Origin of the sequence: Acinetobacter sp. MF4640, from assembly GCF_002018895.1 — a bacterium.
Lineage (GTDB): Bacteria > Pseudomonadota > Gammaproteobacteria > Pseudomonadales > Moraxellaceae > Acinetobacter > Acinetobacter johnsonii.
Genome location: NZ_MVOM01000003.1, coordinates 1 through 57671 on the forward strand (window position 1 = coordinate 1; position 57671 = coordinate 57671).

Consider the following 57671-nt stretch of genomic DNA (forward strand, 5'->3'; position numbering starts at 1 on the left):
CAGCGTTCAATCTGAGCCATGATCAAACTCTTCAGTTAAAAATCATTAGTAGCTTATGGCTACAAATCTTAGCTCATCAATTTTCTGACAAATATTTCTCAAATAAACTTCGAGTAATTTTTACCATTCAATCAATGAAATATTTTCGATCGATCAATCAGTAAAAATCCACACAAGTTGTTCTTCATAATCTCTTAATGATCTTCTCACTGATTCGTCATCAGCAAGCTAGGTCGGCTATACTACTCTCTTTCAAGAAGAAGTCAACTGGTTTTGTTAATTATTTTTAAACTTATTCAAGACTTTCAGATTCTACCGCTTGGGCTAAATCCTTGTTTCTCAACAAGTTTTAATCAACATCACCGCCGATGGATGTGCATTCTACAGCATTTCTAATCCCTTGCAACACCTTTTTCTATTATTTTATTTCAAGCGCATATTTTTTGGTCAAAAATGTGATTTTTGTCGATTATTAAAGCAATTTTAACCATCACTGTTTATTTTTCGTTAAAATAAGCTCACTTTCGCTGCCAAGCAAAATGAATAATGACAGCTTTTAAATACAAAATTTATTTAACCCTTTTGTCCTGTTTAATGATTTCTCAGGTACAGGCACAACCACAACTAAATCTCCCCGCAACCACATTGACGATTTTGAGCTATGTACGTTGGAATACTCCCAATCCCATTTCTTTATGCATTTTAAATAACAGCCAATTATCCAATCAGTTCATTCAAGTCAATCAGCAACTCAAGGGTGCGTATCAAATTCAAGCGGTCAGTTTATCTGAATTAAATAAGGTTATGTGCAATGCTGTTTTTTTCTCAACCTACACACCACGTGAAGAGCAGAATATTATAAATAACCTAAAAGATGCTCCACTGACTTTTAGCTCTAACAATACTGAATGCGAATTAGGTAGCGCATTTTGCTTATATCAAAATAAAACGCGAACTTCCTTTAAGGTAAACTTGGCCAGCCTGTCCCAGTCCCAAGTGCGTGTAGATCCACGTGTTTTATTATTAGCAAAATCTACGGAGCCTTAAGTCAATGTTTCGTAAAAGCTCTAATACTTCCCTACAAAAAATTTTTAGTCAGTCTCAATTGCTGATTTTTGCTCTTACTCTTGGAATTTGTAGTTTAATTTTCGTGGTGATTTCCATCTACACTATGAATACTTATGCCAAACAAAGCCTTAATATTTTTAGCGCAACCTTAAGTGAGCAAATTCAACCTGCTGTCATTTTCAATGATCGTATTACGCTACAGCAAACACTGAACAATCATATTCAGCAATATCCAATTCGCGCTATTCAAGTCATTAACCTACAAGGAAAACCACTGGCCGAAGCATACAAACCTACACCTGAGTTTGCATGGATGGAAAATCTGTTTGATAAGGTCTTCTTTAAACACCCTGTGACACGCACCATCAAACATCAAAATAACCAGTACGGAACGTTGATCATTTACGGTAGTGCCACTCAACTCATGAGCTTTTTCTTTCAGCTCTTGATTTGTCTCTCCGCTGGGATTTTTATCATCCTGTTAATTATGTTGTGGTTGGTACATTCAACCTATCAAAAACTGATGCACTCGATTCAACCCATGGTCAATACTGTTGAAAGCCTTAATCTTGATACTCAATATCAAGCACGTCTTCCATCATCCCCTATTTATGAATTTCGCGTCATCAGTGGTGCATTTAATAATTTATTAGATAAGGTGCAACGTACCAATGAAAAGCTACAAAGTGAAAACTCTCAATTATCACATCAAGCGTTGCATGATCAATTAACTGAACTCCCGAATCGTCATTATTTTTACAATATTTTGTTCAATCAATTTGAGCACCCTGAGAAAAACCAGACCGCTCTCTTTTTTATCGACAACAATAACTTTAAAAACATTAATGATGTTTATGGGCACTTAGCAGGTGATGCCGTGCTCAAAGAAATGGCCCAACGTTTGAAAAAGAATGTCAGAAGCCACGATGTGGTTGCTCGCTTAGGTGGTGATGAATTTTCAATTCTACTCCGCAATATCAAACACTATGATCATTTAGAACTAATTTGCGAGCATTTAATCGAATGCAGTAAAGCACCATTATCTTTTGATCAACAACAGATTCATTTTAGTTTCAGTATTGGCGTTGCTTTCTCAAAATGTGCAACAACGCCTGAAGATTTGATTGCTGAAGCAGACAATGCGATGTATAAAGCCAAAAACTTAGCTCAAGGGTGGTACATAACACCTTGCCTAAATCCTGATCAGGAATCCTCATGTTAAAACATCTTTGTAAATTTATGCTTATCGCAGGTCTTATTACTGCTTTATCTGGCTGCCTTAGTTTAGGGCACCTCAACTATAAACAAGCGCGCATGCTGAAGAAACAAGGCTTTACCCTGACCGAAGAAGGCTGGACGCTGAGACTGCCTGAAAAATTATTGTTCGGCTTTGACCAATCCGATATTCAAGCCTCTCAAAAACCCGCACTCGAAGCGCTTTCTAAACAGCTACAGCAATACAATTTAAATAAAATTAAAGTGGTTGGACATACAGATAATATTGGTGACCCAAGCTACAATCAAACACTCTCCGAGAAACGCGCATCAACTGTTAGCCAGATTTTTATCGAAACAGGGTTTAAAACTCAAAATATTCAGAGCATGGGTCGCGGTGCATCACAACCTCTGGTAGAAAATAGCAGCGAGGAAAATCGAGCGCTGAATCGTCGTGTGAATATTATTATTATTCCTTAAGCATTTATGTTTTATCTTTAGCCTTCGTCACGAAGGCTTTTTTATGTACTTTACTAAATTTCAGGCATAAAAAAACCGCTTAATGCGGTATCTTTATCTCGACCATTTCAATAAATGGTCGGAGCAGTAGGATTCGAACCTACGACCCCCTGGTCCCAAACCAGGTGCACTACCAGGCTGTGCTATGCTCCGATTTCAACTTTTTAAAGTTGGGGTGAATGACGGGATTCGAACCCGCGACAACTGGAATCACAATCCAGGGCTCTACCAACTGAGCTACATCCACCATAACGTGTCGGTTCTTAATACCAAGCTACCTAATGGCGCGCCTGACAGGATTCGAACCTGTGACCATCCGCTTAGAAGGCGGATGCTCTATCCAACTGAGCTACAGGCGCATGACCAATAATACGAGGTATTATGGATAACCTTGCCTTGAAGAATTGGTCGGAGCAGTAGGATTCGAACCTACGACCCCCTGGTCCCAAACCAGGTGCACTACCAGGCTGTGCTATGCTCCGATTCATCTCAGCTTTTGTATCGAACATCTCGTTCGGTACGGTGTGCATTCTAGGCGCGACGCTTGATAACGTCAACACCTATATTTAAAAAAAATAAAAAAATCACGTCAAATGTATATTAATCAAGCGTTTCAGGCATTTTTTATACAAATTTTAACGTTTTAGCGATGCACTGAAATCCAACATGCGATCTAAAGGTAATTTCGCACGCTCAGCAAGTACCGGGTCTACAAATATTTCCTGATCGCCACGCTGTAATACCTCTAAAATACCATCCAGCTCATTCATTGCCATCCATGGGCAGTGTGCACAAGAACGACAGGTTGCACCCTCTCCAGCTGTTGGTGCTTCAACCAAAATTTTGTTGGGCACCGCTTGTTGCATTTTGTAGAAAATACCCCGATCAGTTGCCACAATCAGTCGCTCATTGGGTAAGGTTTGCGCAGCTTTGATTAGTTGTGAAGTACTTCCAACAGCATCAGCAACATCTACCACCGACTCAGGTGACTCAGGATGTACCAGCACCGCAGCATCAGGATAAAGCGCTTTCATTTTCGCAATGCCACGTGCACGGAATTCTTCATGCACAATACATGCACCATCCCAAAGCAACATGTCTGCGCCTGTTTTCTTTTGGATATAACGGCCTAAATGCTGATCGGGCGCCCAAATAATCTTTTCACCTAAACTGTCTAGATGCTCAATAATTTCGACCGCACAGCTTGAGGTCACTACCCAATCAGCACGAGCTTTAACCGCTGCTGAAGTGTTGGCATAGACCACTACTGTATGGTCTGGATGGGCATCACAAAACTGACTAAATTCTTCAACAGGACAACCCAAATCTAAAGAACATGTAGCCTCTAAAGTGGGCATCAGAATGGTTTTATTCGGTGATAAAATTTTTGAGGTTTCCCCCATAAATTTAACGCCCGCCACCACCAAGGTTGATGCTGGATGATCACGACCAAAGCGGGCCATTTCCAATGAATCAGAAACACAGCCACCACTTAACTCCGCCAATTCCTGCACTTCAGGATCGCAATAGTAGTGCGCTACCAATACCGCATCGCGCTTTTTCAACTCGGCCAAGATTAAGGCAAATTTTTCTTGCTTCACTTCATCACTGAGCTTTGAGTCTTTGGTTTCACCCAAACGGTCCAAATGCGCCTGCACAATTGATTTTGCGTCATTGGCAATTAAATTGGTCGCATTGTTCATCATTCATTCATCCCTTCATGCTTGTCGGCAAGCAAGTCCCGCACTTAATTTATTGGCCAAATGGCTTCTCGGCTTTTGACCAATCATTCAAAAGTTCTTATGGTAAAAAAGCCTCCAAAGGAGGCTTTTTTAAAACTCGTTAAGATTAAGAGCGATAATCCGCATTAATCTTCACATAGTCATAAGATAAGTCACAGGTATACACTGTGTCTTTCGCTGCCCCGCGTCCTAGATCTACACGAATGGTCATTTCAGCTTGCGACATTACACGAGCACCTTCCGCTTCCGTGTAATCGGCAGCTGCGCCACCATCCTTACAGATTTGCACATCATCTAACCAAACTTGAATTTTTTCAACATCTAAATTTTTAACCCCAGCATAACCAATCGCAGCCAAGATACGTCCCCAGTTCGGATCGGAGGCAAATATCGCGGTTTTAACCAAAGGTGAATGCGCAATACTATAAGCAATATCGCAGCATTCTTGCGTGTCATACCCACCTTCAACTGCAACCGTAATAAACTTGGTTGCGCCTTCACCATCACGCACAATCAGTTGTGCAAGGCGCTTCATCATACGCGTGAGTACATCTAGCACTACGGCATAGCGTGCATCTTGGGTTGAGGTGATTTCAACACCACCCGCTTGACCCGTAGCCGCAAAGATACAGGAGTCATTGGTTGAAGTATCACCGTCAATGGTAATTCGGTTGAAAGAAACATTGACCGTTTCGCTCAACAGTTGCTGAACCAACTCGCGGCTGATAGGTGCATCGGTTGCAACATAGCCCAACATCGTTGCCATGTTGGGACGAATCATGCCTGCACCCTTAGAAATACCCGTCATGGTATACGTGACGCCATCCAATTCGAATTGCTCAGATGCACCTTTTGGTGTGGTGTCTGTGGTCATAATCCCGGTAGCAGCAACATCCCAAGCATCAGCACTCAAACTATTTAATGCAGGCTGTAATCCATTTAACAAACGCTCCAACGGCAATTGTTCACCAATCACCCCTGTTGAAAACGGTAACACTTCCGTTGATTGCACACCAGCAAGTTCAGCCAACTGTGCACAAGTACGTTCAGCATTCAGCATGCCTGTCTTGCCTGTACCTGCATTGGCATTACCGGTGTTAATAATGAGGTAGCGCGGATTCGCCACGTGTAAGTGCGCTTTTGACACATGCACAGGTGCTGCACAGAACGCATTTTGAGTGAAAACACCCGCAACATTCGTTCCTTCAGCAAATTCGAAAATGACAAGATCACGTCGGTTCTGATAGCGCACATAAGCTTCAGCCGTTCCAATTCTCACCCCTTTCACCACGTGCATTTGTGGCATTGATACGTCACCTACTGGCATTTTAAACGTCCAATTCATTTGTTAGAAAAAACACAGCTTATTAGAATTTTCAGAAAAAATCGAGCAGAAGACTTTGTTTGCTTTAACTTTTCAATGCACACTCATTTTTGACATAAAAAAACCAATCCGAAGATTGGTTTTATGCACTAGCATTTGATTAATTTGAAGCAAGCTGTGCTGAGCTAGACAAAAGCGCTTGTTTAGCATTTTCTTGGCTTACAGGAGAAAGCGCTGGATTTGAAGCCACAATACGGTTCACTGTTGCTGCATTTACAGGAGCAATAGCAGCTGTTTGCAGAACCACTGGGCGTTGATTTGGATTGGCAAAGGTATAGCGAATACCTGTACGCGGACTTTGTACCGTAATATTACCATTGGCTTGTGCCGCAGGTGCTGTGGTTGCACCGCGTGCTTGTTGAACTTTAGCTGCGGTAGTGGTATCTGCAAATGCAAAAGTTGGAAGCGCTAAAGCTACAATCATGATTGGTTTTAATACTGTTTTCATTGTCTTTCCACTTTAGAGGTTTAGATGATGAGCAACTAAATAGCATTTAATGCCTAACACTGCAAATGCTATTCACATTATGCAACGCTTTAGCTGTAATCAGAATCGTATTTGGATTTATCTTAGCGTCAATTTTTCAGTCATACCAATAAAAAGCAGAACCGAAGTTCTGCTTTTTCACTCGTTCACAGTTTAGATTTTACCGTGACACTGTTTATATTTTAGACCTGAACCACATGGGCAAGGCGCATTACGACTCGCAGGTGCAGCAAACTCTTCTACTGGCTCATATTGTGCATCTACCTCTGCAAATTGGCTTTGATCATCGGCCAACAAACCATCAAAGTCTGCATGCGACAAGTTCAATTGCATCGCTTCAGCTTGAGCTTGCTTTTGAGCTTCCATTTCAGCCAGCTCTTCAGCCGTTGGTACATGTACGCGAGATAAATCGGTCACAACATCCGATTTAATAATCGCCAACATATTTACAAATAAGTTATATGCTTCTTTTTTGTATTCTTGCTCAGGATTTTTCTGTGCATAACCACGTAAGTGAATGCCTTGACGTAAATAATCCATCGCCGCCAAGTGATCTTTCCAGTGACGATCCAGCGAGTTCAGCATGAAGTGACGCTCCAGCATAACTGCTGTTTCATCCCCCATTTGCTCACGGCGGCTACGGTAGCGCTGTACCACTTCATCAGTAATACGCTCAACCAAAGACTCTTCATCTAAACGACGGTCATCTTCCAACCATTGGTTGATTGGCAAATCAATTGCAAGGTCTTCACGTAACGCTTTTTCAAGCCCATCAATATCCCATTGATCATGAATTGACTCAGGTGGGATATAGTTAGAAATCACGCCTTTCATCACATCACGTTGCATCTCTTCGATGTAATCTTGTAATGTACTTTCAGCCAAAACTTCATCACGTTGCGAGTAAATAATTTTACGCTGCTCGTTGTTGACGTCATCGTATTTCAATAAGTTCTTACGAATATCGAAGTTACGTGCTTCAACTTTACGCTGCGCATTTTCAATCGAACGTGACACCATTTTATGCTCAATGGCTTCGTCTTCTTGTAAGCCCATCGCACGCATCATGCCCACAACACGATCACCCGCAAAGATACGCATTAAGTCATCTTCAAGTGACAAGTAGAAACGTGACACACCAGGGTCACCCTGACGACCTGCACGACCACGAAGCTGGTTATCAATACGACGTGATTCGTGACGCTCAGAACCAATAATGTGTAAGCCACCAGAACTCAATACCATTTCATGGCTTTGTTCCCATTCGGCTTTTAAGCGCGCTTCATCTTCAGGAGTTGGGTTTTCAATTTTTGCCAGTAAAGCTTTCCAGTTACCACCAAGCAGAATGTCTGTACCACGACCTGCCATGTTGGTTGCAATGGTTACTGCTCGCGGTGCACCCGCTTGCGCAATAATATCTGCTTCACGTTCGTGTTGTTTCGCATTTAACACTTCGTGCTGAATGCCTGCATCACGCAATTTATCAGAAAGAATCTCAGAGGCTTCAATGGTTGCTGTACCAATTAAAATTGGTGCGACACCAGACTCATGCACACGTTGAATTTCTTGAATAATTGCGTTGTATTTACCATTACGATTTAAATAAATTAAATCGTTTTGATCGAGACGAACCATTGGACGGTGCGTCGGAATGATGACTACATCTAGACCATAAATTTCTTTCATTTCCGCTGCTTCAGTATCGGCAGTACCGGTCATACCCGAAAGCTTTTTGTATAGACGGAAATAGTTCTGGAAGGTTGTGGTTGCAAGCGTTTGGTTTTCAGGCTGGATTTCTAAGCCTTCTTTTGCTTCAACCGCTTGGTGTAAACCTTCAGACCAGCGACGACCTGGCATGGTACGCCCTGTGTTTTCATCGACAATGATCACTTCACCATCATTGATGATGTAATGCACATTGCGTTGATACAAGTAATGCGCACGAATGGCAGCAGTAACATGATGAACTAGATTTAGGTTGGTCGATGAATACAGGCTTTCACCTTCAGCCAACAAACCCATTTCAATCAGTTCATTTTCAACCGTTTCAAAACCAATTTCTGTCATTTCAACAGAACGTTGTTTTTCATCAATCCAGAAATGACCACCATCCGCGACTTTTTCTTCTTTCTGCGCATGCAGCTTGGGCGGAATACTGTTGATTGCGGCATACAACTGTGAAGAGTCATCACTTTGACCTGAAATAATCAAAGGCGTACGCGCTTCATCAATTAAGATCGAATCGACTTCATCGATGATGGCATAGATCAAACCACGTTGTTTTTTCTCAGCAAGCGAGAACACCATGTTGTCACGTAGATAGTCAAAGCCAAATTCGTTGTTGGTACCGTAGGTAATATCAGCACGATAGGCTTCAGCTTTCTCTGTTGGATCTTGCATGGAATAGATAATACCAATGCTTAAACCCAAGAATTCAAAGAGCGGACGGTTTAATTCAGCATCACGCTGTGCCAAATAGTCATTCACGGTAATAACGTGAACACCTTGAGCACTAATCGCGTTTAAATAACACGACAAGGTACCCATCAGGGTTTTACCTTCACCTGTACGCATCTCTGCAATTTTACCTTCGTGTAAGGTAATGCCACCGATCAACTGTACATCGTAATGACGCATGCCCATGACACGCTTAGCTGCTTCACGGCAGACGGCAAATGCTTCTGGGAGTAATTTATCGAGGCTTTCGCCCTTGTTATATCGTTGTTTAAATTCTTCAGTTTTTGCAGATAAGTCTGCATCGCCAAGAGCGGATATCGTCGGCTCGAGCGCATTAATCTTGTCTACGATTTTACGCATGCGTTTGAGTTCGCGCTCATTTTTGGTACCGAAGATTCCTCCGATCAGACTTGCCAACATGAATAGACTCTCTAAATCTTGCTTGTCAAATGAATATGTTTTCTTAGTCGTTATTATGGTGCTAGAAATTTGAAGTACAAGGGCTTTACACAAAACCATTTAAAAAATCTATTCATTGTTTCTAGCCCGTCGAATCTAAGGCAAACTAATGTAACAAATTTTAAACAGCCGACATAGAGATTTCATCCGAACTCATCAGGATTCAACAGTCTTTTTAAAGTAGCGACTTTAATTGTTTGCAGTTATTCAAGGTTTTGCTTTCAAGCGCTTGATTTTTCCGCAGCGAGGCTTTCACCCCATTATTGGACTGACTTGGATTCATGCTCTGTAGAAAACCCAAGAGTTGTTCATCATTGACTCGCATTGCGGTAAGAATCGGAACAAGCTGTACACAAGCAACTTGATAAATATTATTCGTATTCTGACCTTGAGCTAACTCTCGCTCGAGAGCCTGTGAAAGGGTGGCTTTACGCTGTTTGAGGCTTTTTTGAGACGCTAGATATTGATCTGTAATTTGTTGTGGCGTTTGACGAGCAGTACTGACTTGGGCTTGTTTCAATTGCCCACCATTCTGCGCATGGGTTACTTCCAGTCCCCATAACACTAAAGTCAGGGCTATCCCTATTTTTTTCATTGTTCTAATACTCAAGTTTTTTATACTTTGTGAAATTGCTTTAAAAAACAACTATAAATCAATAATGAAAAGAATTATATCCAATCATAAACCGATCGAATGCGCAATCAATTCTATAGAGCGATACACTTCACAGAAGCAGAAAAAATCTCGTCTAAACACCGTTACCAAATATGCAAATAAACGGTCTCTAGAGCAACAATGAGGTCATCTTTGGCATACCCAAATACATAACAGCTATCCGACCAATTATGAATATTTTGTATAAACAAATAATAAAACACTATTTTTCATGCATAAGAAATTGCGCCATAGTGATGTTCATTCCATAGACATAAAGATAATTTGAGGTTCAACATGAGTTTACGTTTAGGCGACATCGCACCCAATTTTCAACAAGCATCCAGCACAGGCGAAATCGATTTTTATCAATTTTTAGGCGATAGCTGGGGAGTACTGTTTTCACATCCTGCTGACTACACGCCAGTATGTACCACCGAGCTTGGCTTTACCGCAAAACTCAAAGATGAATTTGAAAAACGTGGAGTAAAAGCCATTGCCCTCTCAGTCGATGATGTCGAATCGCATCAGGGTTGGATCAAAGACATCAATGCAACCCAAAACACCACGGTGAACTTCCCGATCATTGCCGACCAAGACCGTAAAGTGTCTGAGTTATATGGTTTTATCCATCCCAATGCCAGTGAAACATTAACGGTTCGCTCTTTAGTGATTATCGACCCAAACAAAAAAGTCCGTTTGATTATCACTTATCCTGCATCAACAGGTCGTAATTTCCATGAAATCTTACGCGTAATTGACTCACTACAGCTGACAGATCATCACAAAGTTGCAACTCCTGCGAACTGGCAACAAGGTGAAGATGTGGTGATTGTGCCATCACTCAAAGATGAAGCTGAAATCGCACAGCGCTTTCCGAAAGGTTATAAAGCAGTCACCCCGTATTTACGCCTAACTCCACAGCCTGAGCAAGGATAAAATATTCTGCTGTTGCAACAGACAAGTGAAGCCCGAAGTTTTGACCGAGCGGACCGATTGAAAATAAAAAAATGGGGCACTGAACTCCAAACAATCCAAAAGAGGAAACTAACCCATAAAAATATGTCAAAGACACCTTGTATGATCGTTTCAAACTCCAATGACGAGCCGAGTTTGAACTTTTGAAAGCCTGTCAATCGACAGGCTTTTTTCCGCTTAAAGCAGATACACATGACTCTTTAACAAAATCAAACTGTTAAAACTCACATCTTCCGCTATAACAGTCAAAACAATACGATAAAAACGACTTTATGATTTATAACATTCACCATTTACATTGCGGCACCATGTGTCCAGTGTGTGCCCCTCTCTTTGGTCAAAAAGGTTTTCAAGCTAATGTCGTGTGCCATTGTCTTTTGGTTGAAACAGATCAAGGGCTGGTGCTGATTGATACGGGCTTAGGCATACAAGACTATCTCCACACCAAGCAGCGTTTGGGGCAGTTGGTGGCTCGAATTGGAAAAATTGAACAAAACTTAGAATTAACAGCCATTGCACAAATCCAAAAACTTGGCTTTAGCCCAAAGGATGTCAAACACATTTTGGTTTCACATCTGGATTTTGACCATGCGGGTGGTATTTCCGACTTTCCCAATGCAACAGTACATATCCTGTCTAACGAATATAATGCTGCGCAAAACCTGAAGTCATTCAAAAATAAAGCCCGTTATAAAACACAACAATTTCAGCAGCATCGTCATTGGCACTTTATTGAGCCGATTCACGGTGACGCATGGTTTAATTTGACTCAAGTGCAAGGGTTTGACTTATTTCATAATGAGATTCTTTTGATTCCACTGTTTGGGCATACTGAAGGCCACTGTGGCATTGCCATTAAAACCCAACAGGGTTGGAAACTCTTCTGCGGAGATGCTTACTACTCTCACCTAGAACTCAATCCCCAAAACAAACTTCGCAGCTTAAATGCCTTGGAAGTATTTTTTGCCGAAGATAATGCACAGCGTTTAAGTAACTTGCATAAAATTCAACACTTGGCACAGTCTGAACCACGTATCGAAATCTTTTGCGCACATGACCCTGTTGAACTTTCACACCATCAGAGCCTGATCCTATGACCAAATACCTTGTTATGCTTTCTCTGTGTGTCAATGTTTCTGGCTGTATGACTACGCCTGCGCTGCCCGAGACAGAGCGTCCACAACACTGGGGACAGTCGATCCAACCTGCGCATAATTTCTATCAAATCAGTGAAACTGTTTTTCGTAGTGAACAACCCGATCAAGATTTAGTTCCGAGTTTAAAAGCACAGAAAATTGATGTAATTATTAATTTACGCTCACGCAATCAAGACCTGAAAAAACTGTCTAACCAAGGGTTTAAACTGGTGCATATCCCGATTCATACATGGGCGATTGACCGAGAAGACTTGTTAAAGGTGATGCGGCAAATCCAACTTGCAGAGCAAAACCAACAAAAAGTTTTATTGCATTGCTACCATGGCTCAGACCGTACTGGTGCCAGTGTGGCCATGTATCGCATTATTTTCCAAAACTGGTCTACCGCTGATGCCTTGGCTGAGATGAAACAAGGCGGTTATGGTTTTCATCCAATTTGGCAAAATATTGATCCTTTATTTAGCCCCGAAAATATAAGATGGATTCAACAGCAGCTGTTAAATCCATCTTAGTGAAGGCAATTGGGTTAAACCCGATCTTAACGTTTGTCGAGTGGCACCCAGTCAATCACCCATGCGGACTTCATACCAAGGCTTGCATCTGAGGTAATCTTCTTGCGGGCTGCATCGGCAGTATCACGGTCTTTAGATGGCCCCACCATAATCCGTACGCCTTTAGAGGTTGGACTTTTAGTGACCTTATAGCCCTTGGCACGAAGCTTAGCCGCCAGTGCATCCGCATTGGCTTCATTGGCAGCCAATGCCACCTGTACCATCCACTGCTTATCGCCATGTTCAAGTAAATCACGCGCTTTCTCAGCTTCCGCCTTTTTCTTGGCTTCATCAGCTTTACGCTTTTCATCTGCCTTACGTTTGTCTTCCGCTTTTTTATCAGCATCTGCTTTACGTTCAGCTTCTTTTTTCGCTTCAGCCTTACGCTCGTCTTCTGCTTTACGTTTAGCCTCTGCTTCTCGCTTAGCTTTATCTTCAAGTGCTTGCTTTTCTGCTAAGGCTTTTTGCTCAGCCAGTTTTTTTGCAGCCGCTGCTTTTTCAGCTTCAGTACGCGCTTGCAGCTTTTGCTGTTCCAACTTCTTTACTTCAGCCGCTTTGTCCGCAGCAATTCGCTGTTGCTTGGCTTTTTCATCTTCAACCAATTCTGGTGGAATGTTGTCCGAGCTTTGCTGTGCAGCATTACGGTGCGCATTCAACGCGGCATATTCTTCCGCTGCTTTACGTGCAGCATCTGCTTCGGCTTGCTGTTGCATTGCTAAAAATTCGGCCGCACGAGCTTCTTGTTCAGCAACCGATTTTTCACGTGCTACACGTTGTTGTTCCAGTAAACGCTTTTCTGTTTCGACATCAACCGTTAACGGCTGAAGTTGAACCAACTCACCTTCGGCATTGCGTTGCACATTTTGTGTGACTAGCTCTGGTGTTTTAATATTATTTTGATGTATTTCTTCTTTGCCTTTAAGCAATAATGCCGCCAAAAGGACACCACCACCTAATAAAACAACGCCACCCATCCAACGTTGTTTGCTATTCATTGACATTCTTCCAAATACTCCCATACCGCTTCTAAGGTATGAAATGAACCACATACCAAAATCAGCTGATTATTCTTTGTTTCGTCGAGCGCTGATTTAAAAGCCAATTTCACACTGTCAAAGTGCTGCACATGTTGCCCTTGCAGCGCTTGATCCAATTGTTCAATCGGAGCTGCACGCGGGACAGTTAATGCCGCAATTTTCCACATTTGTATGGAGTCTTTCAATAACTCTGTGACAGATTTCACATCTTTATCTGCCAACATCGAGAAAACACTGACTACTTCAGTGTACTGTTTATTGTATTTTAGGAAATTTCGCAATTGATTTAATAAAAAAGCAACACCATGCGGGTTATGCCCTGCATCAAAAATTACCGTTTTGTTCTGTATTTGGCGAATTTCAAAACGACCTTGCAGTTTTGCGTTTTGAATTCCTTCAGAAATAGCCGCTTGAGTGACCGTTAAACCACTCAATAAAACAGCAGCAACAGCTGTTGAAATATTCTCAACCGCCAATGTGCCGAGAGGTAAATTTAAAGTGGTGCCGCTAGATGCAAACATCCACGACTGACCATGCTCACTAAGTTGATAAAAATAGTCACGATTCACTGCATAAAGTTTTGCAGCACAAGCATCCGCTTTATCGATAATCGCTTGAGGGATGTGTTGTAAGCCACCAAACACCACAGGAATATTAGGACGGATGATACCTGCCTTTTCAAAGGCAATCTTTTCAATAGTATCGCCCAGCCAGTCAGTATGGTCTAAACCAATATTAGTAATCACCGCAACATCGGGTTCAATCACGTTGACCACATCTAAGCGACCACCTAGACCGACTTCAAGGACCCAAACATCACATACTTGGTCTTTAAAAATGACAAAAGCCGCGAGTGTGGTCGCCTCAAAGAACGAGAGGCTTAAATCACAATCACGGCGCGCTTGATCCACTTGTACAAAAGCATCGACCAAGCTTTGGTTATCGACCTCTACACCACGCAATTTAACCCGTTCATTAAAACGGTAAATATGTGGTGACTGATACAGTCCCACCTTATAGCCTTGCGCATTTAAAATGGCAGCCAGTGTGGTGGTGGTCGAACCTTTTCCATTGGTTCCCGCTACAGTTAAAACTTTGGCATCGGGACGCGTTACACCGAGCTTTTCAGCTACAGGAATGACCCGTTCCAATCCTAAATCAATCCCCGTAACGTGAACATGGCCCCAATAATCGAGCCATGTTTCTAAAGAGTCTGTTGCAAGTGGTGCTGTGTTCAAGACAAATTCATCAGTTTCGCGACAATACGATAAACTGTATCACGTAATGCGTGACGGTGAACAATTTGATCGATTACACCATGATCAAGCAAGTATTCCGCACGCTGGAACGGCTCTTCTAGCTTTTCACGCACAGTTTGTTCAATCACGCGTTTACCTGCAAAACCAATCATCGCTTTCGGCTCTGCAATATGTACATCACCAAGCATCGCTAAAGATGCCGTTACACCACCATAGACAGGATGGGTCAACACCACCAAATATGGCAGACCCGCGTCTTTCATTTTTTGGATGGCCGCTGAAGTACGCGCCATTTGCATCAAAGACAACATGCCTTCTTGCATACGTGCACCGCCTGAAGCAGCAAAGCAAATCAGAGGTTGTTTGTCCGCAATGGCTTTTTCAGCCGCTTGCACAAAACGGTCACCAACAACCGTACCCATTGAACCACCCATAAAATCAAATTCAAAGGCACAGGCAATCAAAGGAATACCTTTGAGTAAACCTTGCATCACTACCAAGGCTTCAGTTTCACCGGTTTTGGTCTGTGCTTCAGTCATACGCGCTGGATATGGCTTTGAGTCGACAAATTTCAACGGATCTTTGGCTTTAAATTCTTGCCCCAATTCTGTTTGCACTTGGTCAAAGAACCAATTCAAACGATCACGGGCTTTCATACGCAAATGTTCATCACACTGAGGGCAAACATACGCGTTAAATGACATTGCAGTACGTGTAACAAGTGCATGGCACTCAGGGCATTCAATCGTTGGTTCTGTAAACGTCGCTTTGAGTGAGGTTTGCTCATCAGGTACTTGAATACCGGGTACACCACGTTCAGTCCATGGCGTCGATGGGCTTAGGATTTTCCCTGATTTAACATCTTGACTCATACTAACTCATCGAGCGCTGCTCGAAGCTCCTTGACTTTATTAACCGTTTCAACCACGGCTTGTTCTGGTGCTAAGTTTGCAAATTGCTTAACAAAAGCACTACCAACAATCACAGCATCAGCCACTCCGCCCATTGCTTTGGCAGATGTCGCATCACTGATCCCAAAACCAACACCGACAGGAATATCTGTTTCTGCTTTAATTTTAGCAATTCGGTTTGCAGCTTCAGCAACGTCTAAAGTTGCTGCACCTGTGACCCCTTTTAAAGACACGTAATAGATGAAACCACTCGCCTGTTTCACCACATGTTTAATGCGTTCGTCCGTTGAGGTTGGCGCTAGTAAAAAGATTTGATCCATATCAAATTGCTTCAATACAACATCAAGCTCTGCTGCTTCTTCTGGTGGTAAATCCACCAGTAGAATGCCATCGACACCACATGCATGCGCAGTCGATACAAACTTTTCATAACCAATGACTTCAACTGGATTCAGATAACCCATCAATACGACTGGGGTCTCTTGATCCTTTTGACGGAACTCTTTGACCATATTCAAAGCATCTAAGGTATTGGTACCACCTGCCAATGCGCGTTCTGCAGCAAGGGCAATCACAGGACCATCTGCCATAGGGTCTGAAAATGGAAGACCGAGTTCAATCACATCTACACCCGCCTCGACCATCTGATGTAACAAAGGAACTGTTACCTGTGGATGAGGGTCACCAGCCATAACATAAGAAACCAAAGCTTTACGCTGTTGAGATTTAAGCTGTCCAAAACGAGTGGCTAAACGTGACATAGGGTTGTGCTTTCCTTAACTTGTTTAAAATTAAAACTACTGAGGAGTTGGCTTTGTAAAAATACAAGACGCTGCATTGTAACGCTATTTTTTACTCATTGAATAGAGCACATCGCGTTCGCATTCCAATTCATTTTTCGTCAAATATTTTCAGAACAACCGTAAAGCACCATTTACTGATATTTCGGTTTTTTTCTCAATGATCAAAGATGCCTAATTTTAGGAAATACCAAAATGTCTAAGTTTTAGATAAACTTATTTTTATTTGAAAAAAAATGATAAAAATAGGCGGTTTAGCTTTTACATTTAAAGTTTTATGAAATAGCAAAACCTGCATTATACTACGCACATTCTTTCATTTCCCTATCTCCTATGACCACCGATAACTCAGGTTTAGTGCAAGCACGTGCGCTTGCGCTGTTACCGCTTATTGTTTTTTTAGCCATTTTCTTAGGCAGTGGTATTTACCATTCTGTGATTGGAACCGAGTTTGCGTTCTATCAAATGAAAGCGCCTGTTGCGGCCATTCCTGCCATTATCTTGGCGGTGTTGATTTACCGCGGTGAGCTGAATCAAGGCATCGAAACCTTTCTGCGCGGTGCAAGTCACCCGAACCTCATCTTAATGTTTATGGTGTTCATGCTGGCAGGTGCATTTGCCAGTACCACCAACGCCATTGGTAGTGTTGAAGCCACAGTACAAATGGGCTTGTCTGCAATTCCACCCGCCTTTGTGTTACCGATGCTATTTATTATTTCAGCGTTCATTGCAACAGCAATGGGCACCTCGATGGGCACCATTGCGGCCTGTGCACCGATTGCCTTTGGTTTCTCTCAAGCCACCGATATTGCTGCTGTCTATGCCATAGGTGCGGTCGTGGGCGGTGCGATGTTTGGTGATAACCTATCGATGATTTCGGATACCACCATTGCAGCCACCACCAGTCAAAAAGTTCAACTTCGAGACAAGTTTCGCGTCAATGTCTGGATTGCAGTACCTGCGGCTTTAATCACAATCGCGATTTATGTCTTTAGTATTCACCAAACCGAAACCGTTCAGTCGAATGACTTTAATCCTTGGCTAGTATTACCCTATGTGGTGGTATTTTTCCTCGCATTCAGTCGTTTACACGTGCTTGCGGTACTTACAGTCGGTGTAGTGCTCTCTGGGGTGATGGGACTGATTACACAGCCAGAATTTACGGTCATTCAACTCAACACAGCCATCTATGATGGTTTTGTCGGTATGTTTGAAGTCGCTTTACTGTCGATGTTCTTGGGCGGTCTTTCGACCATTATGCAAAAAGAAGGTGGTCTCGACTGGCTTATTCAACGCATTTACAGCCTCACCCGTTTATTTAAAGTGGGTCGTGAGCGCGCAGGTGAAATCGGATTGAGCTTTTTGGTGGTTTTCTCCAACATTTTTGTGGCCAACAATACTGTAGCGATTATTTTATCGGGAGATATGGCACGTGAAGTCGCGAAAGAATATGGCGTAGACCCCAAACGTGCAGCCGCTTTGCTCGACATCTTTTCATGTGTTGTACAAGGGCTTATTCCCTATGGTGCACAGCTTCTATTGGCCTGCTCAATTGCAAAGCTTTCGCCAGTTGAACTCATCGGCAGCATTTACTACTGTTGGATACTGGCAATTTTTGCCATCCTTGCGATTGCATTCCGTTTTCCACGACTGAAATCAGTCTGATCATTGCATACATTTCAGCGCCTCCCCAAAGGCGCTTTTTTTATGCCAGCTGTTATTTCAGTTGTCGTTTCAACTGTAATAATGTCTGTCCACTGTGCTGTTTATAGGCACGCGCTAAAGCAGACTGTCCCGAATAGCCGAGTTGTAAGGCGATTTCAGTTAAACTCAAACCTTGTTGTAAGAGATATTCACATCGTTTCATGCGCTCTGACTCAAGTACCCGCTTAAATGAACTATCCCAGTCTTGCAACTGGCGTTGTAAGGTCCGCGTTGACAGGTGTAATTCATTAGCAATCTGTTCAATTTTAGGAGCTTCCGCATGTGCTTTAAGATAATCAGCCACGGCGCTATGAATCTGTTGTAATACGCTCTCATAACGAGGCTTGAGGGCAATTGCTACCTCTGCTTGTTTCAGTAAAAGCTGCGTTAAGGAAGGATCAGCAAAACCCGATTTTAAAGTCAAACTGTCCACACTCATCACATAGGCATAGCAGGCTTGATTAAAGCTCACTTCACAACCATAAAATTTTAGATAATGATACTGTGCCATCTGGGCTGGATGCGCCATTTGGATTTTTAAGATTTGTAATTGATCGGGGAAAATTTTCTTGGCCAAATGCACAATAGATGCCATGGTCATTTCATTCAGTGAAGCATATTTCTCATTGAGAAAAGGCCAAGTCAGCCAAATTTCATTGCCCCTTTGCTGCATCTGCATGGGACTAACTTCTGCACCATCAATCACCAAACGACTAAAACGCATCACATAACTCAGTGCTTCAGCCACGCTATTACTGCGTGTGGCCATATAGCCCAAAACACCAAAATGCTCAGGTTGAATAAATTTTGCCATCTCCATAATCAACTGAGGACAATCCAATTGCTCTCGCGTCAGTTGTAAAATCGTTTGAAAGAACGAAAATGGTGATTGGGTATCGATTGGCAGTTGTAATACATGCTCTAATTCATACTGATATTGCGCTAAAAAACCGAGTTGATGAAAATCAATTCCTTGCTCTATGAGATACATATTCCAGAGCTGAAAATAACCATTGGGGATTTGTAACTCTTGCATGATAGCCCACCCACTATTTGACATGCGATATTTTCACATTGGCGTAAAATGTATAAAAAATGGCAATATCTGTCAAAACAAACTGCATTTTCTCCGACATACTGCAATCATCCAAGGCAAATGAAGTAAAACAAAATGAATGCCATTGTTACAACCCCTGTTGAACCGATTGTGCGAACTCAACTTAATTTTAAGCTCGATGAAGTGCCCCGTTTTTGGTTTGGCGGCGACCCATTCCTTACGCGCATGTTCGATGCACTCAGCCTCACTTTCCCCGATGGAGAACGCTATTTTATTCAAAGCGTGCGTTTGTTTCGGGACCAAATTACAGACCCAAGCTTAGCGGCTCGTGTAAGCGATTTTATTAAGCAGGAAGCACAGCATGGCATTGCCCATGACAAAATGAATCAGGTCATGCGAGAACAAGGCATGCCTGTCGATCAGTTTATTCAGCGTTTAAATAAAATCTTCAAGTTCGAATTAAGCAAACGCTCGCCGCAATACAACATTGCCATGACGGCTGCGGCAGAACATTTAACCGCACTGATGGCCGAAACTTTTTATAGCCATAAAGCCACGTTGGCTGAGGCCCACCCCTATGTACGTGCTTTATTTGCATGGCATGCAATTGAAGAAATGGAACACCGCGATGTCGCGTTTGATGTGATGAAACAAGTCGGACATGTGCCTGAAGCGACGCGTCTATTTGCATTGGCCTTTACCACGGTGATGATGTTTGGTTTCACCACCTATCGTGCAGATGTCATGCTCAAACATGATGGCTTTAACCGTATTCAGCGCTTGCAAATGATGCGTAAAGGGCTGCCATGGTTCTTTGGGGAAAAAGGGATACTGTCTCGGATGCGTGGTCAATATCTCGATTGGTTTAAGAAAGACTTTCATCCCAATCAACATCCTGTGATTGCTCAGTATAAAGTTTGGATCGACACCCTAGCAGAAAGTCATGATCCGATTTTAGCGGGTGAAGCTTTTTGGCAAGCTGGGAAATAATTCAGTAAGCGCAACAAATATACACTTTGGATGAGTTTAGGTATCATACGCCATCTTAAAACATGGGTATATGAAGTTGAATTTGTATGTCCGATTACATCCGAAGTTAAAAATGTCGTTTAAATTCAAACTCCGCGTTCTTGGTTATTTGATCATGGTCAATGCAGTGATCTCGATGCTTATTGCTTGCAGATATTTCCTGTATTTATCTGAGTTTCCAACAGATTTATTGGGATTCAGTTTCTTATTTACTGGAACATTCTCGCACATGACTGTGCTTGCTTCATTGATTGGCTTGATCTTGATTCCGAGCTTATTTCTACCCAATACGCTACGTCATATTACGCAAGCAAGTATTGCTAGCTTGGCACTCATTGCACTGATCATAGATACCTTTGTTTACGCACAGTACCGTTTCCATATCAATACCGTCATGCTGGAACTGGTGATGTCAGGTCAGGTTGTGAGTTTCTCAATCTCAACATGGCTGATGGTCATTGCTGCGATTGCCTGTATTTTTGCAGCACAATTTTACTTGATCCGATTCTTAGAGAAAAAATTACCCACTTTTTCATGGAGCATTGGTAAAAAGTTTACAGGCTTAGTGTTTGTTGCTTTACTTTTAAGTAATGGTATTCACGTTTGGGCTGCAGCACATGTGTATCAACCTGTAACCATGACACAACGCTATTTACCGATGTTTTATCCGATGACCTCGAATAAAACCATGAAAAAGTACGGCTGGATTGATGAAGAAGCCTTAGAAAAACAAAAGGCTATGTCTTTAGAACGTAAAAGTGACCTGAATTATCCGCTGACGCCGATTGTTGGAGAAGCTCCAAAGCAACCCACCAATATTATGTTTATCGTGATTGATTCTTGGCGTGCAGACACATTTAATGCAGACAACTCACCAAACTTGTGGAATTATGCGCAGAACGGAAAGATTTTTAATCAACACTATTCAACAGGAAATGCCACACGCACAGGTATTTTTGGGATGTTCTATGGTATTCCTGGTACTTACTGGCATGGCATGATTGTGAACCGCCAAAGTCCAGTATTTATTGACCGTTTGCAAGCACTGAATTATCAACTGGGTTTATTTGCTGCTGCCAAATTAACCAACCCTGAATTCCATGAAACCGCGTTTTCAAAAGTGCCAAATTTACGTATTGGTTCTTCTGGCAAAGTGGCAGGTGGTCTTGATGAAGAATTAACGCAAGATTGGTTAAAATGGTATGAAAAAAGAGATCGAAACAAACCAACCTTTTCATTTTTATTTTATGACTCTCCACACGGATACAGCTTTCCTAAAGACTATCCACACCAGTACAAACCAATGCTGGATGAAGTCAATTATCTCAAGTTAAGTAATGATTCTGATCGTTCATTAATGATGAATCGTTATAAAACTAGTGTGCACTACGTCGACAGCATTGTGAAACAAGTTTTAGATAAACTCAAAGAAACAGGTGATGCAGAGAACACGTTGGTCATCATTACTGGCGACCACGGGCAAGAAGTGAATGATAATCTTCAAAACTTCTGGGGACATAATGGTAACTTTACCGACCCTCAAGTCAAAGTTCCCTTTGCAATCATTGGTCCGAAGATACAAACTGATGCGCTATGGAATAACCACGTTTTAACTAGCCATCAAGATATTGTTCCTACACTCATGAAAAACTATTTGGGTGTAACCACAAAAATTCACGACTATTCAGTGGGTGAAGATTTGTTGGGACCACAAATTCAACGTGATTGGATTTTAACCTCAAGCTATAGTAAATATGGCATTGTTACCCCTAAAAACATCTTAGAAGTGGGGGCTGTTGGGCAGTTCGAAATCTTAGATAAAAAGAATCAGCCAATGTCAGATCAAGAGCCAAACTATGCTCATGTTCAAGCAGCATTGGAGCAAATTAGTCGTTTTAATAAATAAAGGCAAAAGAAAAACCGGCATGATGCCGGTTTTTTATCACAGGTCTTTTACCACTTTGCATAGTGCTGTTCGAGCAATCCATATTCATTTAGCAATACAATCTCTTGATCACCCTGCTGAATCGTACCGCTAATCTTGGCTTGCCATTGACTAAACTGACTGCCCACAAGACGCAAATTTAGGTTTTCAAAACGGCGCCAACCCGTGGTCACAGTTAAATTTAAGCGTTCATCTAACGAGCGAATGCTCCAACGCCCTTCTTCTTCCATTTGGAATAGAACATCACTCACGGTATAGAGCTTTCCATTCATCCACAGACAGTTTTCATTGCCAAAACTTTCATTCACACCAGAGGCTAAGTTCAGACCAATACGCTTACCCTGTGCATCCCAAAAACTACAAGAGAGCCAAAACCAAGCTGTTTCCGGTCGGAGGAAGCCACAGGTGTCATCTAGCGCAGCCAAGGTCCGCTCATTAAACTGAATGATCTGCCCCGCTTTATTGGTAAAAAAACCCTCACACGCTAAGGTGGTCAGTTTATGGGTATAAGTCCAACCATTAATCCCTGTTGGACTACACATACTCAATGGATCAGTGCCTGCGCAGAAAATTCGGGCACTCAGCTTAATCTCACCATACTTGGTGACTTGAACATAGCGCACCCCATTGGCATGCTGAATTTCAATTTGAAACGGTGAATTTGCAAACACACTCTGGTTATACAAAGGCTGTTCATCTAAAACGGTTTTACGCGCCAGAAAATTCACGGCGTTCCATTCAAGTACTTCATTTTTAAGATGATCGTAAATATAAACGAAACCGTGTCCAGCCCAAGCAATATCAGCAATCGCTAAACCAATGGTGTAGTGTTCATGTTGAATGCTACAAAACTTAAATTTCTTATATTTTAGCTTTTTCCGCCAGCCAGTGAGCACTTCACCATATGGGGTTTTATACTGATACTTATTTAAATCAATGGTTTTTGGAAGTTCGCTAAACCGACCATAATGTGGTTGTCCGTTGGACTGAATCAAATCCATTGATGCTTTATCCTTAAGCAAAAGTTAATTAATATCCCTAAGCATATTATGCCTATAATTTTAAAGGTGAAAAGTATTTAGTTTGTTTTTTCATCAAATTGTTCGCTAAACCTACTCTCTTTCGTTTGAAGACACCACTTAAAAATTAAGAATGATCCAAACTTAATTTAACATCAGATATGTATTTTCCCAGATGTTTGCATCAAACTCAGCTTCAACCAAAGCCACATAACGTCCATGTATGCAATCAATCGCAATACAGTCATCGACGTCTAAAACACGATCTGTATGTTGCTTTTTCCACTTTTGATCAAAATGTTGTTTGCCAAGTTGTTTGGCTTCCGCTGCATGTGGAGCAACAACGAGTACATAACGATGCAACTCCCCAAATTCACGTGTGTCATAGCCACCTAAATTTATGAGCCACAATTTTTCATCTGTGACTTGAGGCTGAGCATCACTAAACTGTATTTGGTATTTTTTCCCTCGACTTTCAACACCATTTAGCCGTGCCCAAGCATCTATATGTAAGCCTTTTTGTTCACCAAACCATGCATGTTTAAGTTGCGGGTAACTGTCTTCTAAACTGTCAGCGACAGCAAACACAACATCATGGACTTCGGTATTGGCACGTGCATGACGACCACCTAGCATAACCATAAATAGGTTGGGCATTCTATTTCCTTTAAATTGATGAAGTTACTTTTCTTCTAAATGCTTCAATATCAAAGCTTTCTTTAGCATAAATTGCCGCCCCCTCAATTCCTCTAAAAATAGTAGCGGCATTGATTGAATAAACTGAACAATATTGTAAAAGTTCAGCAGCATATTTTTGGGGTAAAGAAATTTTTAATAATGCTTGTATCTTTTTATCAGCAACCAGCTCATTTAATAATTTAAGCTGTTTAATTCTTTTAGGTTTCTGTTCAAAAGTTAATGCTGTTCCTCTAACCAAGTTTTGACGAACTAAAGTAAAACAACCCAGTTGAGAAGATATATTTTGATTAGCACTTTTAGGAACTTCAATAATTTCAAAGTTTTTTTCAGTACCATTGCTCAGTAAATTTTCCTTTTCGGTATCAAATATCCAAACCGACAATAGATCATCAAATGATGGTTGTTTGATAGCTTGAGAAGCAGCGAAGTAACATGCAACCAACGGACTTTTTGTCCAATCTAAAAACTCTGTCCATACACCATAATGCTGGGCAAAAGCGATTAACTCATACAATTCAGCATGCGGCCATGCCTTAGTTTTAAAGACAACTGCACTATCGAACTCGTTAAAATGATTATCTCTTAAAGCTTTGGAATCGAAAGGAATTTTTGATGAATTTAAATCACAGCCGTTTATAAATTCCTTTAAACGTACCCAATACATAAAACAAAGTCCATCAAATGTGTTTGATAAAATTTGGTCTGCAGGTGAATGTCGGAATAAACTAGGCTCTAATTCCCAATTTGAATCTGCTTGACCGCGATAAATAAATTTACCATTCACACTTTCTAAGTATTGATTGATATTTTTTTTGTCTGGTCTAATGAGTTCAATAAATTCATCCACATTTTCTAAAATGATTTCTTTAAAACCAAATCCCTCCTTAATTTCCATATCCTCTCCATCAATTAATCAACAAAAATAAAGCCCCAAAAGGAGCTTTATTCAATAGTCATTGTGAATTACATCTCAACCATTTCTACGCCATCAATACGTGCCACAGTCATCAAATCTTTATCACCACGACCTGAAACCGTCGCAATAATAATTTGATCCTTAGACATCGTTGGCGCAAGTTTAGTGACATAAGCCATCGCATGAGAACTTTCCAATGCCGGAATAATCCCTTCAATATGAGTCAAATCACGGAAACCTTGTAAAGCTTCATTGTCATTGATTGGCACATATTCAACACGATGCATATCTTTTAAGAAACTATGCTCAGGGCCTACACCTGGATAATCTAAACCTGCTGAAATCGAATGGGTTTCAATGATTTGACCTTGTTCATCCGACATCAAATAAGTACGGTTACCATGCAATACACCAACATGACCAGCATTTAACGGTGCAGAATGTTTACCTGTTTCAATACCATAACCCGCAGCTTCAACGCCATACATTTTCACATCTGGGTCATTTAAGAATGGATAGAACAAGCCCATTGCATTTGAACCACCGCCTACACATGCAACGAGTGCATCAGGTAAACGCCCTGCTTGTTCTTGAATTTGCTTGCGTGCTTCACGACCAATAATCGATTGGAAGTCACGAACCAATTGTGGATATGGGTGTGGGCCTGCAACCGTACCAATCACATAGTAAGTTGAATCCACATTCGTGACCCAGTCACGCATTGCTTCGTTCATGGCATCTTTCAATGTTTTAGAACCGCTTTCCACAGGTACAACGGTCGCACCGAGTAAACGCATACGGTACACGTTCATGGCTTGACGTTTCACGTCTTCAGCACCCATGAATACCACACATTCAAGCCCTAAACGCGCTGCAATCGTAGCCGTTGCAACACCGTGCTGACCTGCGCCAGTTTCAGCAATAATTCGTTTTTTACCCGACAGTTTTGCCAATAAAGCCTGACCAATGGTGTTATTCACTTTATGCGAACCTGTATGATTCAGATCTTCACGTTTTAAGTAAATTTGAGCACCCCCCAACTCTTTCGACCATCGCTCAGCATAATATAAAGGACTAGGACGACCTACATAGTAGGCGAGGTCACGGTCGAATTCTGCCAGAAACTGCTCATCATCCTTCATACGGAAATAGAGCTTTTCTAAGTCTTCTAATGCTGCCATTAGAGTTTCTGACACAAAACGTCCGCCATGGATACCGAAATGCCCACGTTCATCTGGGTATTGGGTATAGTCAATCACATTACTTTGCTGATCCACGATGGACTCCTTGCATGAAGTTTTCTATAAGTTGTTGGTCTTTTATACCTTTAGCGGATTCGACGCCTCCGCTGACATCTACAGCATAAGCCCCAGTCGTCTTTATAGCGTCTTCAACATTAGTTGGGGTTAAACCACCAGCTAAAATTAAAGGAATATCCAGTTTGGGGAATTGTGACCAGTCAAAACTGTGTCCTGTTCCCCCTTTCAATTCGGGATGCCATGCATCTAAGAGCACTGCACTTGCCCCGGCCTGTTGGAAGCGTTGAACTTCTACAACCACATCCAGTTCAGGTTTCACCTGAATGGCTTTATACCAACGACGTCCTACTTGTGCCGCAATTGCCTGACAGTCTTCTGGTGTTTCATCACCATGAAACTGAATGATATCGAGTGCCACTTGTTTTAACACATCTACAATGTCAGCCGCAGTGGCATTCACAAAAAGTCCAACAGTTTGCACATAGGCAGGCACATATCGAATCAATTCTTTAGCTTGAGCTGCACTGACATGACGTGGACTAGGCGGAAAAAATACAAAACCAATCGCATCAGCCCCAGCATTGACCACAGCTTGAATATCTTGGCTACGGGTAATTCCACAAATTTTGGCACGGGTTCGCATAGGTTATGACTCTGGCTCAACCCTATTTATAGCTGATCTATAAATAACAGGGCAAATCATTGTAATGCAATTTTTTCACCTTGCGTAAAGTTCATCCTGAAAAAATCTTTACATAGATTGTTTAATTCGCATACAAACCTTATACTTCGCGCAAATGCAATAAGTCTAAGCACTATGCTTTAGGGAAGTTGGTGAGAATCCAACACTGCCCCCGCAACGGTAAAACGAAACGTATATCTTTATAAGTATTTGCACTTACATCACTGCACTCGTGTGGGAAGATGGATATACCAATATTGTTCGCAATATCTATATTTAAGTCCGGAGACCTGCTTGTTGCGCCATTTAACTCAATCATTCACGGGGGGTGAATGTATGGAGCAAGCATGTCAAATTTATTTCAGCCTACAGCTTTAGTGGGCGCAATCGCTATTGCGATGGGTTTCTCCGCAACAGCATCTGCACAAGACAGTGTTAATGCATCTTTAGACACATTGGTTGTAACAGCAACACGTTCTGAAGAAAAGATTAAAGACGTTCCTTCACGAATCTCTATTATTGAACCACAAATTTTAGACCAATCTCCTATAGCGGAATTACCACACTTACTTATGAGTGATGCTTCTATCGATATGATGCAATATGGTGGTTATGGCCAAGCAGCATCAATCTTTACTCGTGGAACAAACTCAACACACACCCTTGTGTTACGTGATGGTGTTCGTCTAAATACAGGCTCTGCTGGTGCAGCGTCACTTGCTTTTATTGATACTACTGATATTAAACAAATTGAACTATTAAAAGGCCCTGCTTCAGTACTTTATGGTACAGATGCAATTGGTGGTGTTGTTCAACTTATTTCGAAAACACCTGAGAAAACTAGTGCTTTTGTCACAGGTGAAATGGGTGAGCATAATACTTATAAGGCTGTTATCGGAGCGGATTTAGCCGAAGATGGATTTTATGCACAAATTCGGGGTCAACGCTTAGAATCTGACGGGACACAAGTAACAAATTTGAAAGATCCTAATATAAAAACAGGTAGCTATGACCAAAAAGGATTTAGTACAAAAATCGGTGTAGAAAAGCAACAATATGCCGCGTCTATAGATTACTCAGAGAATAATGGACAATCTCAATATATCACTGACAATGATACATACACTGGTGTCAAAAATGTCACTCAAGATTTTAAAAATGAGATTATCAATATTAAAGGCCGTGTAAATATCAATGATGATATTTCGGTGCATGCTCGTTTATCGCAATTCAAAGATGATCTTGAGCAAAATGAATCTCAAGATGCGATTTACAATACGACTAAAGAGGCTGAACTCTATAGCAAATGGCAATTTACTCCATCACAAAATATTTTAGTGGGCGTTGCACACAAGAATATTGAGTCTGATGTACTTTCTGGTAGCGCTCCATATGGTGTGGACTATCTAAAAGATGTTGCAAGTACAGGCTACTTTATTCAACATCAATACCAATCTGACAAACTACATACTCAAGCTGGGCTTCGTGTAGAAGATCATGAAACCTTTGGTACACATACTGTAGGTCAAGTAGCTGCACGTTATCAACTTTTACCTCAAACTAGTATTTACAGCAATATTGGTACAGCATTTAGAGCACCAACCAACAACGACTTATACGCATTAAATTGGGGCGGTAATCCTGATTTAAAACCTGAAGAAAGTATTTCATATGAAATTGGTTTAGATCAGATTATTACTGATCAATTTACATTTGGGCTATCAATATACCGTAATGAAGTTGATAACTTAATTACTTGGCAAAATGGGAAAAACTTCAATGTGAAAGAAGCCACTTTTACTGGTGGTGAACTAAATCTTAATTGGGCTAATGACGACCTATTTTGGGATTTAGGATATGCCTATGTGCAGCCTAAAGATAAAGCTACTGACACCGACCTTAATCGCCGTCCTCGTCAAAGTCTGACATTAACTACCGGTCTTCAAAATGAAGTATATGGTATCAGTACTTCACTTTCAGCCAAATCTAAACCTAAAAATGGATCTAATGTTTCAGGCTATGCAACTATCGACGTTAATGCATACTGGAACATCAATCAAAATGTAAAAGTATTTACCAACATTCAAAACATTGGCGATGTCGAATATAAAACAACTTCAGCATCTCAATGGGGTCAAGATATTTACTATATCAATGGTGGCCGTTTAGCCTCTGTAGGAGTCACTTTCCGTTATTAATTTAATGTAAAGACTTAAAAAACAATTTAAAACAGCGCAGTTTATGGATAATGTTTTGACCGACATTATCCTTTTTTCATTCTTTAAGCAGGACAAATTATGGGCCACCGTTTAAGTAAAATTTATACCCGTACTGGCGACTCAGGCACCACAGGTCTGGGCGATGGATCACGTGTGACTAAAGATGATCTAAGAATTACCGCACTCGGTGATGTCGATGAGCTAAATTCAACAATTGGTGTACTTCGTGCTCAAATTACTGCAAGCCAAATCACAGACAAAGCCACATGGGATAAAAGCTTAAGCCTGATTCAGCATTGGCTTTTCGACTTAGGCGGTGAAGTGTGTATTCCAAACTATCACTTGCTGCAACCAGTTTGTATTGAGTTTCTTGAACAAGAAATTGACCGCATGAATGAAGACTTACCCATGCTGAAAGAATTTATCTTACCTTCGGGTTCTTTAGCATGTAGCTATGCACATCAAGCACGAGCGGTATGTCGCCGAGCTGAACGTAGCTTAATGTCGGTGCACACTCGTGATCAAAATATTCAAAGCACCGCACTACAGTTGCTCAACCGCTTATCGGATTGGCTTTTTGTTGCATCGCGTGCTTTACAGCGTGCTGAAGGTGGCTCGGAAGTACTTTGGCAAAAAAATATCAATGAAACTATTTAAACAATTCTATGTATTTAGAACGAAATAGATTTTTTCAGAGTCTTCCTGTGATCAATTCACTGGAGGACTTTTTGATGTTACTTTTCTTTTGGGAAAAGCAATCAAAACCATTGTCCAAGCGTAAAACTCGCCCACAGCCATCTCTGATCGTGAATATCACAGAAGCATTTCATTCAAATTCAGTCCTACCTCAAACCATTACGAATCGCATTTACGCATATCTGATATTTCCACCTTAGAATCTATCCCAATCAGATATTTTTAGCGCTACAATCACGCAAAAGACGTATATAGATCAGGTTCAATATGAGAATCATCGGACATCGTGGTGCACGTGGCGAAGCCCCAGAAAATACACTCGGCGGTTTTCAATATATTCATGATCTGGGCATCCGTGCGGTCGAATTTGATGTTCGTCAGCTCAAAGACCATGAGCTGATCATTATGCATGATGACAACATGCTCCGAACCACAGGTAGTGACCAAGCACTCTACCCATTAAGCAGCACACAACTCGATGCCTATAACCAAGCACATATTTGGCTAGACTGGGAAAAGCAAAGTACCCCAACACTACGACAAGCACTCCAGATTATGCAGGACTTCGAACATCTTGAAGTTGAAGTCAAAGCCGTGCAAACACAAGCTGAAGCGGAACGACTGACACAACATCTCACACAGCAACTTAGAGGCTTTGAACACAGTGCGGTCATCACCAGTTTTGATCTTAAAATCCTACAAGCACTCCAAGATCAACACTCCCCATTTAAACGTGGCTTATTGATTGAAGACGATATTCAACATCTTGCGATTGAACAAGCGCTCAAATACGACTGTTGCCAAATCGGCTGGATGAACCAACTGGCAAGCGATGACTTGTTAAAAGCCACACAACAAGCGAATTTAGCCATTAGTGTTTGGACAGTGAATGACATCGAGCGCGCCAAACATTTACGTGACTGTGGCATTGATGGATTAATTACAGATTTTCCTAAAATGATGCTACAACATTTGATAGATGTGCATTGAACAGGCCACAGATTGACTTGAGTTTTACATGAGTAGTAGCAGTGAAAATGGTTATTTTTCATATTGATCGCTCTGCTACTATAAAGCCTAGAAAAGCTTCGGTAATTTCGATATCTAAACATTCGTATTCTGTTACTGTTTAGTACAATACATCTGTACAATAATGCTAGTGAACCAAGGTTCGCTCATGCTAATATGCTGTAGCTTAATCCATGCAAAAAGTAATGGATTGACCTTCCATTTATACCTCCCAAGGTTTCAGGAGTGCTGTTGGAGATGAATGCTCCCCTACCCAAAGCCCCATTTAACTGGGTTGCAATTTTTGCATTGGTTTTTCTTCCGATTGTGACTGTGATTGCAATTCCCTTATATGCCTTTCAGCATGATTTCAGCTTAGCCGCTTGGATCAGTATGTTTGTATTACTGGGTGTTAGTAGCTTAGGTATTACTGCTGGCTATCACCGCTTATGGGCACACCGTGCTTATGAAGCAAGCTTACCTTTAAAAATCATTTTGATGATTATGGGTACCTTTGCCGTGCAAAACAGTATTTTATTTTGGAGTTCAGGTCACCGTACCCACCACCGCCATGTCGATGATATCGAGAAAGATCCGTACTCGATTAACAATGGCTTTTGGTATGCGCACATGGGTTGGATGCTTCGTGACTATCCATCAGCAGAACCGGACTTTAAAAATGCACCCGATTTACTGAATGATAAATTGGTGATGTTCCAACACAAATACTATGTTCCTTTAGTGATCAGCGTCCACATGGGTATTTTATTACCAATTGGTTGGGCTGTAGGCGACTTATGGGGGGTGTTATTGTTGGGCGGATTAATGCGTTTAATCCTCAGCCACCACGTCACGTTCTTCATTAACTCTTTATGCCACATGTGGGGCAAACGCCCATATACAGACGAAAATACCGCACGTGACAACTTCTGGTTAGCCATTGCCACTTGGGGTGAGGGTTATCATAACTACCACCACATTTTCCAATACGACTATCGTAACGGTGTGAAATGGTGGCAATATGACCCAACCAAATGGTTGATTTGGTCATGCTCAAAACTCGGTTTAGCTAAAAACTTACGTCGTATTCCGAGTTTCAATATTAAAAAAGCTGAACTTGCGATGAAGTTTAAATACGCTGAACAAGACTTAGAAGTTCATGGTCTGAATGTCAGTGATGACATTAGTTCCGCGAAAGCTCGTATTGCACAAGAGTATGATGCTTTTACCCAAACCTTAAATGACTGGGCAAAATTGAAAGAACAAGAAATTCAAGCCAAGAAAACGGCTGTGGCAGAAAAAATCCATCAAATGGATGAGAAGCTCAAAATTGAGTTTCAGTTAGTCGAACAGCGTCTAGGTCATCACCGTCAAACCTTGACCACACTGATGCGCAGCATTAAAAAAGCCCCTGTTTCTCAGTAATTAATCTCTGATTCAGCATTTCAAAAGAAAGCTCCGCAAGGGGCTTTTTTTAGCAGTTCATAAAGGATAACAACATGGATATTAACAACATTCCTTTCGGTATCACCAACTGGGCTGAGATACCCACCACCCGCCATACAGGTGATCAGGGTTATGCCCTATGGCGTACTCAGCAATTTGACACGATTCGCGTACGTATGGTGGAGTATTCTGAGAACTATCTGGCCGACCATTGGTGTTCTAAAGGACATATCCTGTTGTGCTTAGAAGGTGAACTACACACTGAACTAGATGATGGTCGTAGCTTTACCCTCACGGCTGGCATGAGTTACCAAGTTGCGGATCAAGCCGAAGCCCATCGCTCGTCCACCTCAAAAGGTGCCAAACTGTTTATAGTTGACTAAAACAGTTGGATATATGCCTTAACACTAAAACTTTGCTATATTGATGGGGTCATGGCTTATCCCTTGTGATCCTTCACTATGCAGTTCAATTCACGCTACTCCCTCCTGTCTTCAAAGCTTTATCACCATCAACAGCCCCTACCACTGAAAGGCGCAAAAGCAGGTCATTTCAATGCTGCTTTAGCAGAACAATTACAATGGTCTGAAGCAGACAAACAGTCTTGGGTAGAGATTTGTAGCGGACAAAAAACCTTTAGTGAATTTGAACCTTTGGCAATGGTTTATGCGGGACATCAATTTGGTCAGTGGGCAGGACAGCTCGGTGATGGTCGAGGTTTATTGATCGCACAAATTCTCGATCAATATGGGCAAACCATTGACCTGCATTTAAAGGGTGCAGGTTCTACTCCTTACTCGCGTATGGGAGATGGTCGTGCGGTACTTCGCTCCGTCATTCGTGAGTATTTGGCTGGACATACGCTGAATAGTTTAGGCGTGGCTTCAAGCAACGCGGTGGGCTTTACCTCATCGGCTCAAGGCGTGCAGCGGGAAAAATTGGAACTCGGTGCGATGATGTTACGTACATCAGACTGTCATATTCGCTTGGGACATTTTGAGTGGATCAACCAGTACCAACCTGATTTACTCGACGAATTTACCCAAAAATGTATCGAATGGCATTACCCCGAGTGTTTAGAGGCGGAACAACCTGTTTTGGCATTTGCAACCCAAGTGATTCAACGGACTGCGGTAATGATTGCCAAATGGCAACTGGTCGGCTTCGCACATGGGGTGATGAATACTGATAATTTAAACATTACAGGTTCAACCCTCGATTTTGGTCCTTATGGCTTTATGGAACGCTTCCGCCCGAATTGGATTAACAATCACTCTGACTATCAAGGCCGCTATACCTATCAGCAGCAGCCGAGCATTGGACACTGGAACTTATGGACATGGTTGAATAACCTCATTCCGCTTTGCCCTCAAGACTATGACAAAGAACAATGGAAGCAAGACCTTGCCGATTGCCTAGAGCACTATGAACCCACGTTCTTGGAGCACTACAAACTGGGTTTAAGTCAGAAAATGGGCTTACCTCATTTCCACACGGACAGTTTTGACTGTGCCATGACCTTCTTACGGATTCTACAAACTGAACAGCTCGACTACACACAAAGCTTTACGCGTTTGCAAGAGCAGCAATATGAAATGATTAAAGATGACTGCCTTGACCGTCGTCAATTTGAAAGTTTCCTCGCGCAATATGAACAGATTCGTGCAAATCAAGACATGGCAGAACTCAATGCAGTGATGCAACAAGCCAACCCTGTTTATATCCTACGCAATCACATGGCACAAAAAGCGATTGAGCTGGCTGAACGGAACGATTTCTCAGAAGTCGAACGCTTATTTGACCTGCTTAGCCATCCATTTGAGCGGAATGTAGCACTAGAGAAAGCTGAGGATTTAGCACCTTTACCAACGGATGTGCCTGAAGTGATGGTGAGTTGTTCATCTTAAGCATTTGGCTTAAACTGTGGATAAATTAAACAATATCCACAGGGCTTCGCCCACTGAGTGATGATCAACATGTCCTTACATCTTATTGCTGCAAAAGCTGCACTTGCCCTGCCAGAAGTGACGTGTAGTCAGCCCTTTGGTGAAGGCTGTGATGTCTATAAAGTCATGGATAAAATGTTTTTGCTCAATTCATCTTTAAGTGGGGCAGCTTTAAGTAACTTAAAAGTTACGCCTGACCACGGCGCAATGCTACGTGATATTTATCCCTATATTCATGCAGGTTGGCATATGAATAAAAAGCATTGGATTTCAATTTATGAAGATGAAGACTTAGATCCTGATTTAGTCATTGATCTGGTACATAGCTCTTATGAGCTCGTGGTATCCAAGCTGAATAAACTACAAAGACAGCGAATCGCTGCGCTTAAAGCCATCACCTAAATCCGTATTGAATGAAAAAGATTTTTAAATTATTCCTATTACATTTCCTAAAGCTCAACCCTATCACCACATCAAACAGGTCATGGATTTGAACGTATATTGTCTCTGCTGAGCAGCTTTTCGACGTTTTTTACGTATTGCCCATTTGGAACCTAAATTTTGAAAAGAAAAACGAAATGAGACATTTATAGATGATAAAAAAAAGCCCGACATCCTGTCGGGCTTTTTCGTATTGGTTAGCTAGGTATAACTCCTGTCGTACCTCACATCCTAGTGTTGAACTTATCATTTTTGTTTTATGTTTTGGAACTTCCTGTTCTCTATGACTGCATCATATAAAAAATCTTGGGACTGACCTAGACGCAATCCGCTTGAATTAGTGTAAGCCAAAACGTACATAGAAAAATAAGCTTAATTAGACTTACCCCCAAAATTATCCGCAGAAATTGTGGATAGTTTTCAGGATGACTAAAGCTGAGCCTTACTCCTAAAAATTACTTTTTGCGTGATTTAAAAGCAACTTTATAGCTCAGTACTTCAATCTGTTGGAAATACAATCACTCTTTCTCGATTTTGCCTATTTAATTATCTATACATATCAATCCGAAAAGATGAAGTATGAGAGTAGCTCACTCTCCATCCAAGTTAATCAGAAAGCCATGCTGAACTCGTACAAAGACAGACTGAGAATCAGTAAAGTCTTAGTCATTTTCATATTCAGTTGCTTATTTGATTCCATTGTTGAAAAGTTAGAATGCCATCTCACAATCCAACCCTAAGTGGTATGCAAATGGCTAGAAGAATACTTCGCTGATTTGAATACAGACTCATCGACCTTGTCTAAAACAAATGTAAAAGTAAAAAGACAAACTGACACATGATTTGAAATATCTATAATTTATATACCGATCAAAAGCCCAATAAAAAAGGACTCATATTAAGTCCTTTTCAACATCATCACCTAAGCTTTAGCTTTTCTTCGGCTTCAATGTTTTAAATAAAACAAATAACACGAGGATCCACACAGGAAGCATCAACACGGAAAGCATAAAACCCTGATTCCACATGATATATAAAATCATCAGCATAAACACTAAAACAAAATAATTGCTAAACGGTGCAAATAACGCTGGAAACTTAGTTTGAATGCCCTGCTTTTTCATACTCTGTCTAAATTTAAGATGGATCAAACTGATCATCATCCAATTCAACACAGCCGCACTGACCACAATATAAATCAGATAACTGAGCGCTTTTTCAGGCAAAAAGTAATTCAACAGCACGCAACCAAAAATCAGTAATGCTGAAAATAAAACCGCCGCAATCGGTGTCCCCTGTCGATTAACCTGCTTAAAAACTTGCGGGGCATTACCTTGTTCTGCCAGACCTAACAGCATGCGGCTATTGGCATACATCCCACTATTACAAACAGAAACCGATGCAGTCAGAATAATAAAATTCAGTAAATGCGCTGCCCAATCAATGCCAATTTGCTTAAAAATAAGCACGAATGGACTTTTATCTAAACCACCCAAATCCAATTGATTCCAAGGCACCAAAGACAAAAGGATCGCCAACGAGCAAATATAGAACAGGAAAACCCGAATCACCGTTTGATTGACGGCTTTTGGAATATTCTTTTCAGGATCTTCGGTTTCCGCAGCCGCCATACTGATCAGCTCAATGCCGCCAAAGGCAAACATCATAAAGGCCAGCATATAAAACAAGCCTTCAAAGCCATGTGGGAAAAACCCGCCATGTACCCATAAGTTCGTGACAGATGCAGTTGAACCAACATCAGCCGTCAACAACAGATAAACCCCGAAGATGATCATGGCGATAATCGCCACAACTTTAATCATCGACAACCAAAACTCAGACTCCGCATACAGTTTGACATTGGCAAGATTGGCCAGTGTGATCACCACAAAAAACACCAGCACCGAGACCCACGCAGGAATATGTGGCCACCAGTAATTCACATACTTGCCAATCGCGGTCAGTTCAGTCATCACCACCAAGATATACAGTACCCAGTAGTTCCAGCCCGTTAAAAAGCCTGAAAACCGCCCCCAATATTTAAAGGCAAAGTAGCTGAATGAACCCGTCACTGGCTCATGCACAATCATTTCACCGAGCTGACGCATAATTAAAAATGCAATCAAACCGCCCATCATATAACCCAAAATAATCGATGGGCCAGCAGACTCAATAATATGTGCTGAACCTAAAAACAGACCTGTACCAATTGCACCGCCCATGGCGATCAATTGAATATGGCGGTTCTTTAAACGGCGCTGAAGTTTAGGCGTCTCGCTGCTCAAAACACATGCTCACCTGATAAAAAAATGAATTGTACCGCTTGCACAAGCGATCAACCAGTCTTGCTCTTCAAAATTGCCGATTGCTCAGTTTCATTTCACCAGTTGAAGGTTTAAACGGACTGTAGATTTTGATTGCTGCCTTGAGTCCATCCCATAAAAAAAGCGGATAACCCAAGGCTTATCCGCTTCTACTTTTAATTAAAAAATGAATTAATCTTCAGGATATTCAAACCGGTAACCTACACCATATACCGCCTGAACCCATTCATGACGGTTACCTGTTTCAGCCGCATCAGAGATCTTACGACGTAAGTTCTTAATATGGCTATCAATCACACGGTCAGCCACTTCAAAACTGTCAGGGTTGATATGATCTAGTAACTGCGCACGTGAATAGACTTGCCCCACATGCTCTAAAAACAACTCCAGTAAACGAAACTCAGTCGGTGTTAAGTTTAAAGGCTTTTGTTGATACCAAATGCGTTGTTGCGCTTTATCCATGCGGAACAAAGACTGATCTTCAGGCTCAGCTTTACGCTCTAAACGGCGTAACACGGCTTGGACACGCGCCACTAATTCTTTCGGGCTAAATGGTTTACACACATAGTCGTCTGCTCCCATGTTCAAGCCAAGCACACGGTCAATTTCTTCGGTGCGTGCGGTGACCATAATAATCGGCAAATCCGACTGTTCACGGACTTTACGGCAAATGGTCAAGCCATCCATACGCGGCACCATCAAATCTAAAATCATCAGACTCGGTTTACGCTGCGTAAAGCTATCAAATGCGTCCTGACCATCGTGAAACATACTGACTTCAAAGCCCGCTGCTTCAAGATAATCGCGGACCAATTGTGCAAGTTCTACTTCATCTTCAACCAGCATAATATGTTTCATACATACTTCCTTTTGTGTTTCATTTTTTTGGGAACGTTAACTTGCAACGTAAACCACCCAAAGGCGAATGATCAAAACTCAATTCACCTCCTAAAGCCTGTGCCAGTTTAGCCGATAAAGCCAAACCTAAACCTGTACCACCTGTGCTACGCGTACGCGAGTCATCGACTCGGTAGAAACGCTCACCGAGTCTTGCTAGTTGCTCATCACTTAAACCATAAGGACTGTCATCGACATAGACCGTCCAATCTGTTGCGGACTGTTCCGTATGGACTCGAACCTGACCACCCGCTTCGGTATAACGAATGCTATTGCCCAACAAATTGACCATGATTTGCTTAAAGCGGTCAATATCAAGTTGTAACTCAGCGCCCTCACCTTCGACACTAATGCTTAAATGGGCCTGTTCAAATTTAGGCTTAAAGTTTTCCACTTCTTGCTCAATCACCGCCCACGGGTTCACGGTTGCAAAGTAACAGTTTAATTGCTGTGCTTCCGCTTGTGCCAAATCAGCCAAGTCATGTGTGAGTTTTTTCAAGCTGGTGACTTGGCGTAACATCGATTCAAAATGCTCAGGCGTTGGTTTTCGAATTCCGTCTTGCATCGCTTCGATCTGCGCTTGTAACACTGCCAGCGGTGTTTTCAACTCGTGCGAAGTATCTGACACCCACTGACGACGCGAAATTTCATGCTGATCTAAAATCACAGCCAGTTGGTTCAGTTCATTGGATAAATCACCCAGCTCATCGTTTCGATTCACTTTAACTTGATGCTGAAAATTACCCTTTGTTAATTCACGCGTACCATTCAACAAGCGTTGAATCGGTGTCTTAAAATAAGTCGCAAGCAACAACGCAGCAATTAAACTAGCAAAAACGGTTAAACCATAGACCAGCAATAAATAACGTTTTTGGTTACTAAAGAAGTTGATACTCAATGCATCATCTTGATCAAGGACTGGTTTCAGCCCCAAATACCCCACCACTTGGTTATTCACCACAATAGGACGGAAAGAAACTTGATCATCCGAGGGTTCACCGACCACAAACTGACGCTGCGTATCGTATAAAGACAAACGCGAGCTCAGACCCAAACGGTCAGGCGTGGAAATAAACTGTTTTTTGCCTGTGTTTTGTTTGCTCTCTTGTTCAATCTCTTCTTTTTTACGATCTGGGCGGAACACATTTTGATTGGCGCTGAGTGGAAACTTTAAACCTTCGAAGGGTTGAAACTCCGAAGGTAAGTTTTCCTCCAAAGCTTGCAGTTCTTGTTCGGTTAAAATCTGTTTTTCATGTTTGACTTCAGTGGTAGAGACATCACTGAGTAAGGTTTTGGTATTTTCTTTAAAATAACGCTGTTGCAAAGCAATGTCGTACTGGCGACGTAACCACCAACGAGAGAGACGGTCATAATCATCTGGCGCGGCATGTCCTTCAATCTGCAAAATTTGCGCTTGAATGGCATTGCCCCAGTCATGATAGGTACTATAAACGCCTGCTAAGTTATCAATCAGATGATCGAGCTTCTGCATTTCCACGTCCGCCACATATTTGGCAAAATTCTTTTGCATCGTCCAATGCAGCACACCTAAACTCACCGTGGTAATCACCAAAGTGGTCAGCAATACAGTGAGGAATAAGCGTAAAGCAATCGGTACGCGGCGAATCTTCAAAAGCAGTCTCTCGGTCATTCTTTTGCCTTGTTATTGTATAGAACACTGCATCAAAAAACTCTCCATTGTTTCTACATCTTTATTATTTAATCTTTAATCATCCAAAATCACATGCTCTTGTATGGGGGAGTTGTAGAATGAATAAGATGACAAAAATTGCTTTAGCCACTGCCAGCGTTTTATCTGTAGGTGCGTTGACTGCCTGTCAATCCACCCAAGCACCGAAAGACATGAAGCAGTCGCAACATATGCATGGTCATTATCAAAAAGACCGTCACATGACACCTGAACAACGCGAACAGTTTGAAAAAATGCGTACTGAACGCAAACAGGTCATGCAAGACATTAAAAAAGCCTGCGATGGCAAAGCAGTGGGTTCAGCAGTCCAAGTTAAAGCAGGTGAACAAACACTAGAAGGCACATGTGCGATTTCGTTTAAACCGAACCGTGATGAAATGAAACGCGGTGAACATCGCCCAATGCGTGGCGATCAAGCCGATCGTGGTGAGTTCCGTGGCATGCATATGCAACGCGGCGAACCGCTAACCGATGCTAAACGTGCTGAGTTAACCCAACAGTACGATCAACGTTTAGCTGAACGTCAAGCTCGCCAACAAGCTGCGACCAAAGCCTGCCAAGGTCAAACCGATGGTAAAGCCGTGCAGTTAAAAGTTGGCACACAAACAGTAGATGGCAAATGTATCGTTCACTTCCAGCCTAAAGCCCCTGTTTCAGCACCGAATAAGACCGCTTAAGCCACTCTAAAAAGCATAAATAGATAAAAAAGGCGCAAATTGCGCCTTTTTTATTGGAGATAACTTTTTACGCTTTTGACTATTTATGTCATGCCAAAAGCAGCAAAACTGTTTACACTCAGTGCACTTAGCGATTTTGAATAATATTTATTTGACTTTACAGTCACCAAGAAAAGCACCCGAACCGCTTGTACCAAATTAGAAGATGTTGCACGATTAAGTTATTCCAATCCGTGTCAAAGAAGACACGTTTTTATGTTTATTAGGATTATAAGCTGGTTAAACCAGTATTGAGGAAACCGATATGCCACAATACAAAGCGCCCTTACGTGATATGCAATTCGTACTGCATGAGCTATTGAATGCAGAAGAACACTATTCTAAATTGCCTGCATTTCAGGAAACCGTAAGCCGTGAATTGGTTGACCAATATTTAGAAGCTGCTGCAGATTTCTGTGAAAACGAATTGTCTCCAATCAACCAAAGCGGCGACCGCGAAGGTTGTACTTGGAATGATGGCGTTGTTACAACTCCAACTGGCTTTAAAGAAGCGTATCAAAAATATATCGAACTTGGCTTCCCGTCTCTTTCTGCTGAAGAGCAATATGGCGGTCAAGCATTACCTGTTTCTTTGGGTAACGTGATTTCAGAAATGGTCGGTACTGCAAACTGGGCATGGGGTATGTACCCAGGTCTTTCTCATGGTGCAGTTCGTACTTTAGAACATCACGGTTCAGCTGAACAAAAAGATGCTTACTTACCAAACCTTGTTTCAGGTGTTTGGACAGGTACGATGTGCTTGACAGAATCTCATGCAGGTTCTGACTTGGGTATTATCCGTACTAAAGCTGAGCCACAAGCTGACGGTAGCTATGCAATCACTGGTGAGAAAATCTTTATCTCAGCGGGTGAACATGACATGGCTGAGAACATTGTTCACATTGTACTTGCTCGTCTTCCTGGCGCACCTAAAGGCACCAAAGGTATTTCTTTATTCATCGTGCCGAAGTTTAACTTAAACGCAGACGGTACTGTGGGTGAGCGTAACGCCGTGCGTTGTGGTTCTATCGAACACAAAATGGGGATCCATGGTAACTCAACTTGCGTGATCAACTTTGACAATGCAAAAGGTTTCCTGATTGGCCCTGAAAACCGTGGCTTAAACTGCATGTTCACTTTCATGAACACTGCACGTATTGGTACGGCTGTACAAGGTCTGGCAGCATCTGAAGGCGCATTCCAAGGTGCATTAACCTATGCGAAAGACCGTTTAGCAATGCGTTCTTTGACAGGTCCTAAAGCACCAGAAAAAGAAGCCGATCCAATTATTGTTCACCCTGCTGTTCGTAACATGCTGTTAACTCAAAAAGCATTTGCTGAAGGTGGTCGTGCACTGGTTTACTTATTGTCTCTACATGCGGACGTAGTTGAGCAAGGTGCAACTGAAGAAGAGCGTAAATCTTCTGACAACATCTTGTCACTGCTTACTCCAATTGCAAAAGCATTCTTGACTGAAACAGGTTCTGAATCTGCAAAACACGGCGTTCAAGTCTTTGGTGGTCACGGCTTTATTTCAGAGCATGGTATGGAACAAATCGTTCGTGATACACGTATTGCGTGTTTATACGAAGGGACAACTGAAATCCAAGCGCTTGACTTGTTAGGTCGTAAAGTTTTGGGTACTCAAGGTGCAATGTTGAAAGACTTCACTAAGATTATTCACAAATTTGTTGAAGCAAACAAAGACAATGCTGCAATGAAAGAGTTTGTTGAACCTCTTGCTGCTCTAAACAAAGAGTGGGGCGACTTAACCATGCAAATTGGTATGAAAGCAATGCAAAACCCAGATGAAGTGGGTGCAGCTGCGGTCGATTACCTATACTTCTCTGGTTATGTAACGCTTGCTTACCTATGGGCACGTATGGCACTTGTGGCTCAAGAAACATTGGCTGCAGGTACAACTGACGTTGACTTCTATAATGCGAAAGTAACGACTGCACGTTTCTACTTCAAGAAGATCCTTCCACGTGTTCGCTCACACGTTGATGTGATTGCTGGTGGCGTAGAACCATTACTCGCATTAGATGCAGAGCACTTTGCATTCTAAGTAATTAATAACTAATTCGATATTCGAAATAGTTGTACTCTTGAGTACAGAAATGAAAAAGGACAGTCATAGCTTTGGCGGTCCTTTTTCTTTATAAATAGAGCGTTATTTCGCTTGGGTCATTTAACAACACTCTGCGTTGTTAATTAAGCTGTCCTAAGTCTACAGAGATTCAAACAATAAACAGGTGAACGAACATGCCAATTTATAATGCCCCACTTGCGGATATGAAGTTTATCCTCAATGACGTTTTCAATGCAGATCAGTTCTGGCAGTCTAATGAAAATCTAGCTCATGTAGACAGTGCGACGGCTGAAGCGATCCTCGAGGAAATGGCTAAATTTGCGCAGAACGTAACCCTGCCTTTAAACCGTACAGGTGATGAAGAAGGTGCAACATTTAGCAATGGAGCAGTGACTACACCTGCTGGTTTTAAAGAAGCGTTTAAGCAATATGCTGAAGGCGGCTGGATTGGCTTAGCGGCTGATGAAGAATGGGGTGGTCAAGGCATGCCAAAAATGCTGACAGTTCTAGCAGATGAAATGCTGTTCGCAACTAACCCATCATTCATGCTCTACCCGCTTCTTTCTGTCGGTGCAGGTATGGCGCTGAACAGCTACGCATCGCAAGAACAAAAAGAAACCTATTTACCTAAAATTTACTCAGGCGAATGGTCTGGGACCATGTGTTTAACTGAGCCACATGCAGGTACAGATTTAGGCATTATCAAAACTAAAGCTGAACGTAACGAAGACGGCACCTATAACATTACAGGGACCAAAATCTTTATTACTGGCGGTGACCACGACTTAGCTGAAAACATCATTCACTTAGTTTTGGCAAAAACTCCTGATGCACCTGCGGGTTCACGTGGTATTTCACTCTTCATCGTGCCTAAATTCCTAGTGAATGCAGATGGTTCTGTAGGCGAGCGTAATGCGGCAGGTCCAGGTTCAATTGAACACAAAATGGGGATCAAAGCGTCTGCAACTTGTGTAATGAACTTTGACGGTGCCAAAGGTTACTTGGTCGGTAAAGAAAATGAAGGCCTTGCGGCAATGTTCGTGATGATGAACTACGAACGTTTATCGATGGGTATTCAAGGTTTAGGCGCATCTGAATTTGCTTACCAAAATGCTGCACAGTACGCAACAGACCGTCTACAAGGTCGTAGCGCGTCGGGTGTTCAATCGCCTGCTAAACCTGCAGACAGCATTTTAGTTCATGGTGATGTGCGTCGTATGTTGCTTAATGCACGTGCGAACAACGAAGCATCTCGTGCCTTTGCAGTATATGTCGGTCAACAACTCGATATCACCAAGTTCTCAACAGACCCTGAAGCTGTGAAAGCAGCCAATGACCGTGTTGCCTTGTTAACCCCTATTGCAAAAGCCTATTTAACCGACACTGCATTCCAAGCAACTTTAGATGCACAAATGGTCTTCGGTGGACATGGTTATATTCGTGAATGGGGCATGGAGCAATGTGTACGTGACTTACGTATTGCACAAATCTATGAAGGCACCAACGGCGTTCAGTCTCAAGATTTAATCGGTCGTAAAACCATTAAATGCGGTGGTGCATTCATCGCAGACTATATTACTGAAATCCGTGACTTTGCTAACGGCTTAGATGCAGACCTAAACTTCATTAAAGATGCAACACTCGATGCAGCAACTGAAGTGGAAGAAGTGACCAAGTACATCCTTGAACGTGCTGCTGAAAGTGCAGAGTTCCCGAATGCAGCAGCAGTAGATTACTTACATGCAGTCGGCCTACTCAGCTTTGCCTATATGTTTGCAAGAATTGCCAATGCTGCAAAAGCCAAAGATGGTGACTTCTATCAAAACAAACTGGCGCTTGCAGCTTATTTCGCTCAACGTATTTTGCCTGAAATCGATTTACGTATTGCAAAAGTAAAAGCAGGTGCAGAAGTCATCATGAACTTCTCTGAGGACTACTTCACCAGCCAAGCTTAATCGCTTAAAGACTGAATAAAAAAACGCCTGCTTTGTCAGGCGTTTTTTATGGCTCAGCTTTATTTTTGCTTTTATACGTCATGTGCATGAAATTTGCTTATGATGCAATAAACCACCATCAACATATCAGGAGGCAGCCATGACTAACCGTGACCCTAAAATAGAGAAAATAGAAACCCTCCTCGATAAACTGGGCAATACTGCAGTAGAAAGTTTTCACTATGTGGCTTTATTTATTATTGGCTGTATGGTGATTTGGTCGGCAGGACATACCGTTTATGAGATCCTGACCATTAAACAATATGCCTCAATTGATGATATTTTACTGTTATTCATCTACTTAGAACTGGGTGCAATGGTTGGTATCTATTTTAAAACCAACCACATGCCTGTCCGCTTTTTAATTTATATCGCCATCACCGCCCTCACCCGTCTTTTAATTTCCGATATCCAGCATGACCACAAAGCGGATATGGATTTGGTGATTATTACGGGTTCAATTTTAATTATGGCGATTGCAATCTTGGTGGTGCGTTATGCATCGTGGAATTATCCTTCAGTAATTCGGGATAAACATGCCGACAAGCCTTTAGCTGAAGGGAAAACACCACGCCCACAAGATGATGAACTCGCTTAATTCTTTATTGACCACTAAAAAACCCTCCGTCTAAACAACGGAGGGTTTTCTGTATCAGTCAAAGATTCATTTATTTTGAATCCGCTTCTAAAGCGTAGCGTCCATTTTCATAGATCCAGTGCATGCCTTCAGGTGGGTCTGGTAATCCCAAACGTCGCCAATCGGCAATCAACACATAATCACGGCTTTCGATACTGGAGTCGCCATCCCCATACACATAGCTATTGGTTTCCTGACTATAGGTTGAGTAGCTGGGGGCTCGGTAAATAATACTCACACCTGGTCGCATTGGATATCCGCCATGTGGTGGATGGTGCGGAGGTGGTCTGTGATGAGGGGGCTCAATTTGAGGCGGTGATGTAGGTCTGGGCATTGCACCTTGATACGGCCCAGCATAGGTTGGGAAACGCTGGGTTTGCGAAGTCAGCGGTTTTCCATAATAACGCGTCGCGGGTTGAGCAAAACTCAGTGCAGGAAATAAGCTGAGTAAACTTATTCCATAGATTATTTTTAAATATTTCATCATCTTCCTCCACTGAGGTGAATATTATTATTTTAAACCCATTTTATGGATAAAAAATGTACAAACCATCAATTTTAGATCACTGGTCGTTATCACCACTATAAGGTTTGAAGCAGGATTTCTTTGAAAAGCAAAAAATGCATGAGTTTTCAGTTTATACTTAATCTTTGTTTATAAATGTATTGGATGAACAATCGTGGCTGAATTAAGTTTTGATCGACTCTATGAATATTTTGCAAAAGTGCCCAGTATTCAAAAAAATCTGATTGATGCTTATGGCACAGATGGAAAAAGTGCATGGTGGTTTAAGTTTCAAATTGATGTAGATCATCCTTTGGCATGGCAAACGGTACAAGAGCTGGGACATGTACTGAACTATATTTCGAAAAATGAGCGCCTACCGACGCAGTTTCTACCTGTTTCACCGCCGCCATATATGAATGGTGAAGCCAAGCAATTCTTGGCATGGGTCATTCAGTGTAACCACCCTGACTTTCCACCCGATGTCATTTGTGACTGGTTAGAAGCGCGTCTACCGAGCCCAGTGGAAGATGCCGAAAAATGGAAAATCAAAACAGATCTACATGAACTCGATAAGATGACCGATAAAGATTTGGATCAAATCATCCCGCCAAATCCTGAGCAGTAAAATCTTAAAAATTAAATCTCCCTAAGTCCCTCTTTAAAAAGAGGGACTTTTCATTTTGTACAACGTAGGAAGTACCGCTTTTCATGAAACGGCAAGAAATGGAAAAAGGAATTCGAAATTAAAACGTCGACAAACCACTCCACTCCATAAAGCGGTATAGCCCATATTTGAGTTTTGACTCATCTTTATATTGCTCATAGTCCACACTCATTTGACGACCATTTAAGTTCGACCATGCCCCATCAAAATATTGCTGTGCATCTGTAAACACCGCTGCATTAGACTGGCCGATCACACGTAAATTAGTCTCCAAGTTATAATTCTTCAAATTCCGTGCGGTAAAATTCGCTGAACCTAAAATGAGCTCTGCTTCTTGCGCATAGCGTTTTAAAATCATTTTGCTATGACACTGCTCTCCTTGAGTATTACACCACCGCACTGTAATACCTGCATCGTTAAGCTCAGACGCAACTTGACGGTTCGGAATTCCATTCTTTTGACGACCAAATGCATCTTTATTTGGGTCGAGTAAAATCCGAAGTTTAACGCCGCGCTTCTGCGCATCTTTTAAAGCATTGATGATTTGACGCTCAGACAAATAGAACATCGCCAAATCAATCTGGTCATTGGCTTTTGCCGTATTCAACAAGTTGAGGGTTGCATCTAGGATTGCTTTTTCCGTCAGCACTTGTACCTGAGGCTGCGATGAATTTCCTGCAATTTCGCCTAGAATCACCATTGGTACATCGCCCTGAGACATATGTGCTACAGTTTGCTCTGTTTTCAACACATCAATTGCGGTATTGCCTGTCACCAATAGCGCTACATTGGAATGTCGCGAACTGCCATCATGTGGATTCGCCGATGTGACCAAGGTTTTCCAACCTTCCGCGGTATCGACCACCAAAGTTTTGCGATGATTGGCTTTAAAGTTAAATAAGTTTAAATAACTACGTAAGGTAATTTTTTCATCCCCAAACGGGTTTCTTAACCAACCGCCGTCGGGATTATTGCCTGCATTTTGACAACAGAGATACCAAAAACCTGACCAAACAGGGTTAGAGGCACGGAGCGGACGTAAATCGGTTTCGATCACATCCACGCCTGCCTGACGTAACTTACGGTAATGCTCAGGTAATAGCCCACCATATACCGAGTTAATCGGGTCGGTAATGACTTTGATTTCAATATTCGGATGCAAGCTTCGCTTGACAATCAACGCATCGGTCAGCTGACGAGTCAAAGCCCGTTGTGATGCTTGAGATGTCCCCACTTCATCATTAAACAAGAACATATCCAATACAATCGTGGTTTGCGCATCTTCAATCAGTTGAAACACTGTGTTGAAAATATGATGATCTTGTTGTTGCTTGCCTTGTGCATCGATGTAGGTTTGATCTGCAATAAATTTGACATCGGCATGACGTAACTTGCCAGTATAGTCCAGCCCATCAGGCAGTGGTTTAACGCTATGGTAAACTGCAGACGTTAAATAAGTCAGAGCCAATAAACCCACCACGACACCGACATAACGGGTCGATGTCCAGTTGAGCTTTTGATGTAATTTTCGAAAGATACGCATAACAAAAAACCTAATCCAATATACTCAGACTAGGTTTTATTGTTTGATTTTTCAAGAGGATTTCTGTTGTCAATGTTTTGGCAACCTCTCCCTAACCCTCTCCTTTAAGGAGAGAGCACCTCCTCTTTACGGAAAAGGTGGGGTTGAAACTTGAAATAACACCTTAGAAACTAAAGTCGAGTCCGACCGTGAAGTTACGCCCCACTTGTGGAATGGTTGATAAGAAAGAAGTATGCGAATAAACCGTCTCATCTAGGAGGTTATTGGCTTTGAAATACACGCGATAATCATTGCCCTGCATATACTGACCATTATACGCCAAGCCCAAATTCACCATGTTATAGCCCTCGGTTTCGGTCTCATAGCTTGCAATTCGATCTTGCTCAAACACATGGTAGTACTCTGCCGTTCCTGACCACGTGTCACTAAAGTTAGCATTCACTTTTGTTCCTAAACGGCCAGCAGGCACCCGTGGCGCATTTTCATTGTCAATTTTGCCACGTACATAATCACCAAAGACACTCATTTTACACACATCATTGATGGCATAAGACGCTTCTGCTTCAGTCCCATAAAAACGCGCTTTGTCTTGGGTGTAGTCTACTAGGCGGAAGTTTTCGTATCGGTCTGCGGTTTGAGCATAAATGTAGTTGTCATACCAGTTGTGGTAAACATGAACGTGATAATCAATTTTATCCGTATCGTAATGGAAACCTAACTCTAGGTTATTGGACTTTTCGACATCGAGATTTTCATTGCCACGCTCATAGGTATTGGTTGCAAGATGCTTACCATCAGCATAAAGCTCTTGCGCCAAAGGTAAACGCTCTTGATGTGATCCAACCAAAGACAGTTTATAGTTCGGTGCAAACATCCAATTCACAGCACCCGAATAGGACACGGCATAATCATCATAGTCTTTTCGATCAGATTCAATATCAATCGTCTGCTGATCGACACGTGCCCCTAACTCAAAATGGAAGTCATTCCACTGCTTGTGTTCTAAACCAAACACGCTCCACTTTTGCGTCTTGGTCGGTTCTAAAATAGACTCTTCACCCGTGATATCTAATTTTTGTTGATTGTACTGTACGCCAACCACACCTTCCCAATCCACAATCGGCTGATGCACCATTTCTAGACGCGCATCATAACTCTTACTTTTAAAGGTAGTTGCAACACTATCGCCTTCAATTTCATCATGTTGGTAGTCGGTATAACTGGCATGGGCTCGTAACTTCTCAAACCCTGCAAGCGGATTTAAGATTTCTGTACGGAAATCATAACGTTCCGACTTCAAGTCAACCCAAGGCCCTGTCTCATGTTCGTCCCCATAATCTTCCTCACCACATCCAATTAATAAATTACCTGATACAGTGCAACTTTCATATTCATGGCTGTGCCCAGGTAAACCGTATTGATCTTGACGGTTGGTATAGGCGATACCCGCAAAACTACGCTCACCAATCCATGAACCACCAACGCTGACCGTTTTGCCTTTGGCAAAGGTATTTCCGACACGACGTTCTTTTTCGAGTTCACCCTCATGCTCATGGAAATAGTTCGGTGCAATATAGTCATTCGCTTCACGCTTTGAACCTTCAACCCGTAGAGCAAACTGACTGCCCAAAGCAACCGTCGCCCCAGCACTGGCCAACTTTTCATCACTGCCAGGGTTGTAGCGTAATCCCGCAGTACCTTCTAGACCTTTTTCAGGCATGCTGGTTGGAATTTTTTGATCGGTGACATTGACCAAACCGCCCACGGTGCCTGCACTGTATAACAGGGTTGAAGGGCCACGGATGATTTCAATTTGCTTGGCCAAAATCGGATCGACCGTCACAGCATGGTCTGGCGATAAAGTCGAGACATCAGCGGTTTCTGAAGCATGTTGTAAAACTTTCACGCGTGGGCCATCTTGACCTCGAATCACGGGTCGACTTGAACCTGAACCATACTGATTTGAATATACCCCCAACTCATCGGCCAAAGCATCCCCAATGGTCGGTGCACGTTCTTTTAAGCTTTTTTGTTCGATAACCTGATCGGCGACGGCAAAATCAGCAGCGGTCTGAACGAGTGGATGTGCTTGGCTGGTCAACGTTTCAAGTTGTTGTGTTGTTGTGTCATCTGCAAAAACGGCAGGTGCGACCACCGCCAAAATAGAGAGCGTTATCAAATTTTTATGGAAAGCCATGGAACTCACTCAAGCGTACAATTTTTGAATATTGTTATAATATAACATTTCAAATTCATTGCAATAAAAAACATTCCAATCGCAGAAAAAAGATAAACTGCCCTATCCATCTAAGTCGATGTCAACGCCAACAGATCAATGCCCTTTACCATTTCACATGCCGTTCTCGCGCCCCCTTTCGCCAAACTCAGTGGTGACCGTTTACCTATTGCTGCCATTGCCATTGGCAGTATGACCCCCGATCTTTATCGACTGTTTACACAAGCCAATTCAAATACTACCCACTACTGGACTTCACTGATTCACCCCGATCTTTGGATTGGACTCAGTTTTTGTGTTTTGTGGTACGCGCTATTGCGGCCTTGTTTTTATCGTTTTTTAGGTATTCAGCATGAATTAAGGCTGAGCAGTATGCTGCGTTTTTTTAAATTTTCTGTGGCCGTTATTCTCGCGATCCTGCTGGGTACAGCAACGCATCTGTTATGGGACGGACTCACCCATGCTGACTTCCGCACCTTGTTTGGACATGCATTTTTAAGCCAAAAGATCTCTTTGTTAGGGCACGGCTATCCGCTACACCGCATTTTACAAATTGGCACATCGGCACTGGCTTTGCCCTTGTTGGCGTGGATGGGTTGGCGCTATTACCAAACCTATCAGCAACATTTTCCTGTCAGTCTAAAAATCAAACGCTTTGCGATGGGGCTTTTCATACTGAGCCTTTTAGGTGGTTTAGTCAGTGTTTGGGACTATGCACGTTATATCCCCACGCAAGTGTGGCAGTCAGACCTGTATTATTTTACGGGGCGAAGTATTAATGAGTTTAGCCAAGTCGCTTTGCTAATTCTAATCTTTGGCTGCATTCTGTTTTTATTTTTAGATCGAGACTATCGTTTAGGCTGAATTTAGACCAACGCTTAAATGCTATTTCATGCCTTTTTTAAGCTATACCTTGAGAGTCAATGCCCAAAGAGGCATAATCCTACCTTTATTTCTGGCGGTACGCTGTTTACGTATTCGCTACCTTTAGCCATATAGTTGGATTTTTAACGCCATGATGCGAACTCATTACTGCGGTTCTTTAACCGAAGCTCAAATTGATGAAACAGTAACCCTCTGCGGTTGGGTACACCGTCGCCGTGACCACGGTGGTGTCATCTTCCTTGATATGCGTGACCGTGATGGTCTTGTGCAAGTGGTTATTGACCCAGACACTCCTGAAGCATTCGCAACTGCAGACAAAGTACGTTCAGAATTCGTATTAAAAATTACAGGTCGTGTACGTCGCCGCTATGCAGGCACAGAAAATGCCAATATGGTGAGCGGTCAAATCGAAGTTTTAGGTAAAGAAATCGAAGTTCTTGCTGCATCAGAAACTCCGCCGTTCCCATTGAATGACGACAACACCAATATTTCTGAAGAAATTCGTTTGAAATATCGTTTCTTGGACATCCGTCGTCCTGAAATGTTAGATCGTTTACGTTTCCGTTCAAAACTAACCAACCTCATTCGTAACTATTTCGAAGACAATGGTTTCTTAGACGTTGAAACTCCGATTTTAACCCGTGCAACGCCTGAAGGTGCGCGTGACTACTTAGTGCCAAGCCGTGTTTCAAATGGTAGCTTCTACGCACTTCCACAATCACCACAATTATTCAAACAATTGTTGATGGTCGGTGGTATTGATCGTTACTACCAAATCGCAAAATGTTTCCGTGATGAAGACTTACGTGCAGACCGTCAACCTGAATTCACCCAAATCGACGTTGAAACATCGTTCATGAGTGACGATGACATCATGGATTTAATGGAAACGTTGACGGTTAAGATGTTCAAAGAACTTCTTGATGTTCAATTCGATAAATTCCCACGCATGACCTATACAGATGCTATGCGTGACTATGCATCGGACAAACCAGACTTACGTATTCCTTTGAAATTGGTTGACGTTGCAGACTTGATGCAAGAAGTTGAATTCAAAGTATTCGCAGGTCCAGCGAAAGATCCTAAAGGCCGTATCGTTGCATTACGTGTTCCGGGTGCAGGTTCACTACCACGTAGCCAAATTGATGAATACACGAAATTTGTCGGCATCTACGGTGCAAAAGGTTTAGCGTACATTAAAGTGAACGAGCTTGAAAAAGGCATCGAAGGCTTACAGTCTCCAATCGTGAAATTCATCGAGCCAATCGTGCTTGATCTCTTGAAACGTGTTGGCGCAGAAAATGGCGATATCGTGTTCTTCGGTGCAGACAAAGCTAAAGTTGTGAACGATGCCATGGGTACTTTACGTATTAAAGTCGGTCATGACTTGAAAATGTCGACTTGCGAGTGGGCACCGCTTTGGGTGGTTGACTTCCCAATGTTTGAAGAAACAGATGATGGCAAATGGACTTCTGTTCACCACCCATTTACACTGCCTAAATCAAGCGTTGAAGATGTGAAAAATAACCCAGGTGCTGCGCTTTCTGTGGCTTATGACATGGTGTTAAACGGTACTGAAATTGGTGGTGGTTCACTGCGTATTCATAACCTAGAAATGCAAAAAGCAATTTTTGAAGCTTTAGGTATTGGTGAAGAAGAAGCAGAAGAGAAATTCAGTTTCTTACTCAACGCATTACGTTACGGTGCTCCTCCGCATGGTGGTTTAGCATTCGGTCTAGACCGTTTAGTCATGCTCATGACGGGTGGTGCTTCTATTCGTGATGTGATTGCATTCCCGAAAACCAAGACTGCTGAATGTCCATTAACGCAAGCGCCTGCACCAGTTGAATCAAATCAACTACGTGATTTGGGTATTCGCTTACGTGAAAAACCAAAAGCTGAAGAAACCAAATAAGCTTTAGATTTTGATTAAAGAAACCCTGCCATGCGCAGGGTTTTTTCATTCAAGACAAGACCATCCGTTCCATAGATATTATTTTTCGCTTCAAATTTTCCAAAATTTCTTTTGAACTTTTGATCTATCACACTTACAGTGGGTCACGATAGTCTATATTTTATTGCAGCAGTTCTTGCACTAAATCATTCTGTTGATTTATTCATATATTTTGTTCTTAAGACGCTCATCTTTTTTTGATTTTATCTATCTTAGATTTTTAAGTCTCTTTGCAAAATTTTCTCTCATCTCATCTTTTAAAAAGATTTCTGAGTCAAAATATGGCTATTTATTATCTACTTAAAATCATCTCACTTTTTCCATTGTCTTTTTTACAATACATCGCACGCGGAATTGCGCACCTGCTTTATTATAGTGACTCTTCAATTAAGCGTATCACCACCATTAATCTGCAGTTGGCCTACCCTGAGCTCGACCCAGTCGCACTAAAGAATCGTGTTCATCTCAGTATTCAAAGCCAGTGTCAGACCTATATCGAATTTTTAAAATGTTGGGGTATGTCACCACAATACAACTTAGAGTTATTAAAAAATATTCATGGTGAATCCGTTCTCACAGAGGCTTTAGCCAATAAAAAAGGCGTAATTGTGGTCATTCCGCATTTTGGCTGTTGGGAGCTGTTAAATGCATGGTTAAATGTCTATACGCAACCAATGATCATGTATAAACCCTATAAAATTAAAGGGATTAACCGCTATATTTTAGCTGCACGCCAAAAGTTTAATGCCACACTAGTTCCCACCGATGAAACAGGTATCCGCAGTATCTTCAAACACTTGAAACAAGGTGGGCTGACCGTGATTTTACCGGACCATCTACCAAAACCTAGCGGTGGTATTTATTCATATTTTTTCCAGCAAAATACTTTGTCCACGACACTTGTCTCTAAAATGGCGGCTAAAACGCAATGCAATGTGATTGGATTAAGTTGTATTCGTAATGCTGGCGCAGAGGGTTTTGATGTGTACTGTACTGAGTTATCTCAAGATATTTTATCGAAAGATCTACAGTTATCTGTGGACAGTTTAAATCTTGCCATGCAAGACATGATTAACCAAGCACCTGAACAATATATATGGTCCTATAGACGTTTTAGAAATTGTTATGGCAATATCAATGCTTATCGGATACAGCCACCAATGTAGGCTCCACAAACCAGCACGTGATTTCAAGAATTTTGAAAGAATAATTTATACTATTTCCTAACGGCCTGAATAGAATACTTTTATTCATTTGAGATCAATTCTCAGCAGTGGCATAATAGCGCACTGTTTTAGATAAGTTGTGAGCAACCGAATGGCTATGCGTCCTGAAGTCCGTCGTCGTGGTATTGTGCTAATTGTTTTTGCAATCGTACAGTGGTTTTTCATGCGCTATATTTTAGACAATCAATTATTTAATTTAACCACCTATGACCGCATTGTCTTTTTCTGTGTAAGTAGCCTTGCAGGTGCTTTTGTCATTTTTGTCGGCTTAATTTATATGGTCTTGAAAGGAAATGCGGATAGAGATTAGGTGCTTAGTTTAAAGTATAGACGCTTTAAATCATCAAGATCGATTGTATAATCGGAGTGAATATATTTTTCATCACTTATCTGATCAGTTAACACAAAATTTAGATCACATTCAAAAATTTTTGCAAGTGATGAAAATACAGAAAACTCTGAGAGTTGTTCTGGTAACCAACTTATCCCCTTACAACCTGCCTTGCAAAAGATAATATTGGACCAGGCAGCACCACTTGGTCCAACGATAAAGTCAGCATGTTTAAATAATGCAATTTGTTCTTCAAAAGAATACTCTTCTAAATACACAGGCTGAAAACCTTGTTGAATAAAAAAATTTAAAATTTCATCTTGATTGTATTTTCTTAATTGAATTGATTTTCTTGCGAGAAAAATTTTAGAGTATAAACTTTTCATTGAATTATCCGAATACATTAAAGTATTACGAATATCACTTAAAAATGATGCAGAAAAATGTGAATATTTAACCGAGGACAATTTATTTTTATTATTAAAAACCACATTATTTAGATTGTTAATATATAGTACCTCTTCCGCATAAACCTCATGATAGTTATTAACAAATACAATTGGTAAATCAATCTTTGCAGCATTCAGCATTATATTGAGAATTTTCCTATACGACTCTATATTTTCAATCGATGCATCACAAACAATACAATCTACAGGATATTCATCAAGAACCTGATTGCTCAAGAATAATATTTTGGGTGAAATCTCCATAACCCAGTGATAATAATTAAAACAGCCATTACCTCCCAAAAAAAATATTTTTTTAAACTTAATTATCTTACAGTTTAAACGTATCAAGGCACAATTTGCATTGTGCATTCGTATAAATCCAGCAGAATAATCACAATACTCTAGAGGCACATCAACAAGCCGTTCAACAACAAGAATATCACTATCCTGTAATAAAAAACTGGATGAATGTATATTCATCAGCACATTTTTAAAATGATATATTGACACTCTAGATTGACAATAATGCACTTCAGCTGCTTTATTTGATTTATCTATAACGGGTGAATAACTGACGCAATCATGAATTGCACAGGGATTTATCAGATACGATTGATCTAACTGATCTAGCCAAAGTATATTTTTCTTATAGATTTTTTTTAATTTAAGTAAAAGAAAGAAAAATTCTGACACATTAAATTTCTTTCTTTCTACATAATTAATTAATTTTTGACCCAACATACACTATAGCCCAGTTATCTTCCCATACTTTTTGCTAGATAAAGTAATAGGTACTTCATTCGAAGCCAAAAGTATAACAAATAACTTTTTTCTTTAGCTGGTCTTATTTTATACAACTTGTATACTTTATATTCAGCATAAGGAAATCCTTTACGATCCTTATAACTTTGTACAATATTAAATACTTCATCAAACATCAATGATTTGTTTTTACTCAAATTACTATCATGCATTCTATAACCAACTATAACATCGGGTATATAAACCAGTTTAGCTCCAGCTCCAGTCAATCTAAGCCACAAGTCCCAATCTTCTACTTTAGTATTTTCATTATATCCACCAATTTCTCTTAATAAATCAATTTTTATCATTTGTGATGAGGCAGGAATATCATGTTGATGATAGAAAATTTCTTGAAAATTAAACTCTCTATATGATGCTTTTTTCACACTAACAACATGACTTTCATCATCAATATATTGGTGTGCTCCAAAAACTGCCGTGATTAAAGGATCCTTTTTAAATACATCGACTTGTATTGCTGTTTTTTCAGATAGCATAATATCATCAGATGCAACAGTACTGAAATAATCTCCGTGAGCAAAGCTCAGCCCTTGGTTAAGAGTTTTACTCAAACCTCTGTTTTCTCTAAAAATAAATTTGAAAAATTCAAAACGTTGCTCACAAGCCAATCGCATTTCTTCAATTTTCTGGACTGAATTATCCTTCGACCCATCATCGATGACGATCAATTCTAAACGTGAATAAGTCTGATCAATCACAGACTGTATACTTTCCTTAATATATTTTTCATGGTTATAACAGGGGATCATAACCGTGACTAAAGGTAGTACTGTATTTTCCATTTCTAAGACCTAAACTCATTACATAGATCAATGATTTGCTGGGCACTTTCCAAACTCAGTGTCGGGCCAATAGGCAAGCTCATTACTTCATCATGAATCTTCTCTGAGATCGGATAACTCAAATCATTCCACTCTTTATAAGCTTGCTGTTTATGCGGAGGAATTGGGTAATGGATCAAAGTTTGTACGCCATTTTCTGCTAAATATTGCTGTAATGCCTCTCGTTTTTTTGAACGAATGACAAATAAATGCCAAACATGTTGATCATATTGAGAAGCATCTACTTCGGATAAAGGCAAGCTCAATTCAGGGTTTTTAATCCCTTCAAGATACATTTTTGCAATTGTACGACGATGGTTAACTTCAGCATCTAAATGTTTTAATTTGACATCAAGCATTGCCGCTTGGATTTCATCTAATCGACTATTTACACCCACGAATAAGTTTTTATATTTCTCGTGTGATCCATAGTTACGTAGGGCCTTCAATATTTGTGCCAACTCAGCATCATTCGTCGTAATCGCTCCCGCATCCCCCAATGCACCCAAGTTTTTACCTGGATAAAAACTAAACCCTGAAGCATCTCCCCAGTTACCCGCTTTTGTACCGTTGATTTCAGCCCCATGGGATTGCGCTGAATCCTCTAAAACCAATAGCTTGTATTTATTTGCAATTTGCATAATGGTAGGCATATCAGCCAATTGACCATATAAATGGACAGGTAAAATCACTTTGGTTTTGGCTGTTATTGCTTCTTCTATTTTTAATGGATCAATATTATATGTTTCAATATCCGGCTCAACCAAAATTGGAACCAAATCATTCGCTGTAATTGCTAAGATACTGGCAATATAAGTATTTGATGGAACAATGACTTCTTCCCCATCTTTTAACTTTCCAAGCTCTTTCCAAGCACGTAAGGTTAAAATTAATGCATCCAAACCATTGGCCACACCAATTGCAAATTTGACCCCACAATAGTTTGCAAAATTTTGTTCAAACTGTTCCAGCTCGTTTCCGCCAATATACCAACCAGAATCAATAACTCGCGTACAAGCCGTAATTAACTCTTCGCGATACTGCTGATTGACATTTTTTAAATCTAAAAATGGGATCATAATACTTTCTTCAATCATTCATTCAGGAATA

50 protein-coding genes, 4 tRNA genes and 1 riboswitch (1 of these 55 running past the window's edge) are annotated in these 57671 nt (G+C 41.4%); of the genes, 25 read left to right on the forward strand and 29 right to left on the reverse strand.

Going from position 1 to position 57671, the window contains the following annotated elements; genetic code table 11:
* Positions 1-546: 546 nt before the first annotated feature.
* From MF4640_RS01375 to MF4640_RS01385, 3 genes are read left to right on the forward strand one after another with little or no spacing between them, the layout of a single operon-like run.
* Positions 547-1047, forward strand: a complete 501-nt coding sequence (locus MF4640_RS01375) for a YfiR family protein (protein WP_078388443.1) — start codon at positions 547-549, stop codon at positions 1045-1047.
* 4 nt (positions 1048-1051) lie between these two features.
* Positions 1052-2290, forward strand: a complete 1239-nt coding sequence (locus MF4640_RS01380) for a sensor domain-containing diguanylate cyclase (protein ID WP_078388444.1) — start codon at positions 1052-1054, stop codon at positions 2288-2290.
* Complete coding sequence (locus MF4640_RS01385; RefSeq protein ID WP_005401947.1) at positions 2284-2763, forward strand: OmpA family protein; 480 nt, start codon at positions 2284-2286, stop codon at positions 2761-2763. The genes MF4640_RS01380 and MF4640_RS01385 overlap by 7 nt, the downstream gene beginning before the upstream one ends.
* Positions 2764-2878: 115 nt before the next feature.
* Here the strand turns inward: MF4640_RS01385 and MF4640_RS01390 are convergent.
* The 9 genes from MF4640_RS01390 to MF4640_RS01430 form a co-directional block, all read right to left on the reverse strand.
* A tRNA-Pro gene (locus tag MF4640_RS01390) sits at positions 2879-2955 on the reverse strand.
* 18 nt (positions 2956-2973) lie between these two features.
* Positions 2974-3049: transfer RNA gene (locus tag MF4640_RS01395), tRNA-His, on the reverse strand.
* A 35-nt stretch (positions 3050-3084) separates the two neighbouring features.
* Positions 3085-3161, reverse strand: a tRNA-Arg gene (locus tag MF4640_RS01400).
* Positions 3162-3207: 46 nt separating this feature from the next.
* Positions 3208-3284: transfer RNA gene (locus MF4640_RS01405), tRNA-Pro, on the reverse strand.
* A 153-nt stretch (positions 3285-3437) separates the two neighbouring features.
* Positions 3438-4505, reverse strand: coding sequence for a quinolinate synthase NadA (nadA, locus tag MF4640_RS01410; protein WP_078388515.1), 1068 nt, complete (start codon positions 4503-4505; stop codon positions 3438-3440).
* Between the two features lie 145 nt (positions 4506-4650).
* Positions 4651-5871: a bifunctional glutamate N-acetyltransferase/amino-acid acetyltransferase ArgJ gene (gene argJ, locus MF4640_RS01415; protein ID WP_078388445.1), complete on the reverse strand. Its 1221-nt coding sequence runs from the start codon at positions 5869-5871 to the stop codon at positions 4651-4653.
* Between the two features lie 157 nt (positions 5872-6028).
* A complete protein-coding gene (locus MF4640_RS01420; protein ID WP_078388446.1) occupies positions 6029-6376 on the reverse strand; it encodes a hypothetical protein in 348 nt (115 codons plus the stop codon).
* A gap of 192 nt (positions 6377-6568) precedes the next feature.
* A complete protein-coding gene (gene secA / locus MF4640_RS01425; protein WP_078388447.1) occupies positions 6569-9292 on the reverse strand; it encodes a preprotein translocase subunit SecA in 2724 nt (907 codons plus the stop codon).
* 214 nt (positions 9293-9506) lie between these two features.
* Entirely contained in the window at positions 9507-9926 is a 420-nt protein-coding gene (locus tag MF4640_RS01430) for a hypothetical protein (protein WP_078388448.1), read from the reverse strand.
* A gap of 357 nt (positions 9927-10283) precedes the next feature.
* Between MF4640_RS01430 and MF4640_RS01435 the strand changes: the two genes are divergently transcribed.
* The 3 genes from MF4640_RS01435 to MF4640_RS01445 all read left to right on the forward strand — a co-directional run bounded on the left by MF4640_RS01435 (position 10284) and on the right by MF4640_RS01445 (position 12633).
* Positions 10284-10925: a peroxiredoxin gene (locus MF4640_RS01435; protein WP_078388449.1), complete on the forward strand. Its 642-nt coding sequence runs from the start codon at positions 10284-10286 to the stop codon at positions 10923-10925.
* A gap of 311 nt (positions 10926-11236) precedes the next feature.
* Positions 11237-12061, forward strand: coding sequence for an MBL fold metallo-hydrolase (locus MF4640_RS01440; protein WP_078388450.1), 825 nt, complete (start codon positions 11237-11239; stop codon positions 12059-12061).
* Positions 12058-12633: a dual specificity protein phosphatase family protein gene (locus MF4640_RS01445; RefSeq protein ID WP_078388451.1), complete on the forward strand. Its 576-nt coding sequence runs from the start codon at positions 12058-12060 to the stop codon at positions 12631-12633. Before MF4640_RS01440 ends, MF4640_RS01445 begins: the two co-directional genes overlap by 4 nt.
* Positions 12634-12659: 26 nt before the next feature.
* On the opposite strand, the gene MF4640_RS01450 is transcribed toward MF4640_RS01445, so the two are convergent.
* The 4 genes from MF4640_RS01450 to trpA are packed head-to-tail and all read right to left on the reverse strand — an operon-like array spanning position 12660 to position 16640.
* Positions 12660-13673 carry an SPOR domain-containing protein gene (locus MF4640_RS01450; protein WP_410551838.1) on the reverse strand — a complete coding sequence of 338 codons (1014 nt, stop codon included), beginning with the start codon at positions 13671-13673 and terminating at the stop codon, positions 12660-12662.
* Positions 13664-14947: a bifunctional tetrahydrofolate synthase/dihydrofolate synthase gene (gene folC, locus MF4640_RS01455; RefSeq protein ID WP_078388453.1), complete on the reverse strand. Its 1284-nt coding sequence runs from the start codon at positions 14945-14947 to the stop codon at positions 13664-13666. Before folC ends, MF4640_RS01450 begins: the two co-directional genes overlap by 10 nt.
* A complete protein-coding gene (gene accD / locus MF4640_RS01460) occupies positions 14944-15840 on the reverse strand; it encodes an acetyl-CoA carboxylase, carboxyltransferase subunit beta (RefSeq protein WP_058870258.1) in 897 nt (298 codons plus the stop codon). Before accD ends, folC begins: the two co-directional genes overlap by 4 nt.
* Positions 15837-16640: a tryptophan synthase subunit alpha gene (trpA, locus tag MF4640_RS01465; RefSeq protein WP_005401958.1), complete on the reverse strand. Its 804-nt coding sequence runs from the start codon at positions 16638-16640 to the stop codon at positions 15837-15839. Before trpA ends, accD begins: the two co-directional genes overlap by 4 nt.
* A gap of 372 nt (positions 16641-17012) precedes the next feature.
* Here trpA and MF4640_RS01470 point away from each other — a divergent pair, with 372 nt between their 5' ends.
* Positions 17013-18344 carry a Na+/H+ antiporter NhaC family protein gene (locus tag MF4640_RS01470; RefSeq protein WP_078388454.1) on the forward strand — a complete coding sequence of 444 codons (1332 nt, stop codon included), beginning with the start codon at positions 17013-17015 and terminating at the stop codon, positions 18342-18344.
* A gap of 52 nt (positions 18345-18396) precedes the next feature.
* Here the strand turns inward: MF4640_RS01470 and MF4640_RS01475 are convergent, their stop codons facing one another.
* Positions 18397-19419 carry an AraC family transcriptional regulator gene (locus tag MF4640_RS01475; protein ID WP_078388455.1) on the reverse strand — a complete coding sequence of 341 codons (1023 nt, stop codon included), beginning with the start codon at positions 19417-19419 and terminating at the stop codon, positions 18397-18399.
* Positions 19420-19554: 135 nt separating this feature from the next.
* Here MF4640_RS01475 and MF4640_RS01480 point away from each other — a divergent pair, with 135 nt between their 5' ends.
* Entirely contained in the window at positions 19555-20430 is an 876-nt protein-coding gene (locus MF4640_RS01480; protein WP_078388456.1) for a metal-dependent hydrolase, read from the forward strand.
* 112 nt (positions 20431-20542) lie between these two features.
* The gene (locus tag MF4640_RS01485) at positions 20543-22375 is read left to right on the forward strand and encodes a DUF3413 domain-containing protein (RefSeq protein ID WP_171263835.1); all 1833 of its coding nucleotides are present in this window, start codon (positions 20543-20545) and stop codon (positions 22373-22375) included.
* A gap of 47 nt (positions 22376-22422) precedes the next feature.
* Here the strand turns inward: MF4640_RS01485 and MF4640_RS01490 are convergent, their stop codons facing one another.
* The 5 genes from MF4640_RS01490 to MF4640_RS01510 all read right to left on the reverse strand — a co-directional run bounded on the left by MF4640_RS01490 (position 22423) and on the right by MF4640_RS01510 (position 26950).
* A complete protein-coding gene (locus MF4640_RS01490; RefSeq protein ID WP_078388458.1) occupies positions 22423-23415 on the reverse strand; it encodes a DUF2804 domain-containing protein in 993 nt (330 codons plus the stop codon).
* A gap of 162 nt (positions 23416-23577) precedes the next feature.
* Positions 23578-24090 carry a DUF1543 domain-containing protein gene (locus MF4640_RS01495; RefSeq protein WP_078388459.1) on the reverse strand — a complete coding sequence of 171 codons (513 nt, stop codon included), beginning with the start codon at positions 24088-24090 and terminating at the stop codon, positions 23578-23580.
* A gap of 10 nt (positions 24091-24100) precedes the next feature.
* The gene (locus MF4640_RS01500; RefSeq protein ID WP_078388460.1) at positions 24101-25027 is read right to left on the reverse strand and encodes an FRG domain-containing protein; all 927 of its coding nucleotides are present in this window, start codon (positions 25025-25027) and stop codon (positions 24101-24103) included.
* 68 nt (positions 25028-25095) lie between these two features.
* On the reverse strand, positions 25096-26325 hold the full coding sequence (gene trpB, locus MF4640_RS01505; RefSeq protein ID WP_078388461.1) for a tryptophan synthase subunit beta: 1230 nt from the start codon (positions 26323-26325) through the stop codon (positions 25096-25098).
* Entirely contained in the window at positions 26309-26950 is a 642-nt protein-coding gene (locus tag MF4640_RS01510) for a phosphoribosylanthranilate isomerase (protein WP_078388462.1), read from the reverse strand. Before MF4640_RS01510 ends, trpB begins: the two co-directional genes overlap by 17 nt.
* Positions 26951-27094: 144 nt before the next feature.
* Positions 27095-27302: riboswitch (cobalamin riboswitch) on the forward strand.
* A 34-nt stretch (positions 27303-27336) separates the two neighbouring features.
* Here MF4640_RS01510 and MF4640_RS01515 point away from each other — a divergent pair.
* The 7 genes from MF4640_RS01515 (at position 27337) to MF4640_RS01545 (ending at position 34706) form a co-directional block, all read left to right on the forward strand.
* The gene (locus tag MF4640_RS01515; protein WP_078388463.1) at positions 27337-29187 is read left to right on the forward strand and encodes a TonB-dependent receptor plug domain-containing protein; all 1851 of its coding nucleotides are present in this window, start codon (positions 27337-27339) and stop codon (positions 29185-29187) included.
* Between the two features lie 99 nt (positions 29188-29286).
* Positions 29287-29865, forward strand: coding sequence for a cob(I)yrinic acid a,c-diamide adenosyltransferase (locus tag MF4640_RS01520; RefSeq protein ID WP_078388464.1), 579 nt, complete (start codon positions 29287-29289; stop codon positions 29863-29865).
* Positions 29866-30171: 306 nt separating this feature from the next.
* Positions 30172-30894, forward strand: a complete 723-nt coding sequence (locus tag MF4640_RS01525; RefSeq protein WP_078388465.1) for a glycerophosphodiester phosphodiesterase — start codon at positions 30172-30174, stop codon at positions 30892-30894.
* Positions 30895-31170: 276 nt separating this feature from the next.
* Positions 31171-32337 (forward strand): acyl-CoA desaturase, encoded by a 1167-nt coding sequence (locus tag MF4640_RS01530; RefSeq protein WP_078388466.1) that lies wholly within the window; start codon positions 31171-31173, stop codon positions 32335-32337.
* A 74-nt stretch (positions 32338-32411) separates the two neighbouring features.
* On the forward strand, positions 32412-32741 hold the full coding sequence (locus tag MF4640_RS01535) for a DHCW motif cupin fold protein (RefSeq protein WP_005401971.1): 330 nt from the start codon (positions 32412-32414) through the stop codon (positions 32739-32741).
* 78 nt (positions 32742-32819) lie between these two features.
* Positions 32820-34265 carry a protein adenylyltransferase SelO gene (locus tag MF4640_RS01540; RefSeq protein ID WP_078388467.1) on the forward strand — a complete coding sequence of 482 codons (1446 nt, stop codon included), beginning with the start codon at positions 32820-32822 and terminating at the stop codon, positions 34263-34265.
* Positions 34266-34334: 69 nt separating this feature from the next.
* Positions 34335-34706, forward strand: coding sequence for an MmcQ/YjbR family DNA-binding protein (locus tag MF4640_RS01545; protein WP_078388468.1), 372 nt, complete (start codon positions 34335-34337; stop codon positions 34704-34706).
* 968 nt (positions 34707-35674) lie between these two features.
* Here the strand turns inward: MF4640_RS01545 and MF4640_RS01550 are convergent.
* The 3 genes from MF4640_RS01550 to baeS all read right to left on the reverse strand — a co-directional run bounded on the left by MF4640_RS01550 (position 35675) and on the right by baeS (position 39599).
* The gene (locus MF4640_RS01550; RefSeq protein ID WP_078388469.1) at positions 35675-37030 is read right to left on the reverse strand and encodes an amino acid permease; all 1356 of its coding nucleotides are present in this window, start codon (positions 37028-37030) and stop codon (positions 35675-35677) included.
* 210 nt (positions 37031-37240) lie between these two features.
* On the reverse strand, positions 37241-37927 hold the full coding sequence (locus tag MF4640_RS01555) for a response regulator (RefSeq protein WP_004983596.1): 687 nt from the start codon (positions 37925-37927) through the stop codon (positions 37241-37243).
* A gap of 19 nt (positions 37928-37946) precedes the next feature.
* A complete protein-coding gene (gene baeS / locus MF4640_RS01560; protein WP_078425720.1) occupies positions 37947-39599 on the reverse strand; it encodes a sensor histidine kinase efflux regulator BaeS in 1653 nt (550 codons plus the stop codon).
* Between the two features lie 137 nt (positions 39600-39736).
* Here baeS and MF4640_RS01565 point away from each other — a divergent pair, with 137 nt between their 5' ends.
* From MF4640_RS01565 to MF4640_RS01580, 4 genes are all read left to right on the forward strand, one after another.
* Positions 39737-40354 (forward strand): hypothetical protein, encoded by a 618-nt coding sequence (locus tag MF4640_RS01565; RefSeq protein ID WP_078388471.1) that lies wholly within the window; start codon positions 39737-39739, stop codon positions 40352-40354.
* 304 nt (positions 40355-40658) lie between these two features.
* On the forward strand, positions 40659-42461 hold the full coding sequence (locus MF4640_RS01570; RefSeq protein WP_004983590.1) for an acyl-CoA dehydrogenase C-terminal domain-containing protein: 1803 nt from the start codon (positions 40659-40661) through the stop codon (positions 42459-42461).
* A 197-nt stretch (positions 42462-42658) separates the two neighbouring features.
* Positions 42659-44440 carry an acyl-CoA dehydrogenase C-terminal domain-containing protein gene (locus tag MF4640_RS01575; RefSeq protein WP_078388472.1) on the forward strand — a complete coding sequence of 594 codons (1782 nt, stop codon included), beginning with the start codon at positions 42659-42661 and terminating at the stop codon, positions 44438-44440.
* Positions 44441-44579: 139 nt separating this feature from the next.
* Positions 44580-45077, forward strand: a complete 498-nt coding sequence (locus MF4640_RS01580; RefSeq protein ID WP_078388473.1) for a phosphate-starvation-inducible protein PsiE — start codon at positions 44580-44582, stop codon at positions 45075-45077.
* Positions 45078-45147: 70 nt separating this feature from the next.
* On the opposite strand, the gene MF4640_RS01585 is transcribed toward MF4640_RS01580, so the two are convergent.
* A complete protein-coding gene (locus tag MF4640_RS01585; RefSeq protein WP_227518612.1) occupies positions 45148-45603 on the reverse strand; it encodes an RcnB family protein in 456 nt (151 codons plus the stop codon).
* Between the two features lie 193 nt (positions 45604-45796).
* Here MF4640_RS01585 and MF4640_RS01590 point away from each other — a divergent pair, with 193 nt between their 5' ends.
* Positions 45797-46249: a hypothetical protein gene (locus MF4640_RS01590; protein ID WP_004983582.1), complete on the forward strand. Its 453-nt coding sequence runs from the start codon at positions 45797-45799 to the stop codon at positions 46247-46249.
* Between the two features lie 118 nt (positions 46250-46367).
* Here MF4640_RS01590 and MF4640_RS01595 read toward each other — a convergent pair whose 3' ends face one another.
* Positions 46368-47831, reverse strand: coding sequence for a phospholipase D family protein (locus tag MF4640_RS01595; RefSeq protein WP_078388475.1), 1464 nt, complete (start codon positions 47829-47831; stop codon positions 46368-46370).
* Positions 47832-47994: 163 nt separating this feature from the next.
* Complete coding sequence (gene znuD / locus MF4640_RS01600) at positions 47995-50028, reverse strand: zinc piracy TonB-dependent receptor ZnuD (RefSeq protein ID WP_078388476.1); 2034 nt, start codon at positions 50026-50028, stop codon at positions 47995-47997.
* Positions 50029-50166: 138 nt separating this feature from the next.
* Here znuD and MF4640_RS01605 point away from each other — a divergent pair, with 138 nt between their 5' ends.
* The 4 genes from MF4640_RS01605 (at position 50167) to MF4640_RS01620 (ending at position 54442) form a co-directional block, all read left to right on the forward strand.
* Positions 50167-50931: a DUF4184 family protein gene (locus MF4640_RS01605; RefSeq protein WP_078388477.1), complete on the forward strand. Its 765-nt coding sequence runs from the start codon at positions 50167-50169 to the stop codon at positions 50929-50931.
* A 151-nt stretch (positions 50932-51082) separates the two neighbouring features.
* On the forward strand, positions 51083-52867 hold the full coding sequence (aspS, locus tag MF4640_RS01610) for an aspartate--tRNA ligase (RefSeq protein ID WP_078388478.1): 1785 nt from the start codon (positions 51083-51085) through the stop codon (positions 52865-52867).
* Between the two features lie 320 nt (positions 52868-53187).
* The gene (locus MF4640_RS01615; protein WP_078388479.1) at positions 53188-54072 is read left to right on the forward strand and encodes a lysophospholipid acyltransferase family protein; all 885 of its coding nucleotides are present in this window, start codon (positions 53188-53190) and stop codon (positions 54070-54072) included.
* 151 nt (positions 54073-54223) lie between these two features.
* A complete protein-coding gene (locus MF4640_RS01620; RefSeq protein WP_078388480.1) occupies positions 54224-54442 on the forward strand; it encodes a hypothetical protein in 219 nt (72 codons plus the stop codon).
* On the opposite strand, the gene MF4640_RS01625 is transcribed toward MF4640_RS01620, so the two are convergent.
* The 4 genes in view from MF4640_RS01625 to MF4640_RS01640 are tightly spaced (at most 18 nt apart) and all read right to left on the reverse strand, a layout consistent with a single transcriptional unit that may run on beyond the window.
* Positions 54439-55656 (reverse strand): glycosyltransferase family 61 protein, encoded by a 1218-nt coding sequence (locus MF4640_RS01625; protein WP_078388481.1) that lies wholly within the window; start codon positions 55654-55656, stop codon positions 54439-54441. The genes MF4640_RS01620 and MF4640_RS01625 overlap by 4 nt on opposite strands.
* A 14-nt stretch (positions 55657-55670) precedes the next feature.
* Complete coding sequence (locus MF4640_RS01630) at positions 55671-56522, reverse strand: glycosyltransferase family 2 protein (protein WP_078388482.1); 852 nt, start codon at positions 56520-56522, stop codon at positions 55671-55673.
* A gap of 2 nt (positions 56523-56524) precedes the next feature.
* On the reverse strand, positions 56525-57640 hold the full coding sequence (locus tag MF4640_RS01635) for a DegT/DnrJ/EryC1/StrS family aminotransferase (protein WP_078388516.1): 1116 nt from the start codon (positions 57638-57640) through the stop codon (positions 56525-56527).
* An 18-nt stretch (positions 57641-57658) separates the two neighbouring features.
* Positions 57659-57671, reverse strand: the 3' portion of a protein-coding gene (locus MF4640_RS01640; RefSeq protein WP_227518613.1) for a MaoC family dehydratase. Its footprint extends 392 nt past the window's final position; the window shows 13 of its 405 coding nt (coding positions 393-405); its start codon lies off the right edge, out of view — the gene reads right to left on this strand; its stop codon occupies positions 57659-57661.

What these genes read in the sequence shown, in the direction of transcription:
- nadA (WP_078388515.1), bottom strand. Translation starts at nt 4,505, where the DNA reads ATGAACAATGCGACCAATTTAATTGCCAATGACGCAAAATCAATTGTG.
- MF4640_RS01445 (WP_078388451.1), top strand. Translation starts at nt 12,058, where the DNA reads ATGACCAAATACCTTGTTATGCTTTCTCTGTGTGTCAATGTTTCTGGC.
- MF4640_RS01535 (WP_005401971.1), top strand. Translation starts at nt 32,412, where the DNA reads ATGGATATTAACAACATTCCTTTCGGTATCACCAACTGGGCTGAGATA.
- MF4640_RS01475 (WP_078388455.1), bottom strand. Translation starts at nt 19,419, where the DNA reads ATGCAAGAGTTACAAATCCCCAATGGTTATTTTCAGCTCTGGAATATG.
- secA (WP_078388447.1), bottom strand. Translation starts at nt 9,292, where the DNA reads ATGTTGGCAAGTCTGATCGGAGGAATCTTCGGTACCAAAAATGAGCGC.
- MF4640_RS01595 (WP_078388475.1), bottom strand. Translation starts at nt 47,831, where the DNA reads ATGCGTATCTTTCGAAAATTACATCAAAAGCTCAACTGGACATCGACC.
- MF4640_RS01520 (WP_078388464.1), top strand. Translation starts at nt 29,287, where the DNA reads ATGGGCCACCGTTTAAGTAAAATTTATACCCGTACTGGCGACTCAGGC.
- argJ (WP_078388445.1), bottom strand. Translation starts at nt 5,871, where the DNA reads ATGCCAGTAGGTGACGTATCAATGCCACAAATGCACGTGGTGAAAGGG.
- MF4640_RS01430 (WP_078388448.1), bottom strand. Translation starts at nt 9,926, where the DNA reads ATGAAAAAAATAGGGATAGCCCTGACTTTAGTGTTATGGGGACTGGAA.
- MF4640_RS01575 (WP_078388472.1), top strand. Translation starts at nt 42,659, where the DNA reads ATGCCAATTTATAATGCCCCACTTGCGGATATGAAGTTTATCCTCAAT.
- MF4640_RS01385 (WP_005401947.1), top strand. Translation starts at nt 2,284, where the DNA reads ATGTTAAAACATCTTTGTAAATTTATGCTTATCGCAGGTCTTATTACT.
- MF4640_RS01565 (WP_078388471.1), top strand. Translation starts at nt 39,737, where the DNA reads ATGAATAAGATGACAAAAATTGCTTTAGCCACTGCCAGCGTTTTATCT.
- MF4640_RS01450 (WP_410551838.1), bottom strand. Translation starts at nt 13,673, where the DNA reads ATGTCAATGAATAGCAAACAACGTTGGATGGGTGGCGTTGTTTTATTA.
- MF4640_RS01555 (WP_004983596.1), bottom strand. Translation starts at nt 37,927, where the DNA reads ATGAAACATATTATGCTGGTTGAAGATGAAGTAGAACTTGCACAATTG.
- accD (WP_058870258.1), bottom strand. Translation starts at nt 15,840, where the DNA reads ATGAGTCAAGATGTTAAATCAGGGAAAATCCTAAGCCCATCGACGCCA.
- MF4640_RS01540 (WP_078388467.1), top strand. Translation starts at nt 32,820, where the DNA reads ATGCAGTTCAATTCACGCTACTCCCTCCTGTCTTCAAAGCTTTATCAC.
- znuD (WP_078388476.1), bottom strand. Translation starts at nt 50,028, where the DNA reads ATGGCTTTCCATAAAAATTTGATAACGCTCTCTATTTTGGCGGTGGTC.
- MF4640_RS01490 (WP_078388458.1), bottom strand. Translation starts at nt 23,415, where the DNA reads ATGGATTTGATTCAGTCCAACGGACAACCACATTATGGTCGGTTTAGC.
- MF4640_RS01530 (WP_078388466.1), top strand. Translation starts at nt 31,171, where the DNA reads ATGAATGCTCCCCTACCCAAAGCCCCATTTAACTGGGTTGCAATTTTT.
- MF4640_RS01495 (WP_078388459.1), bottom strand. Translation starts at nt 24,090, where the DNA reads ATGCCCAACCTATTTATGGTTATGCTAGGTGGTCGTCATGCACGTGCC.
- MF4640_RS01625 (WP_078388481.1), bottom strand. Translation starts at nt 55,656, where the DNA reads ATGTTGGGTCAAAAATTAATTAATTATGTAGAAAGAAAGAAATTTAAT.
- MF4640_RS01635 (WP_078388516.1), bottom strand. Translation starts at nt 57,640, where the DNA reads ATGATCCCATTTTTAGATTTAAAAAATGTCAATCAGCAGTATCGCGAA.
- MF4640_RS01470 (WP_078388454.1), top strand. Translation starts at nt 17,013, where the DNA reads ATGACCACCGATAACTCAGGTTTAGTGCAAGCACGTGCGCTTGCGCTG.
- MF4640_RS01435 (WP_078388449.1), top strand. Translation starts at nt 10,284, where the DNA reads ATGAGTTTACGTTTAGGCGACATCGCACCCAATTTTCAACAAGCATCC.
- MF4640_RS01605 (WP_078388477.1), top strand. Translation starts at nt 50,167, where the DNA reads ATGCCCTTTACCATTTCACATGCCGTTCTCGCGCCCCCTTTCGCCAAA.
- MF4640_RS01380 (WP_078388444.1), top strand. Translation starts at nt 1,052, where the DNA reads ATGTTTCGTAAAAGCTCTAATACTTCCCTACAAAAAATTTTTAGTCAG.
- MF4640_RS01480 (WP_078388456.1), top strand. Translation starts at nt 19,555, where the DNA reads ATGAATGCCATTGTTACAACCCCTGTTGAACCGATTGTGCGAACTCAA.
- MF4640_RS01545 (WP_078388468.1), top strand. Translation starts at nt 34,335, where the DNA reads ATGTCCTTACATCTTATTGCTGCAAAAGCTGCACTTGCCCTGCCAGAA.
- MF4640_RS01585 (WP_227518612.1), bottom strand. Translation starts at nt 45,603, where the DNA reads ATGATGAAATATTTAAAAATAATCTATGGAATAAGTTTACTCAGCTTA.
- MF4640_RS01615 (WP_078388479.1), top strand. Translation starts at nt 53,188, where the DNA reads ATGGCTATTTATTATCTACTTAAAATCATCTCACTTTTTCCATTGTCT.
- MF4640_RS01570 (WP_004983590.1), top strand. Translation starts at nt 40,659, where the DNA reads ATGCCACAATACAAAGCGCCCTTACGTGATATGCAATTCGTACTGCAT.
- MF4640_RS01440 (WP_078388450.1), top strand. Translation starts at nt 11,237, where the DNA reads ATGATTTATAACATTCACCATTTACATTGCGGCACCATGTGTCCAGTG.
- MF4640_RS01580 (WP_078388473.1), top strand. Translation starts at nt 44,580, where the DNA reads ATGACTAACCGTGACCCTAAAATAGAGAAAATAGAAACCCTCCTCGAT.
- MF4640_RS01375 (WP_078388443.1), top strand. Translation starts at nt 547, where the DNA reads ATGACAGCTTTTAAATACAAAATTTATTTAACCCTTTTGTCCTGTTTA.
- MF4640_RS01630 (WP_078388482.1), bottom strand. Translation starts at nt 56,522, where the DNA reads ATGGAAAATACAGTACTACCTTTAGTCACGGTTATGATCCCCTGTTAT.
- MF4640_RS01510 (WP_078388462.1), bottom strand. Translation starts at nt 26,950, where the DNA reads ATGCGAACCCGTGCCAAAATTTGTGGAATTACCCGTAGCCAAGATATT.
- trpA (WP_005401958.1), bottom strand. Translation starts at nt 16,640, where the DNA reads ATGTCACGTTTAGCCACTCGTTTTGGACAGCTTAAATCTCAACAGCGT.
- MF4640_RS01485 (WP_171263835.1), top strand. Translation starts at nt 20,543, where the DNA reads ATGTCGTTTAAATTCAAACTCCGCGTTCTTGGTTATTTGATCATGGTC.
- MF4640_RS01620 (WP_078388480.1), top strand. Translation starts at nt 54,224, where the DNA reads ATGGCTATGCGTCCTGAAGTCCGTCGTCGTGGTATTGTGCTAATTGTT.
- MF4640_RS01420 (WP_078388446.1), bottom strand. Translation starts at nt 6,376, where the DNA reads ATGAAAACAGTATTAAAACCAATCATGATTGTAGCTTTAGCGCTTCCA.
- MF4640_RS01515 (WP_078388463.1), top strand. Translation starts at nt 27,337, where the DNA reads ATGTCAAATTTATTTCAGCCTACAGCTTTAGTGGGCGCAATCGCTATT.
- MF4640_RS01500 (WP_078388460.1), bottom strand. Translation starts at nt 25,027, where the DNA reads ATGGAAATTAAGGAGGGATTTGGTTTTAAAGAAATCATTTTAGAAAAT.
- aspS (WP_078388478.1), top strand. Translation starts at nt 51,083, where the DNA reads ATGATGCGAACTCATTACTGCGGTTCTTTAACCGAAGCTCAAATTGAT.
- MF4640_RS01525 (WP_078388465.1), top strand. Translation starts at nt 30,172, where the DNA reads ATGAGAATCATCGGACATCGTGGTGCACGTGGCGAAGCCCCAGAAAAT.